Below are 55925 nucleotides of genomic sequence, written 5' to 3'. Positions count from 1 at the left end.
CGAGAAGCTCGCGAACGGGTGGTACACCGCGCGGCTCGCGTCCTCGACGCCATGCGTGAGCAGCGCCACCGGCGGCGTCATGTCGGCCTCGAGCACCGCCGCGACGAGGCCATCCGCCTCGGGCGGTCCCTCGATCAGCACGCAGTCCGGCTTCAATGCCTCGAACGCGGCCAGCAGGCTGCGCGCGCAGCCGGGCCCGTGGTGCCGGACACCGAAGTAATGGACCGGATCGCTCATGGCCTCTCGCGGTTTCGCGCTCAGGACTGCTCGCGGCAGGCGCGATACAGGTCCTTCCAGTCGGCGCGTTCCTTGACGACGGTCTCGAGGTACTCGGTCCACACCACCTGGTCCTGCACCGGGTCCTTGACGATCGCGCCGAGCAGGCCCGAGGCCACATCGCGCGGACGCATCACGCCGTCGCCGAAGTGGCCCGCCAGCGCCATGCCGCTGTTGATCACCGAGATCGCCTCCGCCGTCGACAACGTGCCGCTGGGCGACTTCAGCTGCGTCTTGCCGTCCTCGGTGCGGCCGTTGCGCAGCTCGCGGAAGATCTGCACGATGCGGCGCACTTCCTTCAGCGCCGGCGGCTCGGCCGGCAGCTGCAGCGCGGCGCCCAGCTCCGCGACGCGCTTGACGACGATGGACACCTCCGCGTCCTCGCTCGCCGGCACCGGCAGCACCACCGTGTTGAAGCGCCGCTTGAGCGCGGCCGACAGCTCGTTCACGCCCTTGTCGCGATTGTTGGCCGTGGCGATCACGCTGAAGCCGCGCGTGGCCTGCACCTCGCCGCCGAGCTCCGGAATCGGCAGCGTCTTCTCCGACAGCACCGTGATCAGGCTGTCCTGCACGTCGGCCGGGATGCGCGTCAGCTCCTCGATGCGCGCGATCTTGCCGGCCCGCATCGCCTTCATCAGCGGACTCGCCACCAGCGCCGCCTCGCTCGGGCCGTTGGCCAGCAGCTGCGCGTAGTTCCAGCCGTAGCGCAGCTGTTCCTCGCCGGTGCCGGCGGTGCCCTGGATCAGCAGCGTCGAGTCGCCGCTGACGGCCGCCGACAGGTGCTCCGAGACCCACGACTTCGCCGTGCCCGGCACGCCATAGAGCAGCAGCGCGCGATCGGTGGCGAGCGTCGCGACGGCGATCTCCATCAGGCGCTCGTCGCCGATGTACTTGGCGCTGACCTCGAAGCCGTTCTCCAGCGTGCCGCCCATCAGGTAACGCAGCACCGCCCAGGGCGACATCGCCCAGTTCTCGGGACGCGGGCGCGTGTCCTGGCGCTTGAGCTCGGCCAGTTCCTCGGCGTACTGGTGCTCCGCGTGGCGGCGCAGGACCTGCGAGGCGGCGGAAGTGTCGGGCGTGGTCGTCATGGGGTCCTCGGGGTCGGATCCGGTTGAAGAGCGATCAGGGCGCGGCGCAGCGCGGCCGTCTGCGCGACGGCCTGCAGCATGTCCGCATAGGCCGCGGTCTCGCCGGCCGCGCGCTGGTCCGCGATCGAGCCGTAGGCGGACAGGCAGTCGGGATGCACGACGGCGCCGAAGTCGGCCAGCATCGCGCGCACGGTGTAGTCGTCCTTGAGCGTGCCGGCGCGGGCGCGCGTGAGCAGTTGCTCGGTCAGCGCCTGCGACAGCAGCGGGCCCAGCGTCTCGCCACCGCTTGCCGCCGCGATCAGCGCGGACAAGGGCAGCGTGCCTTGCTGCAGGTGACGCAGCCAGTAGCGCTCGCGGCGGGCCTGCGGCAGCCAGCCCAGCACCTGCGCCGCGCGGTGCGACTCGATGCCGGCGCCGAGGTCGCCGAAGGCGTGGTCGAGGAAGGCCTCGCACCAGTCGATTTCGCGCGTGGCGCCGAGCACGTCGAACCAGCCGCGCTGCAGCGCCTCGGCCCAGTCGGTCTTGCGCGCCCAGCCGAGCAGCTCGGCGGGCGTCATGCCGGTCGTTTCGGTCCACCAGGCCAGCGGCACCTGACGCACCAGCTGGAACAGCCACCAGCCGCGCTCGCCGAGCTTCTCCGCCTGGGGGCGCTCGGCGATGAGTTGATCGGCGGCCCAATCGCTGCCGGCAGCGGCCGGCGCGTCGATGACCCAGTGCTGGCGCAGCAGCACACGCTCGCTGCGCAGCAGCGGCGCGAGGCGATCGATGGCTCGACGCGGATGCGCCGCGCCGGGCAGCCGCAGCAGCAGGCCGAGCGCGACGTCGCGCACCTCGCGGCTGCGATCGGCGCGCAGGCGGTCGAGCAGCGCTTCGTCGTCGAGGGAAAGGCCGGTGGCCAGTTGCGATGCGAGATCGGCGCGCTCCTTCGCGGGCAGTTCGGCCAAGGCGGCTTCAAGCCGGGCGCGGCCGGCGGCGGCATCAGCCGCGCGCTCGCGGGCAAGGAAGGCGCGGCGCTGCTCGAGCGTGCCCTCGGTCCACTGCGAGTCGTCAAGGGTCTCGCCGCCGACACCGGCCGCATAGCGCCACTCCTCGCGTTGGCGGGCGAGCCACAGGCCGCGTTCGCCGAGCACCGGCAGCAGCGGCGCCCGCAGCGCCACCGAGCGCCGGCCGAGTTCGAGCGCCTGCGGCAGGAGCGTCTCGGGCAGGCGCAGCCCGGCGGCGGCCAGGTCCGCGAAGAGCTGCTGTTGGAGCCGGGTCGGCGCTTCGTTCAGCGCCCAGCGCAGCAACGATCGCAGATGTCCGCCCTGCCCGTCGGGGACCGCCGGCCNGCCGGTTCCGGCGGCGCGGCGGTCCAGGCGCGGTCCTGCAGGCCGGCGGCCTCGCAGGCCGCGATGACGGCCATCGCGCGCAGCACCTGATTCGACGGACCGTCCACGGCCAGCGCGGCTTGCGACGCGAGCTGGCCGATCTCGCCGGACCATTCGGGCAGCGGTCCGGGCTGGCGTTCGGTGCCGACCATCGCGATCGGCAGCAGCGGCGTCCAGGCGCTCATGCGGCGCTCCGCGTCCAAAGGGGCCGCGCCGATCCGGCGGCCCATGCGGTCAAGGGGCTCAGGCGCACGCCGTCCCATTCGCCCATGACGTCGAGCGGATGCGCGCCGGAGACCGCCATCAGCGACCACCAGTCCTCATCGCCCAGGCGCAGCGGCACGGCGCGGCCCTCGGCAGTCAGATGCGGCCCGGCATCGGAGGCGACAGGCGTCGCGTTCGAAAGCACCACCGGATGCAGCGACGCGAACGGATGCGCGGCGATGCGCTGCGCGACGCGCTCCCATTCGGCGCTCCAGGCCTGCGGGGTCACGCCCGCGGCGCCTTCGGTGGAGGCCGACTCCGTCGATGGCGTCTCGTCGGCGACCAGCGCGCGCAGCGGCGCGCCGCCAGGATAGAAGACCAGCGTGAGGTCCTTGCTGGAACCCGGCAGCCACAGTCCCTCGAAACCGCGCCCGCCATGCGTGTGGTCGAGCAGCCAGGCGCGGCGGCTGGAGCGCTCGCCCTGCAGCCAGACGCGGCGTTCGTTGAGGCGCGCATCGCGTTCCTCGACGATGACGCCGATGACGGTCCAGCGATCGCTCAGGCGCTCGCCCGTGGCGAGCACCTCCGCCTGATCGAGCGGCCAGCCGCAGAGCGTTCGCAGATCCGCCTGGACGGCGGCGGGCAGCGCCTCGCGCCGGCCGATGGCGTCGCAGGCCAGCTGCAGCAGGCCCAGGCGCGCCAGCATGCGCTCGGGCCAGTCCGCGCCGGCGCGCCAGCCATCGGCGGCTGCGGTGAGCCGCTGCCCGAGCCCGGGCGCCTGCGCGTCGACCATGCGGGCGGCCATCGTGCGCCAGCCGCGGATCGCGGCGTCGTCGAGCGCGCCGAGGCCGCGGCCGATCTGATCGCCGAGCCAGCGTTGCAGTTCGCCGGCGGCCTCTTCAATGCGACGCCAGCGCTGCGCCTCGCGCTTCGTCGCGCCCTCCGGATCGGCAAGCGCGGAGGCGGCCTGCGCGGGATCGACGCCGTCGGCGAGCTGGACCGCGCGCTCGGCGGCGCGGTCGGCGGCCTTCTGGTCGCGCTCTTCCTTCTTCTGCGCCCGCTCGCCACGCGAGGCCAGCCATTCGGCGACCCAGGCGGGCGGCTCGCCGCCGCTGAACTTCGACGCGTCCTGCGCGCGCAGCATCAACAGCGCGAGGCCATGCTTGCAGGGGAACTTGCGGCTGGGGCAGGAGCAGCGGAAGGCGGGACCGCTCAGGTCGACCTGCGTCTGGTACGGCTTGGAGCCGCTGCCCTGGCACTCGCCCCAGACGGCGGCGTCATCGGCGCCGAGCAAGGGCCACTTGGCCGGCGAAGTGAGCCCGCGCGCGGCCTTCGCCGATGCCTCGTCCGGCGCCAGCGCCAGCACTCCCTCCATGGTCAGCGTCATGCTGGCCCGCTCCCTGATTGATCGTTGTCCGGTCAGTTGGGGCGGAGTCTAGCTGGCCGTCGCGGCCCCAAGGCCCCAAGGCCGCACTGCCTCACGGCAGCCGTGCCAACGCCTCCAGATACCTCGGCGCGAGCATCAGCTCATCCCAGGTCAGCGGCGCGGACTGCGGCACCAGCGCCGCGCGGCGCGCCTCGCTGTCGATCGCCGGCATCCAGGCCCCGGTCGACTGCGCCACGGTCAGGCCGTCCAGCAGTTCATCGATCGCGCGGCCGCCCTGCTCCAGGCTCTGGTTGCACAGCAGCACCAGGTCGCAGCCCGCGTCCAGCGCCGCCAGTGCGGCCTCGGTGTACCCGACCGGCCGGCCTTCGATGACGCGCGCCGCCGCCATGCCCAGGTCGTCGCTGAACACCGCGCCGGCGAAGCCCAGCCGGTCGCGCAGGATGTCCTGCAGCCAGCGGCGGCTGAAGCCCGCCGGCCGGCTGTCCACCTTGCGGTAGATCACGTGCGCCGGCATCACCGCCGACAGGCTCAGGCTCAGCCACTCGAAGGGCCGCACGTCCTCCGCCAGGATGGTCCTCAGCGAGCGCGTGTCCACCGGCACGCCCACATGCGAATCGACGCTCACCGCGCCGTGCCCCGGGAAGTGCTTGCCGCAGCTGCCCATGCCGGCCAGCGCCAGGCCCTGCATCAGGCTCTGCGCCAGCAGGCTCACCACCCGCGGATCGGCGTGGAAGCTGCGCGAGCCGATCACCGGGCTCACCGACTGCCGCGAGGCGTCCTGGTGGTCCAGGTCGAGCACCGGCGTGAAGCTCATGTCGACGCCGCAGGCCCGCAGCTCCAGCGCCAGCACCAGGCCGGTGGCCGTCGCGGCCTGCACGGCGCGCATCGCGTCGTCCATCCACAGCTCGCCGAGCGTGCGCATCGCCGGCAAGGCCGTGAAGCCATCGGTGCGGAAGCGCTGCACGCGGCCGCCTTCCTGGTCGACGGCGATCAGCAGGTCCGGCCGCAGCGACTTGGCCTCGGCACACAGCGCCGTCAGCTGGGCGCGGCTCTCGAAGTGACGCGCGAACAGGATCATCCCGCCGGTCAGCGGATGCGCCAGCCGGCGACGATCGTCGGTGGTCAGCGTCGTGCCCGCGATGTCGAGGATCACCGGCGAATGCAGGGAATCGGTCATTGATCTGTCTCTCTCGTTGAACAGGCGTCATTGCGCCCGCATGGTTTCTGATCGCCGCTGCCGCCGCGAGGGCAGCGTCGCCGGCGCGGCTCAGTCCCGCGTCTCGACGACGACGAACGCGGTGGCGTAGTCCGTCTCGTCGCTGACGCTGACGTGGGCTCTCAGGCCCTTGGCCTCGAACCACTCGGCCAGGCCGTCGTGCAGCCGGATCTCCGGCTTGCCGCTGCGCGCCTTGACGATCTCGCAGGCGCGCCAGGTCATCGGCATGCGCATGCCCAGCCCGATCGCCTTCGAGAACGCCTCCTTCGCCGAGAACCGCGTCGCCAGGTAGGCGATGCCCCGCGCCGGGACCTTGGCATACCGCTCGCGGAACACCTCGATCTCGTGCGGGCCCAGCACCTTCCCGGCGAAGCGCTCCCCGCGCCGTTCGAAAGTGCTGCGGATGCGCCGGATGTCGCAGACGTCCGTGCCGATGCCGTAGATCATCGCGACCCTTTCATGCGCGCCCGGTGCGCGTCTCGTGCCCGCTGCGTGGTGCTTGCGTGCGCAAATGCAATCAGACGTAGGCGCGCTGGATGCAGCGCTGGTAGTCCCGCACCGTCTCGGCATAACCGAGCTCGAGCGCGTCCGCGATCAGCGCGTGGCCGATCGAGACCTCCGCCACGCCCGGCACCTCGCGCAGGAAGCGCGTCAGGTTGTCGCGGTTCAGGTCGTGGCCCGCGTTGATGCCCAGGCCCTGCGCCAGCGCCGCGCGCGCCGCGGCGGCGAAACCAGCCGCGACCTCCGCCTCGCGCGGCGTGCCGAAGGCGCTCGCCCAGGTCTCGGTGTAGAGCTCGATGCGCTCCGCGCCCAGCGCCGCCACATGGGCCATCGCTTCGGGCAGCGGGTCCATGAACAGGCTCACCCGCACGCCCAGCGACCGGCATTCCGCGATCATCGGACGCAGCCGCTCGGCATCGGCCGGCAGGTTCCAGCCGTGGTCGGAGGTGAACTGGTCCTCGCTGTCGGGAACGAAGGTCGCCTGGTGCGGACGGACTTCGCGGATGAAGTCCATCAGGTTCTGCGTCGGGTTGCCCTCGATGTTGTATTCGGCCTGCGGCCAGGCTTTCATCAGCGCGGCCAGCTCGCGCACGTCGTGCGCGCGGATGTGGCGCTCGTCGGGCCGCGGATGCACCGTGATGCCCTGCGCACCGGCCTCCAGGCACCGCTGCGCCGCGCGCGTCACGCTGGGGATGCCCAGGTGCCGCGTGTTGCGCAGCAGCGCGACCTTGTTGACGTTGACCGAGAGCGCGCAACGCGCGTCATGGCGACCGGATTCGGGAGCGATCAGCGGATTCATGTGAGCAGCTTCTGGACGTCGAGCAGCACCTGCCGCGTCCGCAGAGGACGATGGCCCAGATGATAGTGAAGCAGGCCGCGCAGCAGCGGCTTCAGGGTCGGTCCGGCGAGTTCGCAGGCCTGCTGCAGCGCCGCCTGGCTGCCATGCAGCAGCGCCGCCTGGATCTGGATGAAGGCCATGCCGGTGAGCTGCGGCGCGTCATGCGTGGGCACGATCACGCCGGACTCCGGCGCCAGCATGTAGGGACGCTCCGGATCGAGCGGCGCCTGCGTCGTGGCCAGCACGCTCAGGTCGGGCAGCAGGCCGCAGGTGGCCAGCAGCGTCAGCTCGAAGGCGCGCAGCGCCGCCTGCGCATCGTCCACCGAGGCCAGGCGCGGCAGCAGCGCCGCGTAGGCGTCGAACAGCCCCGGCTGCGGATCCTGCCGCGGCAGGAATTTCAGCAGCAGCTCGTTGACGTAGTAGCCGCTGAACAGCGCCGCACCGCTGGGCAGCGTCTGTCCGCCGACCCACTCGGCGCCGCGCAACGACTGCACCTCGGCCGCGCCGTCCTCGTTCATCTTCGAGGGCTTGGACAGCGTCACCTGCAGGCGCAGGAAGGGCAGCAGCACCGATCTCAGCTGCGAATAGGGCCGCTTGGCGCCCTTGGCGACGACCGCCAGCCGGCCGTGCTCGCGGCTGAACAGGTCCAGCACCAGGCTGGTCTCGCTCCAGTCGTAGTGGTGCAGGACAAAAGCCGCCTGCGTGGCGGGCGGCTTCGGCGCGCGGGTGGCCATGGGCGCGGATCGTCAGCGAGCGCGCGGCGCGCTCACTCGTAGCCGTAGCTTCTGAGGTGCTCTTCGCTGTCGGCCCAGCCGGAGCGGACCTTCACCCACAGCTCCAGGAACACGCGCGCATCCATCAGCGTCTCGAGCTCCTGGCGGGCCTCGGAGCCGATGCGCTTGAGGCGCTCGCCGCCCTGGCCGATGACCATGCCCTTCTGGGCGTCGCGCTCGACCACGATGGTCGCGGCGATGCGGCGCAGGTTGCCCTCTTCCTCCCAGCGGTCGATGATCACCGTCGCCTCGTAGGGCAGCTCGTCGCCGGTCAGGCGGAAGAGCTTCTCGCGGATCATCTCGGCGGCCAGGAATTTCTCGCTGCGGTCGGTCAGCGCGTCCTCCTCGTAGAACCATTCCTGGTTCGGGAGGTAGGGCTTCAGGATCTGGAACAGGCGCTGGACGTCCGAGTCCTTCTTCGCCGACAGCGGGACGAACTCGCTGAAGTTCCGGCGCTCCTGCATGCTCTTGAGCCAGGGCATCAGCTCGGCGCGGCGATGCACCGCGTCCAGCTTGTTGGCGATCAGCACGACCGGCTTGTCCTGCGGCAGCAGCGACAGCACCTTGGCATCGTCCAGGCCGAAGCGGCCGGCCTCGACGACGAACAGCACCAGGTCCACGTCCGCCAGCACGCCCTGCACCGTGCGGTTCAGGTTGCGGTTCAGCGCGGTGCTGTGCTTGGTCTGGAAGCCGGGGGTGTCGACGAAGACGAACTGCGCCTCGTCGACGGTGCGCACGCCGGTGATGCGGTGGCGCGTGGTCTGCGCCTTCTTCGAGGTGATCGAGACCTTCTGCCCGACCAGCGCGTTCAGCAGCGTGGACTTGCCGACGTTGGGCCGGCCGACGATCGCGATCAGGCCGCAGCGCTGGTCGCCTTCGTACGGCGGCGCGCCGATGCCGCCCTGCACCTCGGGCAACCCGTCGTCGTCGAGGTCCTCATCGAGGTCCTCGTCCCGGTCATCGCCGCCTTCGGGAGCGGCGGCGGCGTTGGGGTCCAGCGGGGTGTCGGGGGCGTGCGGGGCGTTCAGAGCGGGGTCCTTGGGAAGGGGGGCGCCGGCCGGGGAGGCGGACGGCGATTCGGACGTCGATTCGGGCGGCGAATCGGAAACGGATTCGGAAACAGAAAGGGAATCGGACGAGGACGCCGTCGGCGGCGTCCTCGGGGGTCTCGGTGCGTTCATCGCGGGCTCCGCGTCAGTCGCGCAGGCCGGTGCCGGGCCGGTCGCCGGCCAGCAGTTCATCGAGCACCTGCCGGGCCGCCTCCTGCTCGGCGATCCGGCGCGAGCGGCCCTCGCCGCGGCGCGACAGCGTCAGCGCGGCCACTTCGCACTCGACGGTGAAGGTCTGCGCATGCGCCTGGCCCCGCGTCTCGACGATGCGGTAGGCCGGCACCGCCAGCTTGCGGGCCTGCAGCCATTCCTGCAGCGCGGTTTTCGCGTCCTTGGCCCATTGGTCGATGCCGCTGGCGGCGATCGTCTCGCCCAGCAGGCGGCGGACGATCTCGCGCGCGGCCTCGTAGCCGCCGTCCTGGAAGGCGGCGCCGATGACCGCTTCCAGCGCGTCGGCCAGGATGGACGGCCGCTGGCCGCCACCGCCGCGGGCCTCGCCCTCGCTCATCCGCAGCGCCTCCGGCATCTGCAGCTGCAGCGCCAGGCGATGCAGGCTGTCCTCGCGCACCAGGTGCGCGCGGATGCGGGTCAAGTCGCCTTCATCCGACCCGGCGAAACGCTCGTACAAGAGCGCCGACACCGCCAGGTTCAGCACCGCGTCGCCCAGGAATTCCAGGCGCTCGTTGTGCTGCTGGCCGAAGCTGCGGTGCGTCAACGCGCGCTGCAGCAGTCCCGCTTGCGTGAAGCGGTAGCCAAGGCGTTGCTGGAGGGCGTCGAGCGCTTGCGGAGTCATGGGCGGGGTTGTGCCGTGCGGGCGGGTCAGTGCGACTCGCCTTTGTACTTGATCAGCAGGAAGGCCGGGCCGAACAGGGGCACTTCCTTGTCGTACGCGAAGCTGATCTTCACCTTGTCGTCGACCTTGGTGATGTTCAGGTCCTTGGGCTCGATGCTGACGATCGAGTATTCGATCTGCTTGGTGCGCTCGAACGAGTCACGCGCCGCCGCCACGGTGGACGGGCCATCCTTGGCGATCTTGTCGATCGCGCGCTGGATCGTGTAGTACTCCATCACGGTCGGCACCACCCGCAGCAGGATCACCGATCCGCCGCCAATGATCACCGCCCAGAACAGCAGTCCCAGCAGGCTGATGCCCCGTTGAATCTTCCGTGCCCTCATCACGCGTCGCTCCGCAAATAGTCGTTGGAACAGAGTAGTCGATCGTCGCCGGCGCCGCCTCAGTGGATGCTGCCGATGCGCTTCAGGTTGCCGAAGTTCATCCACACCACGAAGGCGCGTCCGACGATGTTCTCATCCGGCACGAATCCCCAGAAGCGGGAATCCTGGGAGTTGTCGCGGTTGTCGCCCATCATGAAGTAATGACCGGCCGGCACCTTGCAGGTCACGCCCTCGGCCGTGTAGGTGCAGTTCTCGCTGTACGGGAAGTCCCACTGCTTGCGGATGACGCCCGGCGACTCCGGGGCGACCAGGATCTGGTGCTCGACCGCGCCCAGCTTCTCGGTGAAGCGCGGACGGAAACGCATCGAGCCCGGATCCTCGTCGAAGTACTCGCCCTGCGAGACGGTCTCCACCAGCTTGCCGTTGAGGTACAGCTTCTGGTTGAGGTAGGCGATCTCGTCGCCGGGCAGGCCGACGGCGCGCTTGATGTAGTCGACGCTGGGGTTCTGCGGGAAGCGGAACACGACCACGTCGCCACGCTGCACATCGTTGTTGCTGATGATCTTCTTGTTGATCACCGGCAGACGGATGCCGTAGTGGTACTTGTTCACCAGGATCAGGTCGCCGATCAGCAGCGTCGGCACCATCGAGCCCGAGGGGATCTTGAACGGCTCGAACATGAACGAGCGCAGCAGGAACACGATCAGGATCACCGGGAACAGGCCGGCGGTCCAGTCCAGCCACCAGGGCTGGCGCAGCAGTTCCTCCCGGGCGCCTTCCACGTCGCCATCGACGCGCTGGATGCCCTGCGCGGCCAGCGAGGCTCGACGCGCCGCGTCGCTCTCGCCCAGGCGGACCGCGGCGCGACGGCGCGCGGGCTCGAAGTGGAAGCGCTCGGCCAGCCAGTAGGCCAGCGTCACCGTGGTGAGGATCAGCAGCAGCAGCGAGAAGTTGCCGTTCCAGTAGCCCGTGTACCAGCCGCCCAGGTAGGCGATCAGGGCGGCGTACAGCAGCCCGGTCAATGCGCTCATGGCTTTCATTCTTCGACTTGGAGGATGGCCAGGAAGGCTTCTTGCGGCACCTCCACCGAACCGATTTGCTTCATGCGCTTCTTGCCGGCCTTCTGCTTCTCCAGCAGCTTGCGCTTGCGGGTGATGTCACCGCCGTAGCATTTTGCCAGCACGTTCTTGCGCAGCGCCTTGATGTTCTCGCGCGAGATGATGTTGGCGCCGATGGCCGCCTGGATCGCCACGTCGTACATCTGGCGCGGGATGATCTCGCGCATCTTCGCGGCCACCTGGCGGCCGCGGAACTGGGACTGCGAGCGGTGCACGATCAGCGACAGCGCATCGATCCGGTCGCCGTTGATCAGCATGTCGACCTTGACGACGTCGGAGGCGCGGTATTCCTTGAACTCGTAGTCCATCGACGCGTAGCCGCGCGAGACCGACTTCAGCTTGTCGAAGAAGTCCAGCACGATCTCGGCCAGCGGGATCTCGTAGGTCAGCATGACCTGGCGGCCGTGGTACGCCATGTTCAGCTGCACGCCGCGCTTCTGGTTGGCCAGCGTCATCACCGGGCCGACGTATTCCTGCGGCATGTACAGGTGGACCGTCACGATCGGCTCGCGGATCTCGCCGATCTTGCTCTGCTCGGGCATCTTGGACGGGTTCTCGACCTCGATCACCTCGCCGTCGCCCAACTGGACTTCGTACACCACGCTCGGCGCGGTGGTGATCAGGTCCTGGTCGAATTCGCGCTCCAGGCGCTCCTGCACGATCTCCATGTGCAACAGACCCAGGAAGCCGCAGCGGAAGCCGAAGCCCAGCGCCTGCGAGACTTCCGGCTCGAAGCGCAGCGAGGCGTCGTTCAGCTTGAGCTTTTCCAGCGCGTCGCGCAGCTGGTCGTACTCGCTCGCCTCGGTCGGGTACAGGCCGGCGAAGACCTGGGGCTGGATCTCCTTGAAGCCGGGCAGCGCCTCGGCGGCGGGGCCGAGGTTGTTGGGCAGCTTCTTTTCCAGCGTGATGGTGTCGCCCACCTTCGCCGCGGCCAGCTCCTTGATGCCGGCGATGATGAAGCCGACCTCGCCGGCGTTCAGCTGGTCGCGGTTCTCCGACTTCGGCGTGAACACGCCCAGGTGCTCGGCCGGGTAGACGGCGTTGGTGGCCATCATCCGGATGCGCTCGCCCTTCTTCAGCGTGCCGTCGACGACGCGCACCAGCATCACGACGCCGACGTAGTTGTCGAACCACGAGTCGATGATCATCGCGCGCAGCGGCGCCTCGACCACGCCCTTGGGCGGCGGCATGCGGGCGATGACGGCCTCGAGGATGTCGTCGATGCCCATGCCGGTCTTGGCCGAGCACGGGATCGCGTCGGTCGCGTCGATGCCGATGACGTCCTCGATCTCCGCCTTGGCGCCGTCCGGATTGGCCTGCGGCAGGTCCATCTTGTTCAGGACCGGGATCACCTCCACGCCCAGCTCCAGCGCGGTGTAGCAGTTCGCCACCGTCTGGGCCTCGACGCCCTGGCTCGCGTCCACCACCAGCAGCGCGCCCTCGCAGGCGGACAGCGAGCGGCTCACCTCATAGGAGAAGTCCACGTGCCCGGGGGTGTCGATCAGGTTCAGGTTGTAGACCTGTCCGTCGCGCGCCTTGTACTGCAGCGCGGCGGTCTGGGCCTTGATCGTGATGCCGCGCTCGCGCTCGATGTCCATCGAGTCCAGCACCTGCGCTTCCATCTCCCGGTCGGACAGCCCTCCGCAGCGCTGGATGATCCGGTCGGCCAGCGTGCTCTTGCCGTGGTCGATGTGGGCAATGATCGAGAAATTGCGGATGTGGTTCATGGACTCGGACGGAGACCGCGAACTCGCCCGCCACGCCAGCGGCCCTCGAGCGGGGCACGCTGAGACGACGCTGCGGACGGTCGGTCGGGCGGTGTTGCACGGTCCTTCTCAGGACCCGAACAGGACATAAAAAAAAGGCACGTCGAAACGGTGACGCGCCTTCCAACAAAACGTATGGCAACTGCTTGTTGGGCTTTCATTGTAGCCAAAAGCCCCGCCCTGGAAACCGCATGGATGCGAGCTTCTCGCGCGTTGCCCTTCGCCAACAGCGATTTCATGCACAGGTTATCCACAAAACTTGGGGGCATCCTGTGGATCGCTGAGCCCATCAAAATGGAGCCTTCCGATTCACCGTCGGAACAGCGACAAAGCTGCCCGAACGCGCCCGGATTGTAGCGGAGCGAGGCACCAATGCCTCGCCTTGGTCACAGCCGTTAGCAAGCACCAACCGACGGCCGGACGTGCCGCGCGTCACGAATCACCGGCCTGGGATTCCGCATTGCGGAAAGCCCCAGGCCGGCGCTGGGTTGACGCTGGCGGCGCTCAACCCTTGCCCGGCTTGATCACGACGTAGGTGGCGACCTCGCCGCGGCGGACGAGCATCTGCAGCGATTTCCCCTTCTCGACCTTCGCCAGCGCCGCCTGGAATTGCTTGATGGTCTTCACCTCGGCGTTGTTGGCCGAGAGGATCACGTCGCCGGCCTTCAGGCCTGCGCGCGCCGCCGGCCCCTCGGCCGTGTCGATGCGCAAGCCGCCGTCCACCTTCAGTTCCTTGCGCTGCGCTTCGCTGAGCTCGCTGACGGTCAGGCCCCAGGCCTGCGCGCCGGTGGCGGCCGGCGTTTCAGCCTCCGGCGCGGCGGGCGTGCGGTCATCCGGCAGCGCATCGAGCGTCGCGACCAGGTCCTTGTAGGCGCCGCGGCGGAACACCTGCAGCGGCACCTTCGTGCCCGGCTTGGTCGCGGCGGCAAGCCGACGCAGGTCGACCGCCTTCTCCACGGTCTTCCCGTCGAACTTGGTGATCACGTCGCCCAGTTGGAGGCCAGCCTTCTCGCCGGGACCCGCCGGCGTGATGCGACTGATCAGCGCGCCCTGCGGCTTGCCCAGGCCGATGGCCTCGGCGACCTCCTTGCTGACGTCGTCCGGATACACGCCCAGCATGCCGCGCGTCACCCGTCCGCTGGCGCGGAGCTGATCGGCCACGCGCATCGCCTCGTCGATCGGGATCGCGAACGAGATCCCCATGAACCCGCCCGACTGGCTGTAGATCTGCGAGTTGATGCCCACCACCTCGCCACGCAAGTTGAGCAGCGGCCCCCCGGAGTTGCCGGGGTTGATGGCGACGTCGGTCTGGATCAGCGGCAGCAGGTCACCGGTGTCGCGCGCCTTGGCGCTGACGATGCCGGCCGTCACCGTGTTGTCGAAGCCGAAAGGCGAGCCGATGGCCATGACCCATTCGCCGACCTTGAGCTTGCCGACATCCCCCATCCGCAGCAGCGGCAGGTTGCTCGCCTCGATCTTCAGCACGGCGACGTCGGTGCGGCGATCCAGGCCCACGACCTTGGCCTTGAACTCACGCTTGTCGGTCAGCGTGACCATGACCTCGTCGGCGTCGTCGACGACATGGGCATTGGTCATCACGAAGCCGTCGGCTCCGATCACGAAGCCCGAACCGAGGCCGCGACGCTGCGGCGCGTCGTCATCCTCGTCGTCGTCCGGTGCCGGCGCGGGGGTGGCGCCAGGCGGCGTGCGGCGCTGCGGCGGCACCGGGATGCCGAAACGGCGCAGCAGTTCGCGCATCTGTTCATCGACCTGCGCATTCGCGACCTTGACCTTCTCCGAGGTCCGGATATTGACGACAGCCGGCCCGGCCTGCTCCACCAGGGCGCTGAAGTCGGGCAGCGCGCGCGCCAGATCGGGCGTGGCGACCGGCACGGCGGCGGGGGTCGCGGGCTTCGTCGCGGTCTGGGCGCTGACGCCCAGCGACCCGCTCATCAGGGCGGCGCCGGCGATCGCCAGGGCAAGACGTGAAGGGATGCGGGAACGATCGGAGTTGGGCATGAACACTCGCAGGTGGCGATGCAGGGTCGAAAGGCTCACATCATGCCCGCATTTCGAAACGGGCATGAGTCAGCCTCGAGCGAGGAACAGGTGAAGCCGCAGCAGCGTCCATTGGGCGCCGAGCGCGCCGCGCGAGGCGGCGATCCAGCGCACCGGCTGCCGGCCTCGGCGGAGGGCGCCGTCGGCCGCCACAACGGGGCTCAGCCGCAGCAGCATCCACCGTTCGATGTCGATGAAGACGTCCGGCGTGACGGCAAGCGGCTCGCCCGCCCGCAGCCACCACCATTGCGCGCCGTCCCACCGCAGGACGTCCGGGGCGCGCTCACGGACCGGTAGTGCCGCAGCCGCGAGCGCAATGCCCAGGGGGCCGAGCAGCATCGCGAGGTCTGACGCCTGCGCGAAGAAACCCGCCTGCCGCAGCACGGCGGCCACGGCTGCGGCGCTACCTGCGGCCAGCACGGCGCGCTGCAGGCGCTCCCAGCGCGCATCGCGCGGCAATGAAAAACGCCGGGCAGCAGCCCGGCGTGGTGTCGATCGGTCCGGCGTCATCGGTCGCCGCCCGTGTCGAGGGGCCTGGATCAGACCCGCTTGAAGATCAGCGTGCCGTTCGTGCCGCCGAAGCCGAAGTTGTTCTTCGCGGCGTACTCGATCGGCATCTTCCGCGCCTCATTGGCGCAATAGTCCAGGTCGCACTCGGGATCCTGGTTGAAGATGTTGATCGTTGGCGGAGCGACCTGGTCGTGGAGCGCCTTGACGGTGAAGACGGACTCGATGCCGCCCGCACCGCCCAGCAGGTGGCCGGTCATCGACTTCGTCGACGACACCACCAGGCCATTCTTCGCATACGCGCCGAAGGCCTGTTTGATCGCGTTGGTTTCGTTGGCGTCGCCCAGCGGCGTGGATGTGCCGTGCGCGTTCATGTACTGGATCTGGTCCGCGTTCAGGCCCGCGTTGCGCAGCGCGTTGCGCATCGAGCGCGTCGGGCCGTCCACGTCGGGCGCGGTCATGTGGTACGCGTCGGCGCTCATGCCGAAGCCCACCAGTTCCGCGTAGATCTTCGCGCCGCGCTTCTTGGCGTGCTCGTACTCCTCGAGCACCAGCACACCGGCGCCCTCGCCCAGCACGAAGCCGTCGCGATCCTTGTCCCAGGGACGGGACGCGGTCTTCGGGTCGTCGTTGCGGGTGGACAGCGCGCGGGCCGCGGCGAAACCGCCGACACCCAGCGGCGACACCGTCGACTCCGAGCCGCCGGCGACCATGACGTCGGCGTCACCCGCCTCGATCATGCGGCCGGCCTGGCCGATGCTGTGCAGCCCCGTCGTGCACGCCGTCACGATCGCCAGGTTCGGGCCCTTGAACCCGCACTGGATCGAGACGTGGCCCGAGATCATGTTGATGATCGACGCCGGCACGAAGAACGGACTGATGCGGCGCGGGCCGCGATTGGTCAGTTCCGCGTGGGTCTCCTCGATCATCGGCAGGCCGCCGATGCCCGAGCCGACCAGCACGCCGATGCGTTCCGCCAGTTCGGGGCTGAGCGCGTCGCCGGTGGGCAGACCCGAGTCGCGGATCGCCTGCAGCGAGGCCGCCAGCCCGTAATGGATGAACGTGTCCATGTGCCGGGCTTCCTTCGCGGGGATGTAGTCATCCACCTTGAAGTCCTTGACCTCGCCAGCGAAATGGCAGGCCAGGGGGCTGGCATCGAAACGGGTGATGGTGTCGATGCCGGACTTGCCAGCCACGATGTTGGCCCAGCCCTGCTCGACCGTGTTGCCCACGGGCGAGATCAGGCCGAGACCGGTGACGACGACGCGACGACGGCTCATGCTGCTTGCTTACGCCTTCTGGTGCTTGACCGCGTAGTCGATCGCCAGTTGAACGGTGGTGATCTTCTCGGCCTCTTCGTCCGGGATCTCGATGCCGAACTCGTCTTCGAGGGCCATCACCAGTTCCACGGTGTCCAGAGAATCAGCGCCCAGATCGGCGACGAAGGCCTTTTCATTGGTCACATCGGCTTCGGGCACGCCGAGTTGCTCGGCGATGATTTTCTTGACACGTGCTTCGATATCGCTCATGACTCCTCCAGGAGGGGTTTGCTAGAACAACCCGGGATTCTAAGGCCTTAGAGTGGCGCCCCTAGTTCGGACCTCCCGAGGCGCGCCTTCCTCGATGGATACGGCGCGCGCTCGCACTCTATCAGCCCCACACCGGCCGGGTGAATCCGGTGGGTGGCCCGCCCGCGAGGGGCGGCTTCCACCTCAATTCATGTACATGCCGCCGTTGACATGCAGCTCGACGCCGGTGATGTAGCCCGCCTCGGGCGACGCCAGGAAGGCGACGGCATGCGCGATCTCGGCCGGATCGCCCAGGCGGCCCGCCGGAATCTGCGCCAGCAGCGCGGTCTTCTGCGCCTCGGGCAGCACGTCCGTCATGTCGGTGGCGATGAAGCCGGGGGCGACGCAGTTCACCGTGATCGAGCGGCTGCCCAGTTCCCGTGCGAGGGCACGCGTCATGCCCGCCACGCCGGCCTTGGCGGCCGCGTAGTTGGCCTGGCCGGCATTGCCGGAGGCGCCCACCACCGAGGTGATGTTGACGATGCGGCCGTAGCGCTGCTTCATCATCGGCCGCATCACCGCGCGGCTGGCGCGGAAGACGGCCTTCAGGTTGGTGTCCAGGACGGCGTCCCAGTCCTCGTCCTTGAGGCGCATGGCGAGCATGTCCTTCGTGATGCCGGCGTTGTTGACCAGCACCTGGATGCCGCCGTCCTGCTTGACGATCGCGTCGATCAGCGCATCGACGGCCGCGCCGTCATTGACGTTGAGCACCGCGCCGCGACCGCCGTGCGGCGCCAGCGCCTCGGTGATGGCCTGCGCGCCGGACTCGCTGGTCGCGGTGCCGATCACGACGAAGCCCTTCTGGGCCAGCGTCAGCGCGATCGCGCGGCCGATGCCGCGGCTGGCGCCGGTCACCAGCGCCACTTGCTTGTTGTCGGACATGGGGGGAACCTCGGAAAGGATTCGGGGAAAAGGAGTTCGGGCCTCAGGCCTCAGGCCAGCAGGGCCTTGGCCTCGGCCAGCGAGGCCGGGTCGAGCACGGTGGCGCTGGCCAGTTCGGCATCGATGCGCTTGGCCATGCCGGCCAGCACCTTGCCCGGGCCGCATTCGATGACGGTGCTCAGGCCGCGCGCCTTGAGCGCCTGCACCACCTCGACCCAGCGCACCGGGCCGAAGGCCTGGCGGAAGAGCGCGTCGCGCAGCGCCTGGGCGTCGTCGGTCACGGCGACGTCGATGTTGTTGATCACCGGGAAGGCGGCCGGCTGGAAGGTCACCGCGGCGAGCTTCTCGCGCAGGCGGTCGGCGGCCGGCTTCATCAGGCTGGAGTGGAACGGCGCGGACACCGGCAGCGGCAGCGCGCGCTTGGCGCCCGCGGCCTTGAGCGCCTCGTTGGCCTTCTCCACGCCGGCCTTGGAGCCGGCGATCACCGTCTGCTTCGGGTCGTTGAAGTTGACCGCCTCGACCACCTCGCCCGATGCGGCCGCGACCTGCTGGCAGACCTCGCGCACCACGGCGGCGTCCAGGCCCAGGATCGCGGACATCGCGCCGGTGCCGACCGGCACGGCTTCCTGCATCGCCTGCGCGCGGAAGCGCACCAGCGGCAGCGCGTCCGACAGGCTCAGCGCGCCGGCGGCCACCAGCGCCGTGTACTCGCCCAGCGAGTGGCCGGCGGCCGCTGCGGGCACCAGGCCGGTCTCGGCGATCCAGGCGCGGTAGTTGGCGACGCCGGCGGTCAACATCACCGGCTGCGTGTTAGTCGTCAGGTCCAGCTGCTCCTTGGGACCGTTCTTGATCAGCGCGCCGATGTCTTCGCCCAGCGCGGCGGAGGCCTCGGCCAGCGTGCGGACGACTTCCGGGTGATCGCCCCAGGCGTCCAGCATGCCCACCGATTGGGAGCCCTGGCCGGGGAAGACGAATGCGAAGTTCTTGCTCATGGCGGTTGGGTCCGAAGCTAACGAATCAGAGGGAGCAGAGGGGCAACAGGGAGCGGCGCGGGGATCGGCCACCGCTCGTCGCGCAACGACGCGACCGCCGAGCGGCCGGTGTCGCGTCCAAGGCGACACGCCGGACGGCCGGACGAGCCGGCTTCAAGCAGGCATCAGTAATCCAGCAGCACCGCGCCCCAGGTGAAACCACCGCCGACGCCTTCCAGCATCACCGTGTCGCCGCGCTTGATCTTGCCTGCGCGCACCGCGACGTCGAAAGCCAGCGGGATCGAAGCGGCGGAGGTGTTGCCGTGTTCGTCGACGGTCGCGATCAGCTTGTCCAGCGACATCTTCAGCTTCTTGGCCGTGCCCTGCATGATCCGGATGTTGGCCTGATGGGGGATCAGCCAGTCGATGTCCGCGTCGGTGCGGCCGGCCTTGTCCAGGACCGAGCGGGCCACCTTCTCGAGCACGCCCACGGCCAGCTTGAACACCGCCTGGCCGTCCATCTTCAGCAGCGGGTGACCCAGCACCTCGCCGCCGGACACGGTGCCCGGGGTGCAGAGGATGTCGGCGTGGCGGCCGTCGGCATGGAGCTCGCTGGCGAGGATGCCGGGCTCGTCGCTGGCGCCGACGACCACGGCGCCGGCGCCGTCGCCGAACAGCACGCAGGTGGTGCGGTCCTTGAAGTCGAGGATGCGCGAGAACACTTCCGCGCCGACCACCAGCGCCTTGGTCGCGGCGCCGCTCTTGATCATCGCGTCGGCGACGGTCAGCGCGTACACGAAGCCGGAGCACACGGCCTGCACGTCGAAGGCGGCGCAGCCGTGGATGCCGAGCTTCTGCTGCAGCAGGCAGGCGGTGGACGGGAACACCATGTCCGGCGTGGACGTGGCGACGATGATGAGGTCGATCTCATCGGCGCGGACACCGGCCGCTTCGAGCGCCGCGAGCGACGCGGGCAGCGCGAGGTCGCTGGCGGTGACCTGCGGGTCGGCGAAGTGACGGGCGTGGATGCCGGTGCGCTCGACGATCCATTCATGGGAGGTCTCGATCCCGTCGCGGGCGAGGCGTTCCGCGAGGGCCGCGTTGGTGACGCGGTTGGCGGGCAGGTAGCTGCCCGTGCCGAGGATGCGGGTATGGCGCTTGGAAGCAGTGGTCATGCAGCGTGGGCGGCGGCGGCCGCCTGGTCTCCAGCATCGACGCCCTCCTCATTGGCCGGCGCGGGGAGCGCCTGCAGCGTCGCGACGATGCGATCGTGAACCCGGTCTAGGAGCCGGTTGCGGGCCGCATCATACGCCCGGTTCAACGCCTGCTCGAAAGCGAAGGCATCGGCCGAGCCGTGGCTCTTGAAGACCAGTCCGCGCAGGCCCAGCAGCGCCGCGCCGTTGAAGCGGCGGTGGTCGACGCGATTCTTGAAGCGCTGCAGCACCGGCATCGCCAGCAGCGCGATGAGCTTGGTCCAGGGGGTCCGGGTGAACTCCGCCTTGATGAAGCTGGAGATCATGCTGGCCAGCCCTTCGGCCGTCTTCAGCGCGACATTGCCGACGAAGCCGTCGCAGACGACGACGTCGGTCGTGCCCTTGAAGATGTCGTTGCCCTCGACATTGCCGTGGAAGTTGAGCTGGTCATGGGCGGCGACCTCGCGCAGCAGTTCGCCGGCGCGCTTGATCGTCTCGTTGCCCTTGATCATTTCCTCGCCGATGTTCAGCAGGCCGACGCTCGGGTTTTCCTTGCCGTCCACCGCCGACACCAGCGCGCTGCCCATGACGGCGAACTGCAGCAGGTGCTCAGGACCGCAGTCGACGTTGGCCCCGAGGTCCAGCACGGTGGTGAAGCCGCCCACCTGGTTGGGCATGACGGTGGCGATGGCCGGCCGGTCGATGCCTTCGAGCGTCTTGAGCAGGTACTTGGCGACCGCCATCAGCGCGCCGGTATTGCCGGCCGAGACGCAGGCCTGCGCGAGCGCGGGCGAACCGTCCTTGCCCGGCTTGAGCTGCGAGAGCGCCACGCGCATCGACGAATCCTTCTTGCGGCGCAGCGCGACCTCGATCGGGTCGTCCATGCTGACGACCTCGCTGGCGGGGACGATGCGCACGCGCGGCCAGGCGGCCGCTTCCTGGAGCGCCTCGGGCAGGCCGACCAGCAGCAGCTCCGCTTGCGGATGCGCGGCGAGGAAGGCCCGGCAGGCCGGGAGCGTCACGGCGGGGCCGTGATCGCCGCCCATGCAATCCACCGCCAGACGGAGCGGCTCGGCGGAGGGCGATGAGCGGGTGGCGGGAAGTGCGGTCATCGAAACCTGAGGGGAAGAATCACCGGTCGAAGCTGCGACTGTAGCGACCTCGCAAGAAGCGTGCGCGACAGCCGACCCCAGCCGGCGCACGCGTCCCGGGCATTCCGGGGGCGCGCGAAGAAGGTGAGAAGACGACGGAAATGCGAAAGCCCGGCAACGCGAGGCGCTGAACCGGGCTTTCTTCTTGTCGTGAGGACCAGGCGGAAGGCGCCTTGCGGCGGCTTCCTGACCGGCTGATCGCGTCGATCAGGCGGCGTCGGCCTTGGTCTTCAGCACCTTGCGGCCACGATAGAAGCCGTTGGGGCTGATGTGGTGGCGCAGATGCACTTCACCGGTGGTCGGCTCGATCGCGGTGCCCGGGGTGCCCAGGGCGTTGTGCGAGCGGTGCATGCCACGCTTCGACGGGGACTTCTTGTTTTGCTGAACGGCCATGATTGATTCTCCTAAAGGCTTCGGCTGGCTTCGGTGGTTCGAGGCTTGCTCGGGCTCTCGAGAGAACTCGAGCTGTGCCGCGGATCCCACGAGGATGCTCCGCTACCGACGCCTCGGTCCCGGCGGGCCGCCCACATGGACGGCCATTTCGAACCGGGAAAGCCGGAAACTATAGCACAGCGGGCATCCGGGCGGCAATCCGGGCGGTGAACCCGTCGCATGATCGGCCGCCGCTTCGCGAGCACAAGGTCGCGCGGAGCCGCCCCGTCCCGCGCCTCAAGCCTTGCCGCCACCCTTCTTGAGGGCGGCCAGCGCGGCGAACGGGTTCGGGCGCTCCTCTTCCGGCGCCTCGTCCTCCTCGACATTGGCGTGCGGCAGCGGCTCCGGGCACTCGTCGTGACGCGGGACCACCGGCAGCTCCAGCAGCAGCTCGTCCTCGACCAGCTCGCGCAGGTTGAGGTGGCGCGCCAGCGCGAGCACGTCATCGTCCGAGTCCATGTCCAGTTCCGCGGCCATGTCCTCGTCCTTGACGAAGCGGAACCAGCGCGACACCGCCAGGTCCTCGCGCACCGGCTTCAGGCAACGCTGGCAGGTCAGCGCGACCTGCGCCTCGGCGCCGAGCTCGAGCCAGATCTGCGGCTCGCCGCCCTTGGGCGTGCGGGTCTCCCCCCGGGTGGTCCACCGAACGGGGGGCCAGTGGGCGGGATCGGACTCGGGCGCGGCCGATTCAGCCAGGCGCGGGAGGCTGGTGGCGGGCCACTCGCCCTCGAGCGAGGCGCCCTCCCGGGCGAAGGCCTCGACATCGAGCTTCAGGGGATCGAACGAACGCGGTTTCATGGGGCGCAAGTGTACGAGCCGGCTCTGCCCGGGTGGGAGAATCCCGCCCCATGACCGCCCTTCCCCGCCCGCTGATCCTGGGCTCCACCTCCCGCTACCGGCGCGAACTGCTGGAGCGCCTGCGGCTGCCCTTCGAGACCGCGGCGCCCGAGGTCGACGAAGCCCCTCGCGCCGGCGAATCGCCCGAGGCGCTCGCGCGCCGGCTGGCGCTGGCCAAGGCGCAGGCCGTGGCCGCGCGCTTTCCGCAGGCGCTGGTGATCGGCTCCGACCAGGTCGCGGACCTGGCGGGCCGGCCGATCGGCAAGCCCGGCACGCATGAGCGGGCGGTCGAGCAGTTGCAGGCGATGCGGGGCCGCACCGTCGTGTTCCAGACAGCGATCGCGGTGGTCTGCGCGGCGACGGGCTTCGTCGGCGAGGACCTGGCGGCGGTGCGCGTGCGCTTCCGCGACCTGAGCGACGCCGACATCGAGCGCTACCTCCGCGCCGAGCAACCGTATGACTGCGCCGGCAGCGCCAAGGCCGAGGGGCTGGGCATCGCGCTGCTCGAGGCCATCGATTCCGACGACCCCACCGCGCTGATCGGCCTGCCGCTGATCCGCACCGCGGCACTACTCCGCCGGGGCGGGCTCGACGTACTGGGCCTGCTGACCTGAACACCTCGCTTCCCGCCCCTGATTGCAAAGACTTCCGATGACCCGCGGCCGCCTCTTCCTCGTTCCCAATACCCTCGATTTCGGCATGGACGGCCAGGAGGTCGACCTCCGCGAAGTGCTGCCCGACGCGGTGCTCGCCCGCGCGGCGGCCATCACCCACTGGGCGGCGGAGAACGCCAAGACCACACGCGCCTTCCTCAAGCGCGTCGGCGCGATCCATGCGCTGGCGGTGCCGCTGCAGGAGCAGCGGATCGAGGAACTGCCTCGTCCGCCAAAGGGTCGCGCTCCGGCGGCGAGCGCTGCAGCGGGCGCGGCCGCCGAGGACAAGGCCTGGGCAGCACTGCTGCAACCGGCGCTGGACGGCCACGACCTGGGGTTGATCTCCGAGGCCGGCATGCCCGCGGTGGCGGACCCCGGCGCACGGCTGGTCGCCACGGCACACGCCGCTGGCGTGGAGGTCGTCCCGCTGACGGGACCGAGCTCGCTGCTGATGGCGGTGGCCGCCAGCGGCTTGAACGGCCAGAGCTTCGCCTTCGTCGGTTACCTGCCGGTCGACGCGGCGGAGCGCGCGACCCGCATCAAGTCGCTGGAAGCGGCCTCCGCCCGGGACCAGCAGACCCAGCTGATGATCGAGACGCCCTATCGCAACGGCGCGTTGCTGCAGGCGCTGCTGGCGACGCTGAAGCCGACGACCGCGCTGTCGGTGAGCTGCGGCCTCAGCCTGAAGGACGCCTGGACCCACACCGCCACGGTGGCGCAGTGGCGCAAGGCGCCGAAGGCGCTGGCCGACAAGGTACCGGCGGTGTTCTCTATCCTGGGCTCGCGCTGATCGAGCGCACGGACCGAAGGCGCTAACCGAAGGCGCCATGAACAAAGGCCGGACGCCTCGCGGCGGTCCGGCCTTCGTCATTCAGAGCCATGGGCCTCGGGCTCGAGCCCGGACCCGTTCGCCGCTCAGGACTCGCTGTCCGCGGTGACCGGCGGCTTCTTGGCGCCGAACAGCGCCGCCACCTTCTTCTTCGGCTTGATGTTGGCCGACAGACCACTGCGCGGCGCGTGCGCGCTCCCCTTCTCCCAGGACGGCGCCTCGGCGCGTTCGCTGACTTCGTAGGGCTTGTCGAACAGCGGATCGTAGGCCTGGCGCTGCGGCGCGCGCGGCGCCGAGGCATGCGAGCCGTAGGCCTCGTCGCGGCGATCCTCGCGCTCGCGGCGGAAGTCGCGGCGCTCGCCGCGGTCTTCGCGATCGCCACCGCGGTCACCGCCACGCTCGCCCCGGTCGGACCGCTCGCCGCGGTCGCCGCGATCGAAGCGGCGACGTTCGCCTTCGAGCTCGATCGGCTCCAGGTCCAGCTTGCGCTTGATCAGCTTCTCGATCTCGCCGACCAGGCGGGCGTCCGCCTTGGTGACCAGCGTGAAGGCCAGGCCCGAGGCGCCCGCGCGGCCGGTGCGGCCGATGCGGTGCACGTAGTCCTCGGCGTTGAAGGGCACGTCGAAGTTGAAGACGGCCGGCAGGTCGGCGATGTCCAGGCCGCGGGCGGCCACGTCGGTGGCCACCAGCAGCTCGACCTCGCCACGCTTGAACGCCTCCAGCGACTTCAGCCGCTCGTCCTGCGACTTGTCGCCGTGCAGCGCGGCAGTCTTCAGGCCGTCGCGCTCGAAGGCGCGGGCCAGGCGCGCGGCGCCCAGCTTGGAGTTCACGAACACGATCGACTGCGTGATCTCGCGCTGGCGCAGCAGCTGCTTGACCGCGGCGCGCTTGTCGTCGTCATCGACGCTGAAGAAGCGCTGCTCGACGGTGGACGCCGTAGCGTTCGGCCGCGCGACCTCGACCAACTCCGGCTCCTGCAGGTAGCTCTGCGCGAGCTTCTTGATCTCCGGCGAGAAGGTCGCCGAGAACAGCAGCGTCTGGCGCGTCTTGGGCAGGTAGCTCAGGATGCGCTGCAGGTCGGGCAGGAAGCCGATGTCCAGCATGCGGTCCGCCTCGTCGAGCACCACGTACTCGACATGGTTGAGCACCGCGTTCTTGGCTTCGATGTGGTCCAGCAGGCGGCCCGGCGTGGCGATCAGCACCTCGACGCCGGCCTTGAGCTGCAGCGTCTGGGGCTTCATGTCGATGCCGCCGAAGACGCAGGCCACGCGCAGGTTGGTGTGCTTGGCGTAGGCCTTGACGTTGTTGGCGACCTGGTCGGCCAGCTCGCGGGTCGGGGCCAGCACGAGGGCGCGCACCGGGTGGCGGGCGGGCGACATCGAGGCGTTCTCGTGCTTGAGCATGCGCTGCAGCAGCGGGATGGAGAACGCGGCGGTCTTGCCGGTGCCGGTCTGAGCGGCGCCCATCACGTCTTTGCCGGACAGGACGATCGGGATCGCCTTGGCCTGGATGGGCGTCATCGTCGCGTAGCCCTGGTCGGCCACGGCACGCAGCAGCTTGGGGTCCAGCGGCAGCGTGTCGAAACGGGGGCTTGGCGTCGGGGTGGATTCGGTCATGGGCGCGGATTATCCTCCAAGCCCCCGAAAGCCCCGGGAAACCACCGATCCCGGCGCGTGCAGCACCGCATGAAGCGGGCCGCGGCGTGCAGGATCGGCCTGCCGGATCAGGGCACCGAGCGGTCGGTCAGCTTGCGCTGGTCGCCGCGGAACACCATCCACTTAGGGGTGCGGAAACGCACGATGCGCCAGTACAGCGCGACGTAGGCGACGCCGAACAGCACCATGCAGGCGGCGATCGCCGGGGTGGAATCCCAGAACAGCAGCGCCGGCGCCAGCGACGAGAGGCACAGCGTCCACAGGTAGGGCGCGGTCATCGAGTTGCGGCGCGTCATCAGGCGCGCGTCGCGTGCGCCAATCGCCCATCGCATCAGGCGACGGTAGATGAGCGAGTGCAGATGGATGCCGTCCGGATCGCCGGGGCTGGTGTTGCGCAGGAAGCGGCGACGGTAGATGGAGAAGACCGTCTCGAACACCGGATAGATGCACACCATCAGCGCGAACAGCGGCGAGACCTGCGGATGGCGATGGATCAGCAGGATGGCGATCTCCGCCAGGTAGAAGCCCATGAAGTACGCGCCGCCGTCGCCCAGGAAGATGAGGCCGGCGGGGTAGTTCCAGACGAAGAAGCCGAGGATGGCGCCGACGCCGGCCAGCGCCCAGAGGGCGAGTTCGGTATCGCCGACCTGGTAGGCGACATAGGCCAGCGACAGCAGCATCAGGCTGACGCACATCGAGGACAGCCCGTTGAAGCCGTCGATGATGTTGACCGAGTTGGCGACGCCCGCGACGACGAAGACGGTGATCAGCACCGCGCCCACCGTGGTGCCGACGATGAAGTCCAGGCCGGGGATGTCGGTGCGGTTGATGGTCGCCTGGAGGAGCCAGCACCCGAGGGCCGCGGAGACCGCGGTGGCGATCAGGCGCTCGCGCGGGGAAACCTTCTTGGTGAAGTCCTCGATCAACCCGGCGCCGAAGGCCGGCAGGCCGGCCAGGAGCAGCAGCAGGCCGGTCTTGGCTTGGGGATGCTTGAGGAACCAGGCAAGCGCCACCATGCCGACCAGACCAACGAAGATGCCGACGCCACCAATGCGCGGCACGGGCCGGGCGTGGAACTTCTGGGGGCCGGAGAGGTCATGATCGGCAGACAGATGCCCGTGCACGGTCGACGAATGCACGACGTACAACGTGATCGCCGCCGCCAGTGCAAACGGGATGAGCAAATACAACATGGCCGGCAGTGTAACGATCGGCTTCCGGTCCTCGGCGGTTTTGGCGCAACAGCGCTGCCATAGAATGCCGCGCTGGCCGCCCCGACACCCCTTGCCACAAGGCACATCGGGGCGGCTCTCCCTTTCAGAGACGAGATCACGCATGGAACTTCGCGCCCAACGCGCCTCTTCGCCGGTGTCGACGATGACTCGATCCCTCCAGACTTTCCAGAAGCCCGCGCTGGCGCTGTTGATGGCCTGCCTGATGGCGGGACCGGCCCTCGCGCAGTCGATGGGAAGTGGCCAGACCTCGTCCGAGAACAGCAGCGATGTCAGCGGCCCGGTCCGGCTGAACTCCACGACGCGCGGCACGCAGGACGCATCGACGCAGCAGCAACAGCAGCAGCAGCAGGCGCAATCGACCATGCCGCGCGCGCCCAAGTACGTGCCCGGCGAGTTCGAGATCTACGTCAACAAGCTGCTGGGCCTGGACCTGACGGATCCGCTCACGCTGGAACAGCTGCGCCGCTCCGAGTCCGGCCTGGCTGAAATCGGCACGGTGACCCAGACGCAGACTGGCGCTGTCGGGAAGGCGACGACGATCTCCACCGACAACATCGTCCGGCGCCTGGGTGCCGACCTGATGCTCGATGCCCGCATGGGCTCGGACACCGACGGCCCGCGCCAGGCGCCTTCGGACTACCTGATCGGGATCGGCGACGAGATCCAGGTCACCGCCTGGGGCTCGGTGGACGCCGACCTGCGCCTGACCGTCGACCGAGCCGGTCGCGTCACGATCCCGCGCGTCGGCCCGGTGCTGGTTGCGGGCGTGCGCTACGGCGACTTGAACGACGTCGTGCGTGCCCGCATCGCGCAGGTGTTCAAGAACTTCCAGGTGAGCACCTCGCTGGGCAAGCTGCGCACGATCCGCATCTATGTGACCGGCTTCACCGCGAAGCCGGGCGCCTACACGGTCAGCAGCCTGGCGACGATCGTCAACGGCCTGATCCGCGCTGGCGGCCCGTCGGCGGCCGGCAGCTTCCGCCAGATCGAACTGCGCCGCAACGGCCTGGTCGTCGCCAACTTCGATGCGTACGACCTGCTGCTCAAGGGCGACAAGGCCAGCGACCGCGCGCTGCAGGCCGAGGACGTGATCCACATCGGCCCGATCGGCCCGCAGGTGGCGGTGCTGGGCAGCGTGAACAAGCAGAGCATCGTCGAGCTGAAGCCCGGCGAGACGATCGACGACGTGCTGGCGATGGCCGGTGGCTTTAGTGCGGTGGCGGACCGCTCGCGCATCTCGATCGAGCAGTTGAGCGAACGCAACGACCGCCGCGTGCGGGAACTGCCGCTGCCGGCGCAGGCGAAGGCCGCGGCGTCCAATGGCGACGTGATCCGCGTGTTCAGCAGCGTCAATACGGCGCTGCCGCTGGCCAAGCAGTACAAGCGCGTGACGGTGGAAGGCGAAGTGTCCCGCCCCGGTGAATACGTGCTGCCGCCGACGAGCACCCTGCAGGACGCGATCGCCGCGGCTGGCGGATTGACACCCCAGGCGTATGTCTTCGGCGCGGACTTCTCGCGCGAGAGCGTTCGGCAGTCGCAGCAGGAGAACTACGACCGTGCGCTGCGGGACCTGGAGACGGAGTTCACCAAGTACAGCAGTACGCAGCGAGCAGCCAATGCTGACGAGGCTGCGGCGAACACGCAGCGCGCCTCGGCGACGGAGCGCCTGGTGCAGCGCCTGCGAGCGGTGCGGCCGACCGGTCGGGTTGTCTTGCAACTCGAGCCGGACGCTCGGCAGTTGCCGAGCCTGACCGTCGAGGATGGCGACCGCCTGCTGATCCCCGCCCGTCCGACAACGGTAGGCGTATTCGGTAGCGTGTTCAACGCGGGCAGCTTCCTGCTGCAGAACGGCGCGTCCGTCGACGACGTCATGAAGCTGGCCGGCGGTCCGACCCGCGGGGCGGACGCCAGCGGCTCCTTCGTGATCCGCGCCAACGGCACAGTCGTAAGCGCGCGGCAGTCCAGCAGCGGTTGGTTGGGCTTCGGCTCAAGCTTGAGCGGCCTCCCCGCACTGCCTGGCGACACCGTCTTCGTGCCAGAGGAGATGAACAAGACGACGTTCATCCAGGAAGCCAAGGACTGGACGCAGATCCTTTATCAATTCGGTATCGGTGCGGCGGCACTCAAGACCATTCGAAGCAATTGAGGCGGTGCGCCGAATCAAGAGAAACGTATGAATACGAATGCCAAGATCTTCGTCACCGGCCATCGCGGCATGGTGGGCAGTGCGATCGTGCGACGCCTTGCCGCAGAAGGTTACGTCAATGTGATCACCCGCACCCGGAGCGAGCTCGATCTGCTGGATCAACCTGCGGTCCAGGAATTCCTGGCGCGAGAAAAGCCGGACTACCTGTTCATCGCCGCTGCCAAGGTCGGCGGCATCCAGGCCAACAATCAGTTCCGCGCAGACTTCTTGTATCAGAACCTCATGATCGAGGCCAACCTGATCCACGCCGCGCATCTGGCCGGCTTGCGGCGCCTGATGTTTCTTGGCTCGAGCTGCATCTATCCGCGCGATTGCGCGCAGCCAATCAAGGAGGAATACCTCCTCACCGGTCCGCTGGAACAGACCAACGAGCCGTACGCGATCGCCAAGATCGCCGGCATCAAGCTGGCCGAGAACTACAACCGCCAGTACGGCCACGAGTACATCAGCGTGATGCCGACCAATCTCTACGGTCCCAACGACAACTACGACCTCGCCAACAGCCATGTGCTTCCGGCGCTGCTGCGCAAGGCCCATGAAGCGAAGCTGCGAGGCGATTCCGAGTACATCGTCTGGGGCTCAGGCACGCCGCGGCGAGAGTTTCTTTATGTCGACGACCTCGCGGACGCCTGCGTCCACTTGATGCGACAGGGTTACACCGGCCCGCTGCTCAACGTCGGCACCGGCGAGGACGTAACCATCCGAGAACTCGCCGAGACCGTCATGGCCGTCGTCGGCTTCGATGGCCGCATCGTCTTCGACAGCACCAAGCCCGACGGCACACCACGCAAGCTGCTAGACGTCAGCAAGCTCGCCGCGCTCGGCTGGCGCGCCCGTACCTCCCTGCGCGATGGCATTCGTCTCGCCTACGACAGCGCCCCTTTCCGCGCCTGATCCACCTTTTCCAGAAATCTTCTCTCCATGTCACAACGCAAAGTCGCCCTGATCACGGGCATCACGGGCCAGGACGGCGCTTACTTGGCGGAACTGCTGCTGGACAAGGGCTATGAGGTGCACGGTATCAAGCGCCGCGCCAGCCTGTTCAACACCGACCGCGTTGATCACCTGTACCAGGACCCGCACGTCAACAACCAGCGCTTCAAACTGCATTACGGCGACCTGACGGACAGCACCAACCTGATCCGCATCATCCAGCAGGTGCGGCCGGACGAGATCTACAACCTCGCGGCGATGAGCCACGTGGCGGTCAGTTTCGAGACGCCGGAATACACGGCCAATGCCGACGGCATCGGGACGCTTCGCATCCTCGAGGCGATTCGCATCCTGGGCCTGGAGAAGAAGACCCGCTTCTACCAGGCCAGCACGTCGGAGCTCTACGGTCTGGTGCAGGAGATCCCGCAGAAGGAGACCACGCCCTTCTATCCGCGCAGCCCGTACGCGGTCGCAAAACTCTACGCCTACTGGATAACGGTGAACTACCGCGAAGCTTACGGAATGTACGCCTGCAACGGCATACTGTTCAACCACGAGAGCCCGCTGCGCGGCGAGACCTTCGTCACCCGCAAGATCACGCGCGCGATCGCACGCATCGCGCTGGGCCTGCAGGACTGCCTCTACCTGGGCAACATGAGCGCCCTGCGCGACTGGGGTCATGCAAAGGACTATGTCGAGATGCAGTGGATGATGCTGCAGCAGGACAAGCCCGAGGACTTCGTCATCGCGACCGGGGTGCAGTACTCGGTGCGCCAGTTCGTCGAGTTCGCCTGCAATGAGCTGGGCGTCGGCATCACCTTCACCGGCGAGGGCGAACAGGAGATCGGCACCGTGGCTAGCGTGGCCGACTCGGAGCGCGCGTTCTGCAAGGTCGGCGACGTTATCGTCAAGGTCGACCCGCGCTATTACCGTCCGACGGAGGTCGAGACGCTGCTGGGCGATCCGACCAAGGCCAAGGAGAAGCTCGGCTGGACGCCGAAAACGACTCTGCGCGAACTGGTCGCCGAGATGGTAGAGGCCGACTACCAAGCCGCCAAGCGCGACAGCTTGGTCAAGTCGGCAGGCTTCCAGGCCTACGACTACAACGAGTGATGGCCTCGGGGTGACCCGTTATCAGCCGCCGGGCACCCTTTCCTCGATGAAATCGAGGTAGATTCGATTGACTTCTTCCATGCCGAAGATCGACCGGACATGGCGACGCCCCTGGCGCCCCATGTTGCGCCGTTGCTCCGGCGTCATCGCGCAGATGCGCGCCATAGCATCGGCTAGTGCCTGAGCATCCTTCGCCACGCACAGCAGGCCCGTCTCTTCATTTCGGACGACGTCGCGGCAGCCGGGTACGTCCGTCGCGACGATGGGCAGTTCCATGGAAGACGCCTCGAGCAGCGCCCTCGGTAGTCCTTCGCGATAGGAGGGCAACACCACACAATCGGCTTCATCAAGCATGGGCCGCACATCGGTGACCGATCCCAAATAGTCGAATCGCCGTTCAGCCACCCACCGGTCGATCTGCGACTTGGGAATGGCGGACGGGTTCTCCGAGCCGGCGCCCCCGACGACGGCCGCCTCGAATACAACGCCGCGCTCGCGAAGCAGCTTGCAAGCCTCGGCGAACTCGACCAAACCTTTGTCGAACAGGAGTCTCGACACCACTAGGAAGCGGACGACACTGCCTTCCCCGTTCAGGCGGCGCTCTGCGCGCGGTGCGAAGTGATCCGTGTCGATACCCTCGCCGGGCATGATGCTGGCGGACTCGGAGGGCGCCAGCGCGTTGCGCACGAAGAGGTCGTGGTCGTCCCGATTCAGAAACCAGTTGCGCTCGGACCGACGGAGCAGGCGAGCATAGAACCAGCGGATGAGGCGCGGCACCAACCCCTCGTTGAGAAACGCATAGCCCAGCCCTGTGATAACAGAGGCGAAGCGGATCTTCTGTCGTGAGCACGCGATCGCGCCATAGATCACCGGCTTCACCGTGTAGTGCAAACAGAAGTCCGGCCGGCTGGCGCGGTAGATGCGCGCGAGATCTCGCAGCGACGCCCATTCGCTAAAGACATTGGCGCTGCGCGCCGAAAGGCGCCATTCGTGGTACTCGACGCCCAGGGCGACCAAGGCGTCGGTCCTTTCGTCACGAGGAGCGACCGCGATCACCTGATAGCCGTGTGCCTGCAAAGAGGTGATCAGGCCCGCCCTGAAATTGGCAAGGCCGAAGGACGTGTTGCAGCAGAGAAGGATCCGAATTCTTTTGTCTTGCATATCGAAGAGGAGGCGCTCCGCCAGAATCAATGACGTCGAGTCCGGAGAAGCAGCTTGACGCACGAAACGATCACCGCGACCAGCCAAAGAAGTCGCCCTGAGATCAGGAAGTTGCGCAACTGGGCCGCCGCCATGTTGGCATAGCCGTCCCGGGACCGGCGTGCGGGCCCCGTGGGCTCTACGTTGTAGAAGAGCAGCGTGCGATCGATGTTGGCGAATTCGCACTCGGGCTGCAGGCTCAGCCGAGCCCAGAGGTCGTAGTCTTCCGCATTGCGTCCACCAAGGTATCCCCCCAAGGTCGCGACGACCTCGCGCCGGAACATGACGGACGGATGACAGAGCGGGTTACGCCAGTAAAGCTGGCGCCGGATCGCCTCGTCCGTCACCGGCATTCGCACTTCCTGATGCCGCTGTCCGGTGGCATCCACCCACTGGAAGTTGCTCCCGACAGCGACGACGCGAGGATGCCGCATCAGATGATCGACCTGCAATGCCAGTCTGTCGGGTGTGCTGATGTCGTCGGCGTCCATCCTCGCGATGTAGCGCCCACGCGCCTCATGCAGCCCAAGGGACAGATTGAAGTTCAGGAGATGGAGTGACGAGACGATCACTCGCACCCGGGTGTCCATCGCATGTCGCCGCCTCAGTTCCGTAGCGATGGACGCCGCATCCGGACCATTGGTGACGATGAGCAGTTCGAAGTCACTTAGGGTCTGATCCAGACACGAGGCGATTGCGCGATCCAGGAGCGCATCCAGTCGATTGGTGCACAGCACCCAGCTCACGGTGGGCGCGGCGGGCAATGTCACGCTCACAGCTGAATCCAATGTTTGGGGAGTCGACTGGCGAGGTCGGAGCTTCCGGTCGCGAACCAGCGCTTCGGCGCACAGACGATCCGGGACGACGACGGCTTCCGCTGGTCTCCGAGCCAGGCCGCCCACCAGCTGAACGAGCTGTTGGCGATGATGGCGTGTGAACAATGCGACATCAGCACGAGATCCTGGGCGTCGGTCCGGTGCTGGTCCGCCTCGACGAACTGCGATCCGGGCGGCAGAAAATCCAAGGCTTCCCGGCACCATGGGATGTCGTCGGAGAAGACGAAGCACCGAGCGTGAGGGACCTCGATCTTCAGCCGGGCCATCGCGGACCGGTAATACGCCAGTCCGAGCGCGCCGTGATGGGCGGATGCGGCCGCTAGCGACACATAGTCGCCACGCCGGACGTGGAGCATGACGGAGTGCGGCTGCGACACCTGCGCTAGTAGGTCGGCGAAAACGCCATGAGCCGGCGCCTTCAACACGAAGTCGCGTGCGATTTGTGGCGCAACCGCCTCGAAGTAGCGATGGCTCTGCCAGTAGCCGTCGAAGGTGTCGGCCGCCGCGGTCAGGGCTTCCGGATAGAAGTCGGCAGACTGCTCGTAATGAACACCCAATAGGTCCGCGAGCGCGGGTAAACGCTTGATCACCGGCCTCCAACGCGTCGAAAAGGCGTCCGCCGACGTTGAGACATTCCCCGCTAACTTAAAAACGTCGAGCCCGTACGGGCGGGGCGTCACGCCCGCCGATTGCAGGCTCAACTGGAATGTTGACAGGACGAGTGGCTTTTCGCGCAGGGAGGCGACCGCCCGGCCAAATGCGTACTGGAACATCTGGTTGCCCAACCCGCCGGACAGCCTAACGGTGACTTGCGATTGCTTGATCATGAATGAAACGAGGCGCAGCCGGACTGCGGCGCGCAGCGACCGTGAACAGAAGGAAGAGCAACACGAAGCTGGATTGCGAGCTGAGGTCCAAAAACATCATCTCGATCACTAGGCACAGCAGGAGAGGAAGCGCGTCGGCCGCGAGGAACCCCCGGATAGTCCTGAGGATGAAGAATCCGCCCAATAACAGCGACGTGCTGAGGGTTTGGAGGAATGTGTTGTGAATGACCAGCAACTGACCATCCAGCGCGTGTGCCAGCGGCTCACCGTAGGTGGACTCCAGGAAGGACAGCGACGCAATGTTTTGAATCCCCTGGATCAGCAGTCCCAGACGCTCCTCGGTGGATTCGGAACCGGTGTTGTCCCGCAAGATCTGGTTGACGGCCGCCACGGTCAACGCACCGCCAAAGTAGATCAATGCTACGGCCACCATCTTCATCGGCCGATGCGACGATCTGCTCATCTGCAGGACAAAGATGGGCAACAGGGTAGCGATTGCGGCAGAACGAGAACCCGACGCGATCACGAACAGGATGGCCAGTAGCAGCAACCCCTTACGGTCCAGCAGGTAGGCAGCCACTGCCATCATCGATAAGGGCAACGCGAAGTAGTTGGGGTCGCCAATTAAGCCCGTCGGACGAAACAGGTCAAATCCGAACCCCTCGGCGATGCTCTCGGCGTTGAACAGCGCCAGGCGGTACTCCGGATTGAGGACTGCGAATACCTCGGAGCTGATCGCGGCGAGTCCGAAGGACACCACCAGCCACCACTTCGTCCGATCAGGCAATGAGGCGAAGCGGCTGGCAACCAAGATAAAGAGCGCGATCTTCCCGATGTTGATTGAGTAGCCCACCCCCTCCCATCCATAGGTGAACTCCCTGAACGCCAAGTCGACCGTCATGGCGACGCCGATCAGGAGACATTGGATCCATTCCTCCAGGCTGGGCTTGGCGAATAGCGCAATGACGGCCAGCAGCGGAAGTGCCGCATTGGCATAAGTCAGGCCGCTTCCCGGTAGGGTCAGCGCGCCGAAGGCGCTCGCCCACAGATAGAGGTGTAGCGGCAGCGTCACCATGAAGTCACCGGAGGTGGGCCTGAACTTGACGTCGATCATGGAGTTCCCGTGTCCGCGCCGCGTCGTTCGCGCAGCAGGACCCGTGCACGCCAATAGGTCGGCAAACCGATGCACAGCGCCACGGCGACAAAGGCCGACCATGCCAGACCGGAGGCTCCGAATGCGGTCAGCAAGGGGGGAGCCATGACCAGCAGGACGATGAGACTGGTGCCGGTGGGACGAACCTGATCCGCGAAAGCGCCTACGGCATTGAGCACGGTGCTAATCCACGCGACCACCGTGTTCGCAGCGACGAAGGCGCTCAGTCCCAGGATGAGGCTGATCGGAGGCACCACGAGCGTGCCATGCGAAAGGAGACCGAAGATCTGCTCGTCAAGCAGCCACACCACACCAAACCAGAGCAGCAAGCTCCCGAGAATCAGCCCGCTGCCCACCGGCAGTGCGCGCGCGACGCCCGCCGCCTGCCCCTGACTGACCGAGCGGGTGATGCGCGGCCAGGCAATCGGCATCAGGGCGACGATGAAATTCGCCGGAGCGGTCATGACCCGCGCGACCAAGGTGTAGATGGTGGTATCGGTGAGGGAGAGTCGCCACGAGAGAAAGATCACCGGAAACGTCCCCAGAGCGCATTGCAACAACTGCAGTTTGGTGAAGCTGATCGAATCGCGGCCATGCGTGCGAAAGAACCGGCCTGTCGTCGACAGGTGGAAGCGAGCGCCCTCGGGAGACTCCGGCAGGCGAAGGAAGGCCCAGGCGACGACACGCCCGAGTTGCGGTAGCAGACACATGCACAGCAGGGTCACTACGGGCGACAGCAAGTCCCGCGTAAGGAAGGCCAGAGTAAAGCCACCGGCCGTCGCGAACAGCTCGAAGCCGCGAATCTGCCAAAGACGGTCACCGGCCGAATGGAGGCAGTCACTGATGCTCCCCATGGCGCCGAGGGCAATCGCCGCCGTACACACCGCGGCCACCATTGGCCAGGACACTTCAGGCAACTGGTAGGAGGTCGCCATCAGCATCGCCGCGATCATGCTTGCGAGCACCAGCAACACGAGCGCACTCGTCCGCGCTACCGTCGCGAGTCTGCCGACGGCGGTCACGTCGCCGTTGGCGACCGCCACGTTGAGTTCGTTGCGAAGCACCGGCGTCAACACGCTTTCCAGCAAACTGGCATAGGTACAGATGCTGATGCCCAGCGCGACGACGCCATAGCGATCGCTGCCGAGGGAGGAGATCAGCGGAGGCAGCAGTGCCAGACCGCCAAACGTGCGCAGCAATTGCAACAGCATCGTCACCGAGCTGTCCTTCAACAGACCCCTGCGCATCATGAGTTTGCCCCGGCCGCCCTTTGAACGTTGGCCACGACCTGCGACAGGATTTGCTCAAGCCGAGCGGCACTGACGCGCCAGTTGTAAGTTCGTTCCGCCGCTGCCCGGCCCTCGTCGCCTAGACGCTCTCGCAGTGAGGCGTCGGCCATGAGCCGCACGAGCTCCGTCTCGAAGACGCTGTTGTCCGGCACAGTTAGGCCGCCGGGAAAAGTCCTGACGCATCCCACGTCAGTCGAAAGAAAAGGCATCCCCGCAGCCATCGCGTCGAGGACTACCAGCGGCTGGCATTCGGTGCGCGACGCGAAGGCGAAGATGGACGCCTTCGCGTAGAGCGCGGCCAACTCGCGCCGACCCAGTCCTACGTGAAACGCCACGCGACCTTCTTGCGCTTCGAGCGAGCCTGCCACCCGTTGCCGCAGGCGTTCCAGATAGCCATTGGCGCTAGAACCACAGAATGCAATCGCCCAGTCCTTGCGCCCCGCGTGGAGAAAGGCGTCGAGGACGCCAGCGAAGTTCTTCTCGGGAGTGTACTGACCGACACAGAGCACCAGCCGTTCTCGCCCCGGCGAAGCGTCCGCCGCCGCACGCACATCCTCCGAACTGCCGTTCGCCACCACGTGCACCGGCACACCGATGCGCCGCGCAATGGACACATCCAGGAATCGGTCCGAATCCGCATGATCGGCGAGCGCGACGAAAGCCGATGCCGAGCGCAGCGAACGCGGAATTCGTCGCCAAGCATAGGACCGCCAGCGCACGTAGCGTAGCAGCCCGGTTCGTCCGTTCTTCGTATTCACGGACGTGCCATGGCTGAACAGCACGATCGGGGTCTCGATGGCGGGCTGGGCGTCAAACAGCCAATCGGTATTCCAAGCTTGCCAACAATGACTGACGATGACGTCCGCGCGCGCCGCGCGCACGGCATCCAGATAGACCGCACGCCGTGCGGGATCGTGGATGCCTAGCGCATCGCCGGCCGCATAACAAGGGAAACGACCAGGCCGTATGGGCAGCCGCTGGACGCCTTCCTCCGCGTCCGTCGCTTGCGGATCTCCGCCGGACAGCACTTTGACCTCATGTCCCATGCCCCGCAGTGCCGCCACCTGCCGCGCGGCAACTTCGGCCACCCCTCCCGACTGGGGCGGAAAGGTCGACGTGGTGATCAGGATTCGCATCAGACGCAGAAGATTCTCGGGTCCAGGGAGACCGGGCAGCGATCAGATCGACGCCACATCCCGGCGTAAGCCGGCAATGAGGACGAACACACACATCAGGAATCCTGCGGCGACGGTTCCTAGCACGGCTAGCATCGCTCGCTTGGGCTTGCTCTTGCGCTCCGGCGCCGTGGCCTTGTCGATGACCTGGAAGAGCGTTGCATCGCGGCTCTCGTCAAGCTTCGCAGCCTCAAATTGCTTCGCGAAAAGCTCCTGCAGCGTCTCCTGGTACTTGAAGTCCCGGTAGGCGCTTATGTAATCCGTCCCGGTGTCCTGAGGCCCGGAGGCCTCGGCCGAGCGCAGTTGGCTCTGCAAGGCTCCCAATTGGACACGCAGTGCCTGGACCTCGGGCGACGTGTCGGAACGGCTCTGTCGCAGCGCGGCAAGTCGCACCTCGGTGGCGTCGACCTCGGCCTTGAGCCGGGCGAAGGACTCCGCAGCGGTCCTGGGCTCGGCCTTGATGGCCCCGGCATTGAAGCCGGACGCCTGCAACCGGGCCTGGGCCTGCACGAGGCGCTGACGCGTCTCGGTCAGTTGCTCCTCGAAGAACACGCGTCGTTGCTGCGCTTCTGTCAGAGCCAACCCCTTGGACATCTCCTTCAGCGCCTCGACGAAGGCATTCGCGATGTCGGCAGCTCGCGCGGGGTCGGTGTCGTCCACTTCCACTGCAATCAGGTTGTCCTTCTTGCCCACGTTCATGCGCACGCTGCCATCGAGCCGGCGCCGCGCGTCGACGCGGAAAGGCACGTCGTAGAGCTCGATGAGCTTGAAGCGGTCGATGATCTGGTCCATGACCGTGTTGCTGCGCATCAGCGACACATATTGGTCGGCCGGCGTCTTGATTGGCGTCAGGCCCGCTAGTCCAACCAGTCCGCCAAACGAGGCCAGGGCCGAGTTGGCCGAGCCTTGCTGCTGCGGGCTCAGGAAGGTGGTCACAGCGGTGAACGTCGGCTTGACCAGATAGGTCGCTCCCAGAGTCATCATGCCGGCAGCCAGCGACACGCCAACGATCAGCCTCCATCGACGCCACAGGATGGAGCCAAGTTGCAGCAGGGAAACGGTCTGGGCGGGCGACAAACTGTCGCCAGCGCCGGAAGTCGAGGATGAAGGCTGAAGTCCGACCACGGTGATCCTGAATGGGGATGAATCGACGATCAAGGAGTCCGGCGCAGCATCGACGAACGCCACGACCGAGCAGTGGGCGCCGAGGTCGACGACCGGCGCGCGATTCTACGCGCTCGACGATGTGGACCGCCCTTCGCGCGCACCGGGCCGGAGATCGCTGCTCCTGACATATTCGGGTACGACGCGCCGCAACCACGAACGCGTGGCTTCCGACTGCCAAGCGGGCGCCGCGCCGGCCACCACGGCGTTTAACCAGTCCATCAGCAGACCGCCGCCGGCAGCATCCGTCAGCTTGGCGATCAACAGCCGGGGAATCTGTGTCCGGATCGTCAGATCGGCATCCGCGATCAGCTCTTCATACAGTTTCTCGCCCGGCCGTAAGCCCGAGAACTGGATCCGGACCTCGTTGGGGTCCTTCCCGCTCATCCGAATCATCGTCTTCGCCAGATCCACGATCTTCACCGGCTCCCCCATATCGAGCACGAACACCTGCCCCGACTCCCCGATGGCGCCGGCTTGAACCACCAGCCGCGCCGCTTCCGGAATCGTCATGAAGTACCGCGTGATCTCCGGATGCGTCACCGTCACCGGCCCGCCCTTGGCGATCTGCTCCTTGAACTTCGGAATCACGCTCCCGCTGGACCCGAGCACGTTCCCGAACCTCACCGCCATGAACTTCGTCGCATGCCCCTGCCCCGCCATGTGACTGATGACGAGTTCCGCCGCCCGCTTCGTCGCCCCCATCACATTCGTCGGATTCACCGCCTTGTCCGTCGAGATCAGCACGAAGCGCTCGGCCCCTGATTCAGCCGCCGCCGTGCACGCGTGATACGTCCCCAGCGTGTTGTTCCTCAGCGCGGCCCACGCGTTCTCCTCCTCCATCAATGGCACATGCTTGTAAGCCGCCGCATGGAACACGATCTGAGGCCGGTACTTCCCGAACGTGAACCGCAGGTGCTCCAGGTCCTTCACATCCCCGATCAGCCGTACCAGCGGGATATGCGGGAACTTCTCCGACAACTCCTGCTCGATCCGGTACAGCGCGAACTCGCTCAACTCATACAGCACGATCCGCGACGGCCCATACCGCGCCACCTGCCGGCACAGCTCCGAGCCGATCGACCCGCCCGCCCCGGTGATCAGCACCGTCTTGCCGCCGATGCACTCGCTGATGCCGCCCTCGTCGAGCTGCACCGGCTCGCGGCCCAGCAGGTCCTCGGGCTCGATGTCCCGCACCTGGTTCACCGCGCGGCCCGCCAGCAACTCCTGGCTGCTCGGCACCGTCAGCACCGCCAGCCCCGTCTTGCCCGCCAGGTCCAGCGCGCGCCGCCGCTGCGCCGTCGTCGCCGCCGGCATCGCCACGATCACATGCGTGATGCCATGCATCTCCGCCAGCCGCCCCGCGTCCTCCAGCGTGCCGATCACCGGCACGCCGGCCACGCGCGCGCCGCGCTTCTCCGCCGCATCGTCCAGGTAGCCCACCACCACCCAGCCCTGCTGGTGCTGGATGCCCGCCACCAGCAGCCGGCCCGCGTCCCCCGCGCCCATCACCAGCGCCCGGCGCTGCTCCAGCGCACTGCCGCTGATGCGGCTGCGCATGTGCTCGTAGAGCATGCGGTAGCCCATGCGCATCGTCGCCAGCGCCATCAGCGTGAACACCGGATGCAGCGCCAGCACCGCCCGCGGCACCTTGGTCAGCTGCGCCATCAGCACCGCCACCGCCGCCACCAGGCCGGCGGTGATGCACACCGCCGCCAGCCGCTTGACCTCGCCGAAGCCGCTGAAGCGCCACATGCCCTTGGGCACGTGGAACAGCCGCAGCAGCACCCCGTACAGCGCGACGATGCCCAGCATCACCCAGTGGTCGTAACCCGGCCTGGCTTCGAACCAGCGCTCGAAGCCCAGCCGGAACAGATAGGTCGCCTGCCAGGCCAGCGCCACCGCCACCATGTCGAGCGCCAGCGCCAGCGCCTCGCGGTAGGGCCGGATGCGCGTCAGGAAGGCATCGAGGGACAACCAGTTCATCGTGTTCTCTTGTTCCGTGCTCGGTGCCCGGTGCTCAGGCCTTGATCGCGCCCAGCGTCGCCAGGATCAACCGGATGTCGCCGCCCAGACTGGCGTTGCGCACGTAGTCCGCCGCCAGGCTCAGCTTCATCGGCATGACCACCTCGACATACTCGCGCTCCGGATCCTCCGCCCGCGCCAGCAGCTCGCTCTCGTTGCGGAAGCTCAGCGAGGCCGGATCGGTGATCCCCGGCCGCACCGACAGCACCAGCTCGCGCAGCTCCGCCGGATACAGCGCCACGTAGCGCGGCACCTCGGGCCGCGGTCCGACCAGGCTCATCGCGCCGCGCAGCACGTCCCACAGCTGCGGCAGCTCGTCGACCTTGCTCGCGCGCAGCCAGCGTCCGCTGCGGGTGATGCGCGCGTCGTCGCCGATGGTGATCTGCGGGCCCAGCCGTGGCGCGTCCACGCGCATCGTGCGGAACTTGTGGATGCGGAAGCTCGCGCCGAAGCGCCCCACCCGCTCCTGCCGGAACATCACCGGCCCCGGCGAGTCCAGCTTGACCCATACCGCCACCGCCAGCAGCAGCGGGCTCAGCAGCAGCAGGCCGATGCCGGCGCAGACGATGTCGAAGAGTCGCTTGGCCATCGGCCGTCCCCGCTCCGTGTCCCGTCCGGCCCGTTCAGACGCCCAGCGCGCGGCGCACCGCGGCGATCACGCGCTCGACCTGGTCGTCGGTCATCGCCGTGTACAGCGGGATCGTCACCGTGCGCTCGTAGGCCTTCTGCGACTCGGGGAACATCTCCGGCGTCAGGCCGTAGCGCTCCTTCCAGTACGGGTGCTGGTGCAGCGGCACGTAATGCACGCTGCAGCCGATGCCCTGCTCGAACAGGCGCTCGATGAATTCGTCGCGGCCGATCGGCGCGTCCTCGGTCAGGCGCAGCACGTACAGGTGCCAGCTGTGGACGTCGCCCTCCGGCGCCTGCGGCGGCAGGATCAGCGGCAGGTCGGCCAGCGCCTCGAAGTAGCGCGCGGCGATCTGCTCGCGGCGCCGCTGGAAGGCCGGCAGCCGCTTGAGCTGGTGCAGGCCCATCGCCGCGGCGATGTCGGTCAGGTTGTACTTGAAGCCGGGCGCGACGATCTCGTAGTACCAGCTCGGCACCTTGGCGGTGAAGCGGTCGAAGGCGTCGCGGTTGATGCCGTGCAGCCGCATCACGCGGGCGCGCTTGGCCAGCTCCGCGTCGCGGGTCACCAGCATGCCGCCCTCACCCGTGGTCATCGTCTTGTTGGCGTAGAAGCTGAACACCGTCGCATTGCTGCCCATCGTGCCGATCAACTCCTTCTCCAGCGTCGTGGGCAGCGCGTGCGCCGCGTCCTCGACGACCTTCAGCCCGTGCCGGCGCGCGATGTCCAGCAGCGTCAGCATGTCCACCGCCAGGCCGGCGTAGTGGACCGGGATGATCGCCTTGGTGCGCGGCGTGATCGCGGCCTCGATCTGGTCGAGCGCGATGTTCATCGTCTTCGGATCGATGTCCACCAGCTTCACGTCCGCGCCCATGTAGCGCACCACCTCGGCGGTGGCGGTGAAGGTGTGCGTGGTGGTGATGACCTCGTCGCCGGGCCCGATGCCCAGCGCCTCGAGCGCCAGGTGCAGCCCCGCCGTCGCCGAGTTGACGGCGATGCACTCGATCTGCGGTTCGTTGAGGAACTCGGCGAAGGCCTGCTCGAAGCGCTTGGCCTTGGGGCCGGTCGTGATCCAGCCGCTCCTGAGCGTGTCGACGACTTCCGCGATTTCCTCGTCGCCCAGCTCGGGCAGCGCGAACGGCAGGAAGGGGAGCTTCTGGTCGGGGTTCTGGCTCATGGTGTCTTGGTGATCAGCGCCAGCACGTGGCTGCGCAGGAAGGGCATCGTGTTGAGGACGCGGTAGGCGCCGGGGTGCAGCCGGCAGGCGGCGCGCGCGATCGGGGGAGCCAGCGTGACGCGGCGCACCGTCGTCCGGCCCTCGGGGAACAGCGCGCGCACGCGCTTGAGCGGCACGCCCCGGACGTCGGGATTGCGCGGATTGTCGACGATGAAGTCGTACCAGAGCACCGCCCCGCCCGGCCGCAGCCAGCGCCACATGGCCTGCGCCAGGCGCCGCTGCAGCGCATCGTCCAGGATGGACGAGAACACCGTCGACTGCAGCACCAGGTCCTGGCTGCCGGGCTCGACCTCGGCCTGCGACGCATCGCCCGCCAGCAGCCGCACCTGCTGCGGCAGCGCGGCGCGGGCCGCCTCCAGGCGCTCGGGCAGCAGCTCGATGCCGGTCAGGTGCTGCGGCAGCAGGCCCAGCCGCAGCATGTCCATCAGGTTGCCGCCCGCGCCGCAGCCCACCTCGGTCATCCGCCAGCCGCTCACCGGCGCGTCGGCCTCGGGCATCGCCGCGCGGTGCGCCGCCAGCAGCCGCAGCATCGCCGCCTGGCGCTCGTGCAGCATCTGCCAGACCTCGGGACGCAGCAGGCTGTAGCGCTCCAGGCCGGCCAGCCGCTGGTCGCGGCGGGCGTAGCGCTGGGCGATGGCCTCGAGTTCTCGGTCCTGGGTCATGGCAAAGGTCCTCGCGGCAGGTCAGGACACCGCGTCGATGAAGCGCTGCGCCAGCACTGGGTAGGTGTGATTCGCCAGCACGAACTCGCGACCGCGGCGCCCCATCTCGGCGCGCTCCCCGGCCGGCACCGCGGCCAGCGTCAGCAGGCCGTCGGCGACGGCCTTCGGATCCTGCGGCGGCACCGTCAGCCCGGCGCCGGCCTCGGCCACCGGATCGTTGCCGGCCTCCACCGAGTGCAGCACCGGCCGCTGCGCCATCAGGTAGTCCATCAGCTTGTTGGGCGCGATGCCGAAGCGGTAGATCGGCGTGCGCTGCCAGCCGATGTAGGCGATGTCGAACCCCTTCAGCAGCGACGGGATCTGCGCCTTGGGGATCGCGGGGAACATCGCGACGTTCCCGATCGCCTCGTCGCGCACGCGCGCCTCGAGGTGCTCGCGCAGATGACCGCCGCCGACCAGCACGACGCTCAGCGCCTTCGCAGCCGGATCGGCGCGCTCCTTCAGCAGCTTCGCCGCGTCCAGCAGCACGTCCAGCGCGTTGGGCTCGCCCATCGAGCCGGCGTAACCGACGACGGTGCGACCGGCCGCGCGCTCGGCGTCCAGGTGCGCCTGGATCGCGGGCTCGAGCGGCTCGCCGTGCTCGGACCACTCGTCCAGCGTGATGCCGTTGGGCACGATGTGCAGCTTCTTCAGGTCGAGCCCGTGCGCGGCCATGTGCGCGTGGACCTTGGGCAGCATCGAGACAACGACGTCGGCATCGCGGTAGGCGTCGTTCTCCGCCTTCTGGCAGAGCATCGCGAACGGATGCCACTTCGACATGCCCGACAGCTCGATCGGCGACAGCGGCCACAGGTCATGGACCTCGTAGACCAGCTTGGCCTTGGCGAGCTTGGCCACGCGGCGCGCCACCCACACGTCCATCGGGTAGGTGCTGGAGGCGATGACCACGTCCGGCGCGAATTCGCGCGCCAGGATGTCGGCGTCCTTCCAGACCTGCCGGCAGAAGGACCAGATGTTCTTGACCCGGCCCATGCCGTTGCCCTGGTACTCGGGCGTGTCGTAGAAGAGGTAGTTCACGCCGCTCATCGCGGCCATGCCGGGCTCGGGCTGGGTCGTGCGCACGTGCGAGTAGGACGCGCCCAGGATCAGCGCCTGGTGCCCGGCCCGGACCCATTCGCGGGCCAGGTAGAACGGGCGGAACTCCATGCCGTGTTTCGGCGAGCCGGCGTAGTGGTTGATCAGCAGCAGCTTCATGGGGACGTCGGGGAAAGGCTCTCGCGGGTCAGGCGCCTCAGGCGCGTTGCAGGCGGTCGACGAAGCGGGCGACGGCGGGACCGAACATCGCATGCGCCGCCACCCAGGCGCGGTTGGCCGCGCCCAGGCGGTCGGCGTCGACCGCCTGGCCTGCCACGTCGGCCTCGCCGACCAGCATCCGCAGGCGGTCGGGCAGCGCGCCCAGGTCCTCGTCGTCCTTCAGGATCAGGCCATGGCGGCCGAGCAGCGTGTCGGGCTGCCCCAGCGCCAGACTGCCGGCGGTGCCCAGCAGTTCGTGGTTGGCCGGCAGGTCGGAGAGCAGCGGCAGGCACTCGTGCGCCATCGCCTCCAGCACCGACACCGACACCGAATCGCTCTCCGGCAGGCTCAGGAACCAGCGCGCCGGCGCATAGCGGCGGCCTTGCGAGGTGGCGTCCAGCCGCCCGGTGAACTCGACCCGCTCCGCCAGGCCCAGCGCGCGCACCTGCTCCTCCAGCGCGCCGCGCAGCGAGCCGTCGTTGGCGACGACCAGGCGCGCCTCGGGCTGCTTCGCCGCGATCGCGGCGAAGACCTCGATCACGCGGTGCGGGCGGTAGATCGGCTCCAGGCCGCGGTTGGCGTAGAACAGCCAGGGCTGCTTGCGCACGTTCTGCTTGGGCAGCTGCTCCAGGCCGAAGGGGAAGGTCATCACCTCGGCCGCGCCCAGCTCGCGCATGCGGGCGCTCATGAATTCGGAATCGGAGGTCGTCACCGCGCAGGCCTTGAGCACCTGCGTCGTCAGCCAGCGGTAGGCCCAGCCCTGGCCGGGCGCGACCAGGATGTCGCTGCCCCAGGCCGAGCCCGCGATCCGCGCGCGCAGCTTCCAGCCGCGGCGCGCGGCCCAGGCCAGCGTGCCGTGCGAGGTCAGGTAATGCGCATGCAGCCAGTCGGCATCGACCTTCTTGAGCCACGCCCCCAGCGCCGGCAGCTGCTTGAGCACCGCGATGTTGCCGCCGCCATGCGCGGGGTCGGTGTTCAGCGCGAGGCGGCGGTCCTCGGGAATCAGGAAATGGAACTCGGGCGCGAAGCCGCGGGTGGACGCGGCCCAGAGCTCGATCTCGCGGCGCTGCGACAGCGCGCGCGCCCATTTCAGCAGGTGGGGACTCTCGCCGTCCCCGATCAGGACCAATCTCATGCAGGCACTCCATGGGCGACGGGCCGCGGCGCCGAGCCGCGCACCAGCCACGCCAGGTAGATCGCGAAATAGATCGGCAGCAGCACCGCGATGGCGCCGAGCGCCGTCGTCAGCGCGCCGCCGGCACTCAGCACCAGCGCGACCGGCAGCACGTACAGCGCGTTGCCGACCAGGCTGAAGGCCAGCGCGCCGCGCTGACGTCCGGTGACCATCGGCGTCACGGTCAGCGGCGCGGCGATGAAATGCGCGGCGACGTAGGGCGCGATCCAGCGGCCGTACTCGCCCGCGGTGGTCCAGTCCTGGCCCAGCAGCCAGCCGAACAGCGCCGGGCCGACGGCGATCAGCACCGCCATGCCGGGCAGCGCGACCATCGCCAGCAGCCGGATGCCGCGCAGCAGGCGCGGACGCAGGTCGACGCCACGTTGCCAGTCGCGGGCGAGCTCGCCCAGCAGCGCCTCGGACAGCGCGCCGCCGACCAGCGTCGCCGGCGCCTTCACGAGACGCACCATCAGCGCGTAGTAGCCGGCCGTGGCGGCATCGGCCCAGGCGGCGATCATCGCCAGCACCAGCGTCTCCTGCGCCGCGTTGACGAAGGCATGCGGGCTGTTGAGCAGCGGGAACTGCTTGTAGCGCCAAGCCAGCCGGCGCAGGTGGCGCCAATGCCAGGACTTGCCGGCCTGGTCCAGCCGCGTGGCGCGGCGCCAGCGCGCGCCGCGATGCAGCAGCCACAGCGGCGCCAGCAGCGCGGCCAGGCTCTGCGACAGCACCAGCGCCGCCACGCCGGCGAAGCCGCCCAGCGCCGCCAGCGCCTGGGCCGCGGCCATCACGCCCTGCTGCAGCACGCGCGCCTGCGCGATCACGTCGATGCGGGCCTGGCGGTTGTTCCACAGGCTCAGCGCCTGCTGCATGCCGGCCAGCGCGACCACCGGCGCCAGCATCAGCAGCCACGGATCCAGCTGCGCGAGCGACACCCAGCGGCCGCCCAGCCGCGCATGCTGGGCCATCAGCAGGTGCCAGAGGCCGGCACCGGCGGCCGTCAGCAGGCCCATGGCCAGGGCGATCCACAGCGCCAGCTGCAGCACCAGCGCGGCCTCGCCGTCGCGGCGCGGCATGACGATCGCGAACTCGTAGCGCGCGTTGGCGATGGTGGCGAGGTTGGCGGCCAGCGCGACGAACAGCGCCCAATGCCCGAGCGCCTCGGCGCCGTACCAGCGCGTCAGCAGCGGCGCGATCAGCATCGGGATCGCCTGCGTCAGCATGGACGCGCCGGCGAGCTGGGCGAAGCGGCGGCGGACGGTCATCGGAGCTGGCCTCCGTGACGCTCCGCGATCGCACGCACCGCGGCCCGCTGCGAGGCGCTCAGCCGCGCATGCAGGCCCAGCGGCAGGTTGAGCACGGTGCGGGCCGCGCGCTCGCCCTGCGGGCAGTCGCCCGCCGTGTAGCCGAAGCGACGGCTGCCGCGCGGATGGACGACGTCGTCGAACCAGGTGCCGCCGACGATGCCCGCCGCCTCGAGCGCCACCACGGCGGCGTCGCGGGACGCCGCATCGGGCAGCAGCAGCGGGTAGCGCAGCAGCACGGCGCCGGGCGCGCGCACCGGCCATTCCCAGCCCGGCAGATTCGTCAGCAGCGCGTCGAAGTCGGCGGCCTGCGCGCGGCGCAGCGCATGGATCGCGTCGAAGCGACGCGCCTGCGTCCATCCGATCGCAGCGCTCAGCGGGTGCAGGCCGGCGCGGTAGTCGGGCTGCGTGTCGCCGGCGACCTCGCTGTCCGGCGTCTTCGCCACCACGCCCAGCATCCGCGATGGCGCGCGCAGCAGCGCGGTCAGCGCGCTCAGCACCGGGCGCGGCAGGCTCATCGTCAAGCGGTGCCAGCCCAGCGTCAGCAGCTGCCGCAGGACGGTGCCGGTCGACGGCGCCCGCAGCGCCGGCAGGCGCGCCGCGAAGCGCTCCCGCGACGGCGGGTGATGGATGACCAGCGCGCCGCCGATGCCGGTGGTCAGCGGCTTGGAGTACTCGAAGCTGAAGAAGGCCGCATGGCCCAGCGTGCCGACGGGGCGGCCCACCGCGTCGGTGCTGCCCCAGGCGTGGGCGGCATCCTCGACGAAGACGACGTCGGGGTGCTGGATGCGCAGCTCGTCCAGGCCCTCGGTGACCAGGCCGAAGTTGTGCGGCACCACGACCAGCCGCGTCTCGTCGCTGATGGCGTCGGAGATCGCATCGGGCGTGGGGTTGAAGTCGTCGCGCGCGATGTCGACGTAGCGGACCGACAGCCCCAGGTGCATGAAGACGTTGGGCACGACCACGCAGGTGTAGCCCGGCAGCAGCACTTCCGAGCCGGGCGGCAGGTCCAGCGACGCGGTGAACGCGTGCAGCGCCGCGCGGCCGCTGCCGAACAGGCGCACCTCGCCGTCGACCGCCGGGTCCAGGCCCAGGCTGCGCGCGAAGGCGGCGCGGAAGTCCTCGAGGCTGGCGGTGCCGCGCCGCAGCCAGTGCCACAGCGCCACGGGCAGGTCGCGCCAGCGCAGTGCGCCGGCGACATGACCCTTCATGAGGACGACGACGGCGGACGCGCGCCGTCGACCCGGTGGAGCGGCCGGGCCGGCACGCCGCCGTAGACCCAGCCGCCGGGGAGGTGGCCGCGCACCACGGCGTGCGCCGCGACCACCGCGCCGTCCTCGATCACGCTGCCCGGCAGCACCGTCACGCGGGCGCCGAGGAACACGTTGCTGCCGATGCGGATGTCGGCGCGCTGGTAGTGCTCGCGGAAGAGGCCGGTGGCGGTGACCGCGTTGGACTCGCAGAAGAGCATCAGGCCGGGGCCGATGGCGACGTCGTCGCCGATGGTGAGCCGCTGCTGGCCGATCAGCAGGTAGCCGCCCGGCGCGATGTGGCTGCGCACGCCGATGCGGAAGCCGCCGGAGCCGCTGGCCAGCAGCTGGACGTCGCGGTACAGGATGGATCCCGCGCCGAGCGCGCTGCCCGCGCCGCAACGCACCCGCGCGCCGGGATGGATCTGGGCGCGGGTGCCGACGCGCAGCCCCAGGCACGCCGCGACGCGCGCGCGGATCCGCGCGCGCACCGCATCCAGCGTGTAGCCCAGCAGCATCGCGTTGGTGGCCTTGTCCAGGGGTTGATCGGAAGGGAGGAGATCGGCAACGGCCCGGGCGCGCGCGGCGCTCAGGCCAGCGCGACGCGCAGCGCGGCGACGACCTCGTCCTGCTGCGCCTCGGTGAGGTCGGCGCTCATCGGCAGGCTCATCACGCGCCGCGCCGCGGCCTCCGCATGCGTCAGCGGCGTCGCGATGCGGCAGCGCTGCTCGTAGGCGGGCTGGCGGTGCAGCGGCTTGGGATAGTGGATCGCGGTCGGGATGCCGGCCTGCTTGAGCGCCTGGACCACCGCCTCGCGCTCGTCCACCTGCACGGTGAACTGCGCCCAGACGCAGTCGCGGTCCTCGCGCACGGCCAGGCGCTGCAGCGGCAGCTCGCCGATCAACTGCTGGTAGCGCTCGCCGATGGCCAGGCGCCGCGCGATCTCCCAGTCGAAGCGTTCCAGCTTGCCCAGCACCACCGCGCACTGCAGCGTGTCCATGCGCCCGCCGACGCCCACCCGCGTGTGCGTGTAGCGCTGGCTCTGGCCGTGGACGCGGATCTCGCGCGCGGCCTGCGCCAGCGCGTCGTCGTCGGTGAACAGCGCGCCGCCGTCGCCGTAGCAGCCCAGCGGCTTGCTCGGGAAGAAGCTGGTCGCGCCCCAGGTCGAGAGGCCGCAGCTCCTGCGGCCCTTGTACGTCGCGCCGAAGCTCTGGGCCGCGTCCTCGATGACCGGGATGTTCCCGTGCCGCGCCGCGATCGCGTTGATCGCGTCCATGTCGCACACCTGGCCGTACAGGCTGACCGGCATGATCGCCTTCGTGCGCGGCGTGAGGGCGGCCTCGATCAGCGCGGCGTCCAGGTTGCAGCTGTCGGGCTCGATGTCGACGAACACCGGCACGCCGCCCAGCAGCACGATGGTCTCGGCCGTCGCGGCGAAGGTGAACGGCGTGGTGATGACTTCGTCGCCGGGCTGCAGGTCCAGCGTCATCAGCGCGATCAGCAGCGCCTCGGTGCCGCTGGCCACGGTGATGCAGTGGCGCGTGCCGGCGTAGGCGGCCAGCGCGGTCTCCAGCTCCTGGACCTCGGGGCCCATGATGTACTGGCCGTGGTCGAGCACACGCTGGATGCGCGCGTCGATGGTGGTCTTCAGGGCGGCGTACTGCGCCTTGAGGTCGATGAAGGGAAGGCTCATGCCTGGGGCTCCGTGGCGTCCAGCAGGCGCAGCGTCCGGCCGGTGAGTTCGTAGCGTTCGCCGCTGGCCGGGCAGGCCGCGTGGCCCTGGCCGTCGACGGGCAGGTCCAGCTTCTCGCCATGGCGGCTCATCCAGCCGATCTGGCGCGCCGGCACGCCGACCATCAGCGCATACGGCGTCACGTCGCCCTTGACGACCGCGCCGGCACCGATGAAGGCGTACTCGCCGATCGTCGCACCGCAGACGATGGTGCAGTTGGCGCCGAGCGTCGCGCCGCGCTTCACCAGCGTGTGGCGGTATTCGTTCTTGCGCGGCACCGCCGAGCGCGGGTTGTAGACATTGGTGAAGACCATGGACGGACCGCAGAAGACGTCGTCCTCCAGCGTCACCGCGTCATAGACCGACACGTTGTTCTGGATCTTCACGTTGCGGCCGATGGCCACGTCGTTGCCGACATAGACGCCCTGCCCCAGCGAGCAGCCCTCGCCGATGCGCGCGCCGGCGCAGACATGGCTGAAGTGCCAGACCTTGGTGCCGTCGCCGAGCTGCGCGCCGTCGTCGACGATGGCGCTGTCGTGCTTCCACCAGCCCATGTCAGAACACCAGCGGCAGGCCGACGCGCTGGCCGTCGCGCGCGCTGCGGTAGGCGGCGATCAGCAGCTCCAGCGAGCGCAGGCCCTCGTAGCCGTCGACCTGCGCCTGCGCCTCGCCGCGCAGCGTCTGGATGACGTTGTCGTAGTAGGCCGCGTGGCCGAAGCCGTAGACGCTGGGGGTCTCGTAGCTGGCGTTCTTCACCCGCTCGTCGTCGGGGTGGGGCGTGTCGAAGGCCCAGTGCTCGATCTTGTTGACCGCCGTACCGCCGATCTTGACCGTGCCCTTCTCGCCCAGGATGGTGATCGAGCCTTCCAGGTTCTGCGGGTAGGTCAGCATCGTCACGTTGATGCTGGCCAGGCCGCCGTGACGCAGGCGCAGCGCCAGCACGCCGGTGTCCTCGGCCTCGATGTCGCGGTCCAGCGTGGCCGTGTAGGCATGCACGTTGTCGACCGGGCCGACCAGCCAGTCCAGCAGGTCCACGTAGTGGCTGGCCTGGTTCATGAAGGCGCCGCCGTCCATGTCCCAGCGGCCGCGCCAGCGGGCGGCGTCGTAGTAGCTCTGCGGGCGGGTCCAGAACACGTTGACCGTGCTCATGAAAATGCGGCCGAAGCGGCCCTGGTCCAGCGCCTGCTTGACCAGCTGCACCGTCGCGTTGAGGCGGTTCTGCTTGACGACGAAGAGCTTCACGCCGGCGTCGCGGCAGGCGCGGACCATGGCCTGGCCTTCCTCGAACTTGGTCGCCATCGGCTTCTCGCTGAGCACGTGGCGGCCGGCCTGGGCGCAGGCGACGGCCTGCTGCGCGTGCAGGCCGCTGGGCGTGGACAGCACGATCAGGTCGGCGTCCGAGCCGGCCAGCAGCGCGTCCAGCGAGGCGAAACCGCGCTCCGGCGGCAGGCCGGTCTGGGTCAGCGCGGCCTGGACGGCCTCGGGGCGGGTGTCGCAGACGGCGACCAGTTCGGCGCGACCCGCGTGGCGGGTCAGCGCCTCGACGTGGTTCTTCGAGATGCGGCCGCAACCGACGAGGGCGACACGGACCGGGCGGTCCAGGATGGGGAACTGAGGCATGGCGCGCGATTTTAAGAGCCTAAAATCGCGCCCAGCTTTTTCCAGGTCCACGATGAGCCAGCCCCAAGCCCCCCACACCGGCGCCGACCAAGCGGCGCCCGCGCAAGACGACAACAAGCTGATCGCCGAACGCCGCGAGAAACTCGCCGCCATCCGCGAGAAGGCGCAGGCCAAGGGCGTCGCGGCCTTCCCCAACGATTTCAAGCCCCAGCACCGCGCCCAGCCGCTGCAGGCGCAGTACGGCGAGCTCCCCAACGAGGAGCTCGAGCCCCAGGCGGTCGCCGTGACGGTGGCCGGCCGCATGATGCTCAAGCGCATCATGGGCAAGGCCAGCTTCGCCACGCTGCAGGACGCCACCGGCGCGATCCAGCTGTTCCTCTCGAAGGACGCGCTGGGCGAGGAGGTCTACAACGACTTCAAGCACTTCGACCTGGGCGACATCCTGGGCGCCGAAGGCACGCTCTTCCGCACCCGCACCGGCGAACTGTCGGTCAAGGTCACGACGCTGCGGCTGCTGACCAAGTCGCTGCGCCCGCTGCCGGACAAGTTCCACGGCATGGCCGACCAGGAGCAGAAATACCGCCAGCGCTACGCCGACCTGATCTCCGACGGCAAGGCGCGCGAGCGCTTCGTGGCGCGCTCCAAGGCGGTGTCGTCGATCCGCTCGTACATGGTGGAGAACGGCTTCCTGGAGGTCGAGACGCCGATGCTGCACCCGATCCCGGGCGGCGCGAACGCCAAGCCCTTCATCACGCATCACAACGCGCTGGACCAGGAGATGTACCTGCGCATCGCGCCGGAGCTCTACCTGAAGCGCCTGGTGGTGGGCGGGTTCGAGCGCGTGTTCGAGATCAACCGCAATTTCCGCAACGAGGGGATCAGCGTCCGGCACAACCCCGAGTTCACGATGATGGAGTTCTACGCGGCCTACTGGACCCACCAGGAGGTCATGAGCTTCACCGAGGAAGTGATCCGTCACGCGGCGCGCGCCGCGACCGGCAGCGCGGTGGTGAGCTACGCGGGCAAGCCGGTGGATCTGGAGAAGCCGTTCGCGCGGCTGTCGGTGCGTCAGTCGCTGATCGTGCACGCCGGCGTGAGCGAGGCCGAGGCCGATGACGCCGAGGTGCTGCGCGCCAGGCTGAAGGCGCTGGGCGAGGAAGCGCCGGCGCATTGGGGCCTGTCGGCGCTGCAGTTCGGGATGTTCGAGGCGGCGGTCGAGGAAAAGCTCTGGGAGCCGACCTTCATCGTCGACTACCCGGTCGAGGTCTCACCGCTGGCGCGCGCGTCGGACGCGGACCCGACGATCACCGAGCGCTTCGAGCTGTTCATCACCGGCCGCGAATACGCCAACGGCTTCTCCGAGTTGAACGACGCCGAGGACCAGGCTGCGCGCTTCCAGGCGCAGGTTGCCAACAAGGACGCGGGCGATGAGGAGGCGATGTTCTTCGATGCGGACTTCATCCGCGCGCTGGAGTACGGCATGCCCCCCACCGGCGGCTGCGGCATCGGCATCGACCGGCTGATGATGCTGATCACCGACAGCCCGTCGATCCGCGACGTGATCCTGTTCCCGGCGCTGCGGCGCGAGGGTTGAGCGAAGGCGGACGGCTGCTGGCCCTCACCCCTGCCCTCTCCCGCAAGCGGGAGAGGGAGTAAGAAAAGAAGGCACCAAAGCAGAAAGGGACACCGAGAGGTGTCCCTTTCTGCTTTGGCCTCCCCCTGGCCGGCCGGTGCGCCCGGCAGTGTCGAGGGGGAAGCGGCCTGCCTTACTTGGCGGCGTTGCCTTCGTTCGACGCGCCCTTCTTGGCGGCAGTCTTCTGGGCGGAGGCCTTGGCGGCCAGTTGGGTGGCCGTCGGGGCATTGATGCCGTTGTTCAGGGCACCGACGCCCGCTTGCTCGGCGCTCAGCGCGGCGACTTCGCCGGAATCGCGGGCGGCTTGCAGTTCGGCGATGACTTCGGCACGGGTCTTTTCCACCGGCTCGGCGGCGAAGGTGGCGCTGGCGCTCAGGAAAGCGGCGGCGATCAGGGCGGTCTTGGTCAGCGTGTTCATGGCGGTTCCTCTCGGTTCGTTGCACCGGACTCCGCACTCCGCGTCGTCCATGGGCTGAACTCTAGGCGCCGACCCTCAGGGGAAACACTAGGTATTCTGGAAAGATCCATTCAAGGATCGTCAACAATCCTGCGCTGGTGTGCGAACCGTACACCGATCGGGATCAAGGATTGTTTCAATCGGGGTCCGCAATGAGGCGGACCCTCCACGGCCGCTGGCGGAAGAAGCGCACCGCTACCGGCATGGCCCCCTCTCCCGCTTGCGGGAGAGGGAAGGGGTGAGGGCCAGCAGCCTGTGCAAGCCCTTCCCCTTCAGCTGTGCTTGAACACCGGCGCCCGCTTCGCCAGGAAGGCTTCCATGCCTTCGCGCTGGTCGTCGCTGCCGAACAGCGCATGGAAGTGGCGGCGCTCGATGGCGACGCCTTCCTTCAGCCCCCCCTGGTAGGCCAGGTTCACCAGCTCCTTGATCAGCATCGTCGACGGCCCGCTGAAGCCGTTGATCGTCTCCGCCGCCGTCAGCGCCTCGGCCATCAGCTGCTCGGCGGGCACGACGCGCGACACCAGCCCGGCGCGCTCCGCCTCGGCCGCGTCCATCATCCGCGCGGTCAGCAGCATGTCCATCGCCTTGCTCTTGCTGACGGCGCGCGGCAGGCGCTGCGTGCCGCCGGCGCCCGGGAGGATGCCCAGCTTGATCTCCGGCTGGCCGAAGCGCGCCGTGTCCGCCGCGATGATGAAGTCGCACATCATCGCCAGCTCGCAGCCGCCGCCCAGCGCGAAGCCCGCCACCGCGCCGATCACCGGCTTGCGCACCTGCAGGATGGTCTCCCAGTTCTTAGAGATCAGCCCGCTCTTGAACGCCGACATGAAGGTGTGCGGCGCCATCGTCGGGATGTCCGCACCCGCGGCGAAGGCGCGCTCGCTGCCGGTCAACACGATGCAGCCGATGCCGTCGTCCGCGTCGAAGGCCAGCAGCGCGCGGCCCAGCTCGTCCATCAGCGGATCGCTCAACGCGTTCAGCTGCTTGGGGCGATGCAGCCGGATCACGCCGGTCTTGCGGTCGCCGGTGCCGGCCACCTCGACCAGAATGTTCTCGAACGCGACGCCGGTCAGGGCTTGAATCATGGAGGTCTCCTTCAACTTGGAATGGCGGCAACTATAGGGCGCTGGTCCGGGAGCGCGCCTTCACCGACCCGCCGTGGACGCCGCCTCCACCGCGGCGCTGGCGGCGGGCGCGGCCGTCGCGGGAGCCAAGGCCTGCTTCGGCGGCGCCTTCAGCACCAGGTCGATGTGCGTGCGCGGGTCCTTCGCGCGGTTCTGCCAGAGTCGCACCCGCACCGGCAGGTACTGCAGCGACGGCGCCAGCCAGAACTCGGCCTGCATGTCGCCGCGGGTGTCGTCCATGTCCGAGTCCACATGCCAGGCCGGGATCGGCCCCAGCGGCGTCGCGACCTCCTCCAGGCCGGTCACCCGGTAACGCCACAGGTGGAGATTGCGCGGCAGCGCCAGCGACTGCTGGATCAACAGGTCGCCCTGCGCCGCCTGCCGGCCGGTGAGGAACAGCCAGGTGAACTGCACGAACTGGCTGGCCGCGTCCTGCGTGCCGTCGGGCATCGGTTCGCGGCGGCCGTCGGCCATGCGCACGCCGCCGTCCTCGAAGCGCAGCGTCAGTTGCCGGTTGCCGCCGGCCAGTCCGCCGGTGACCTCGTCGAAGCGCCGCGGCAGCAGGCCCAGCGGCGTGATCTCGCCGTCGCTGCTCAGCCGGCGCGACATCAGCGGCGCGATCCTCGGGCCGATCCAGGCCTCGAGATGGACCTGGTAATGCGAGCCGTCCCGCAGCCATTGCACGCGCGCGTCGCCGTGGACCGCGCCGCGGTAGTCGCCGGTCAGCCGGTAGTCGAGCTCGGTCGACAGCGGCCACTCGATGCCGGGCGTCCATTCGCCGACGGCATCGGACACCGCCAGGGCCGGCGGCATCGCCAGGGCCTGCAGCTCCGGCGGCGGCTCGCTGGCGACGGGATCGGGCGGCAGCGGCGCCGGGCCCTCGCCCAGCGAGGGGATGGAGGGGACGATCCGCCGCGGCGTGCCCGGCGGGCCGGCCTTCTCGGGGGTGGCCGGCGGCGGCGGCGCGGCCGGTTTCAGTTCCTGGACGAAGACCGCTTCGATCCGGTCCGGCTCCGGCGTGTCCGGCATCCAGCGCTCGTGGAGCTCGCGGGCGCCGCTCAGCAGCCAGAGGTGGGCGGCCAGCACGGCCGCCGTCAGCCCGCCCAGCG

At 68.7% G+C, this 55925-nt stretch carries 53 protein-coding genes (1 of these 53 cut by a window edge); 6 read left to right on the top strand and 47 right to left on the bottom strand.

Annotated features, from left to right (window positions below):
* From ACTJKJ_RS01420 to ACTJKJ_RS01310, 23 genes are all read right to left on the bottom strand, one after another.
* Positions 1–237: the beginning of a DUF5682 family protein gene (locus ACTJKJ_RS01420; protein WP_440819362.1), read on the bottom strand. Its footprint begins 2133 nt before the window's first position; only the first 237 of its 2370 coding nucleotides appear in the window; it begins with the start codon at positions 235–237; its stop codon lies beyond the left edge, outside the window.
* Positions 238–257: 20 nt separating this feature from the next.
* Positions 258–1364: an ATP-binding protein gene (locus tag ACTJKJ_RS01415; protein ID WP_343603694.1), complete on the bottom strand. Its 1107-nt coding sequence runs from the start codon at positions 1362–1364 to the stop codon at positions 258–260.
* Entirely contained in the window at positions 1361–2650 is a 1290-nt protein-coding gene (locus ACTJKJ_RS01410; protein ID WP_440819361.1) for a DUF5691 domain-containing protein, read from the bottom strand. The genes ACTJKJ_RS01415 and ACTJKJ_RS01410 overlap by 4 nt, the downstream gene beginning before the upstream one ends.
* Positions 2651–2912: 262 nt before the next feature.
* On the bottom strand, positions 2913–4322 hold the full coding sequence (locus ACTJKJ_RS01405; protein WP_343603697.1) for an SWIM zinc finger family protein: 1410 nt from the start codon (positions 4320–4322) through the stop codon (positions 2913–2915).
* Positions 4323–4413: 91 nt separating this feature from the next.
* The gene (nagZ, locus tag ACTJKJ_RS01400; protein WP_343603699.1) at positions 4414–5499 is read right to left on the bottom strand and encodes a beta-N-acetylhexosaminidase; all 1086 of its coding nucleotides are present in this window, start codon (positions 5497–5499) and stop codon (positions 4414–4416) included.
* Positions 5500–5589: 90 nt separating this feature from the next.
* Positions 5590–5985, bottom strand: a complete 396-nt coding sequence (acpS, locus tag ACTJKJ_RS01395) for a holo-ACP synthase (protein WP_091726604.1) — start codon at positions 5983–5985, stop codon at positions 5590–5592.
* A 70-nt stretch (positions 5986–6055) separates the two neighbouring features.
* Positions 6056–6838: a pyridoxine 5'-phosphate synthase gene (locus ACTJKJ_RS01390; protein ID WP_343603702.1), complete on the bottom strand. Its 783-nt coding sequence runs from the start codon at positions 6836–6838 to the stop codon at positions 6056–6058.
* Positions 6835–7611, bottom strand: a complete 777-nt coding sequence (gene recO / locus ACTJKJ_RS01385) for a DNA repair protein RecO (RefSeq protein ID WP_091726612.1) — start codon at positions 7609–7611, stop codon at positions 6835–6837. Before recO ends, ACTJKJ_RS01390 begins: the two co-directional genes overlap by 4 nt.
* Before the next feature lie 32 nt (positions 7612–7643).
* Positions 7644–8648, bottom strand: coding sequence for a GTPase Era (era, locus tag ACTJKJ_RS01380; protein WP_404935391.1), 1005 nt, complete (start codon positions 8646–8648; stop codon positions 7644–7646).
* Between the two features lie 196 nt (positions 8649–8844).
* The gene (gene rnc / locus ACTJKJ_RS01375; RefSeq protein WP_091726622.1) at positions 8845–9552 is read right to left on the bottom strand and encodes a ribonuclease III; all 708 of its coding nucleotides are present in this window, start codon (positions 9550–9552) and stop codon (positions 8845–8847) included.
* A 26-nt stretch (positions 9553–9578) separates the two neighbouring features.
* Entirely contained in the window at positions 9579–9935 is a 357-nt protein-coding gene (locus tag ACTJKJ_RS01370; protein WP_297383112.1) for a DUF4845 domain-containing protein, read from the bottom strand.
* Positions 9936–9994: 59 nt separating this feature from the next.
* Positions 9995–10975, bottom strand: a complete 981-nt coding sequence (lepB, locus tag ACTJKJ_RS01365; protein ID WP_343603706.1) for a signal peptidase I — start codon at positions 10973–10975, stop codon at positions 9995–9997.
* Positions 10972–12780, bottom strand: a complete 1809-nt coding sequence (gene lepA, locus ACTJKJ_RS01360) for a translation elongation factor 4 (protein WP_423594936.1) — start codon at positions 12778–12780, stop codon at positions 10972–10974. The genes lepB and lepA overlap by 4 nt, the downstream gene beginning before the upstream one ends.
* 543 nt (positions 12781–13323) lie before the next feature.
* Positions 13324–14838: a DegQ family serine endoprotease gene (locus tag ACTJKJ_RS01355; RefSeq protein WP_440819360.1), complete on the bottom strand. Its 1515-nt coding sequence runs from the start codon at positions 14836–14838 to the stop codon at positions 13324–13326.
* A 69-nt stretch (positions 14839–14907) separates the two neighbouring features.
* Complete coding sequence (locus ACTJKJ_RS01350; RefSeq protein WP_440819359.1) at positions 14908–15387, bottom strand: hypothetical protein; 480 nt, start codon at positions 15385–15387, stop codon at positions 14908–14910.
* A gap of 29 nt (positions 15388–15416) precedes the next feature.
* A complete protein-coding gene (gene fabF, locus ACTJKJ_RS01345; RefSeq protein ID WP_440819358.1) occupies positions 15417–16664 on the bottom strand; it encodes a beta-ketoacyl-ACP synthase II in 1248 nt (415 codons plus the stop codon).
* Positions 16665–16673: 9 nt separating this feature from the next.
* Entirely contained in the window at positions 16674–16913 is a 240-nt protein-coding gene (gene acpP / locus ACTJKJ_RS01340) for an acyl carrier protein (RefSeq protein ID WP_058936430.1), read from the bottom strand.
* 183 nt (positions 16914–17096) lie between these two features.
* Positions 17097–17834 (bottom strand): 3-oxoacyl-ACP reductase FabG, encoded by a 738-nt coding sequence (fabG, locus tag ACTJKJ_RS01335; protein WP_091726651.1) that lies wholly within the window; start codon positions 17832–17834, stop codon positions 17097–17099.
* 50 nt (positions 17835–17884) lie between these two features.
* Complete coding sequence (gene fabD / locus ACTJKJ_RS01330; protein WP_440819357.1) at positions 17885–18826, bottom strand: ACP S-malonyltransferase; 942 nt, start codon at positions 18824–18826, stop codon at positions 17885–17887.
* A gap of 164 nt (positions 18827–18990) precedes the next feature.
* On the bottom strand, positions 18991–19980 hold the full coding sequence (locus tag ACTJKJ_RS01325; RefSeq protein WP_183482315.1) for a beta-ketoacyl-ACP synthase III: 990 nt from the start codon (positions 19978–19980) through the stop codon (positions 18991–18993).
* Entirely contained in the window at positions 19977–21110 is a 1134-nt protein-coding gene (gene plsX / locus ACTJKJ_RS01320) for a phosphate acyltransferase PlsX (protein WP_091726665.1), read from the bottom strand. Before plsX ends, ACTJKJ_RS01325 begins: the two co-directional genes overlap by 4 nt.
* Before the next feature lie 246 nt (positions 21111–21356).
* Positions 21357–21542 (bottom strand): 50S ribosomal protein L32, encoded by a 186-nt coding sequence (rpmF, locus tag ACTJKJ_RS01315; RefSeq protein ID WP_091726670.1) that lies wholly within the window; start codon positions 21540–21542, stop codon positions 21357–21359.
* A gap of 276 nt (positions 21543–21818) precedes the next feature.
* Positions 21819–22379 carry a YceD family protein gene (locus tag ACTJKJ_RS01310; RefSeq protein WP_091726673.1) on the bottom strand — a complete coding sequence of 187 codons (561 nt, stop codon included), beginning with the start codon at positions 22377–22379 and terminating at the stop codon, positions 21819–21821.
* A gap of 50 nt (positions 22380–22429) precedes the next feature.
* Here ACTJKJ_RS01310 and ACTJKJ_RS01305 point away from each other — a divergent pair, with 50 nt between their 5' ends.
* Together ACTJKJ_RS01305 and ACTJKJ_RS01300 are read left to right on the top strand one after the other, a co-directional pair.
* A complete protein-coding gene (locus ACTJKJ_RS01305) occupies positions 22430–23032 on the top strand; it encodes a Maf family nucleotide pyrophosphatase (protein ID WP_440819356.1) in 603 nt (200 codons plus the stop codon).
* Between the two features lie 37 nt (positions 23033–23069).
* Positions 23070–23861, top strand: coding sequence for an SAM-dependent methyltransferase (locus ACTJKJ_RS01300; RefSeq protein WP_440819355.1), 792 nt, complete (start codon positions 23070–23072; stop codon positions 23859–23861).
* A 125-nt stretch (positions 23862–23986) separates the two neighbouring features.
* On the opposite strand, the gene ACTJKJ_RS01295 is transcribed toward ACTJKJ_RS01300, so the two are convergent.
* Entirely contained in the window at positions 23987–25516 is a 1530-nt protein-coding gene (locus tag ACTJKJ_RS01295) for a DEAD/DEAH box helicase (protein ID WP_440819354.1), read from the bottom strand.
* Between the two features lie 107 nt (positions 25517–25623).
* Positions 25624–26748, bottom strand: a complete 1125-nt coding sequence (locus ACTJKJ_RS01290; RefSeq protein WP_343603739.1) for an MraY family glycosyltransferase — start codon at positions 26746–26748, stop codon at positions 25624–25626.
* 184 nt (positions 26749–26932) lie between these two features.
* Between ACTJKJ_RS01290 and ACTJKJ_RS01285 the strand changes: the two genes are divergently transcribed.
* Genes ACTJKJ_RS01285 through gmd form a run of 3 tightly spaced genes read left to right on the top strand, consistent with a single transcriptional unit; the run spans position 26933 to position 31042 of the window.
* Positions 26933–28936 (top strand): SLBB domain-containing protein, encoded by a 2004-nt coding sequence (locus ACTJKJ_RS01285; protein ID WP_440819353.1) that lies wholly within the window; start codon positions 26933–26935, stop codon positions 28934–28936.
* A gap of 27 nt (positions 28937–28963) precedes the next feature.
* Complete coding sequence (locus tag ACTJKJ_RS01280) at positions 28964–29890, top strand: GDP-L-fucose synthase family protein (RefSeq protein ID WP_440819352.1); 927 nt, start codon at positions 28964–28966, stop codon at positions 29888–29890.
* A gap of 27 nt (positions 29891–29917) precedes the next feature.
* Positions 29918–31042, top strand: coding sequence for a GDP-mannose 4,6-dehydratase (gmd, locus tag ACTJKJ_RS01275; protein ID WP_440819351.1), 1125 nt, complete (start codon positions 29918–29920; stop codon positions 31040–31042).
* Between the two features lie 21 nt (positions 31043–31063).
* Here the strand turns inward: gmd and ACTJKJ_RS01270 are convergent, their stop codons facing one another.
* The 19 genes from ACTJKJ_RS01270 to ACTJKJ_RS01180 form a co-directional block, all read right to left on the bottom strand.
* Positions 31064–32266, bottom strand: a complete 1203-nt coding sequence (locus ACTJKJ_RS01270; protein ID WP_440819350.1) for a glycosyltransferase family 4 protein — start codon at positions 32264–32266, stop codon at positions 31064–31066.
* The gene (locus tag ACTJKJ_RS01265) at positions 32230–33018 is read right to left on the bottom strand and encodes a glycosyltransferase (RefSeq protein WP_440819349.1); all 789 of its coding nucleotides are present in this window, start codon (positions 33016–33018) and stop codon (positions 32230–32232) included. Before ACTJKJ_RS01265 ends, ACTJKJ_RS01270 begins: the two co-directional genes overlap by 37 nt.
* Positions 33015–33905, bottom strand: coding sequence for an alpha-1,2-fucosyltransferase (locus ACTJKJ_RS01260; RefSeq protein ID WP_440819348.1), 891 nt, complete (start codon positions 33903–33905; stop codon positions 33015–33017). The genes ACTJKJ_RS01265 and ACTJKJ_RS01260 overlap by 4 nt, the downstream gene beginning before the upstream one ends.
* Positions 33877–35019 carry a hypothetical protein gene (locus tag ACTJKJ_RS01255; RefSeq protein WP_440819347.1) on the bottom strand — a complete coding sequence of 381 codons (1143 nt, stop codon included), beginning with the start codon at positions 35017–35019 and terminating at the stop codon, positions 33877–33879. Before ACTJKJ_RS01255 ends, ACTJKJ_RS01260 begins: the two co-directional genes overlap by 29 nt.
* Complete coding sequence (locus ACTJKJ_RS01250) at positions 35016–36305, bottom strand: lipopolysaccharide biosynthesis protein (protein ID WP_440819556.1); 1290 nt, start codon at positions 36303–36305, stop codon at positions 35016–35018. The genes ACTJKJ_RS01255 and ACTJKJ_RS01250 overlap by 4 nt, the downstream gene beginning before the upstream one ends.
* Positions 36305–37483 carry a glycosyltransferase family 4 protein gene (locus ACTJKJ_RS01245; protein WP_440819346.1) on the bottom strand — a complete coding sequence of 393 codons (1179 nt, stop codon included), beginning with the start codon at positions 37481–37483 and terminating at the stop codon, positions 36305–36307. Before ACTJKJ_RS01245 ends, ACTJKJ_RS01250 begins: the two co-directional genes overlap by 1 nt.
* 42 nt (positions 37484–37525) lie before the next feature.
* A complete protein-coding gene (locus ACTJKJ_RS01240; protein WP_440819345.1) occupies positions 37526–38710 on the bottom strand; it encodes a GumC family protein in 1185 nt (394 codons plus the stop codon).
* 42 nt (positions 38711–38752) lie between these two features.
* On the bottom strand, positions 38753–40672 hold the full coding sequence (locus ACTJKJ_RS01235) for a polysaccharide biosynthesis protein (protein ID WP_440819344.1): 1920 nt from the start codon (positions 40670–40672) through the stop codon (positions 38753–38755).
* A 34-nt stretch (positions 40673–40706) separates the two neighbouring features.
* Positions 40707–41300 (bottom strand): sugar transferase, encoded by a 594-nt coding sequence (locus ACTJKJ_RS01230; protein ID WP_440819343.1) that lies wholly within the window; start codon positions 41298–41300, stop codon positions 40707–40709.
* Between the two features lie 34 nt (positions 41301–41334).
* On the bottom strand, positions 41335–42513 hold the full coding sequence (locus ACTJKJ_RS01225) for a DegT/DnrJ/EryC1/StrS family aminotransferase (protein WP_440819342.1): 1179 nt from the start codon (positions 42511–42513) through the stop codon (positions 41335–41337).
* The gene (locus ACTJKJ_RS01220; protein WP_297383178.1) at positions 42510–43235 is read right to left on the bottom strand and encodes a class I SAM-dependent methyltransferase; all 726 of its coding nucleotides are present in this window, start codon (positions 43233–43235) and stop codon (positions 42510–42512) included. Before ACTJKJ_RS01220 ends, ACTJKJ_RS01225 begins: the two co-directional genes overlap by 4 nt.
* 21 nt (positions 43236–43256) lie before the next feature.
* Positions 43257–44489 (bottom strand): glycosyltransferase family 4 protein, encoded by a 1233-nt coding sequence (locus ACTJKJ_RS01215; RefSeq protein ID WP_183482350.1) that lies wholly within the window; start codon positions 44487–44489, stop codon positions 43257–43259.
* 37 nt (positions 44490–44526) lie between these two features.
* A complete protein-coding gene (locus ACTJKJ_RS01210; RefSeq protein WP_440819341.1) occupies positions 44527–45663 on the bottom strand; it encodes a glycosyltransferase in 1137 nt (378 codons plus the stop codon).
* On the bottom strand, positions 45660–46964 hold the full coding sequence (locus tag ACTJKJ_RS01205) for a lipopolysaccharide biosynthesis protein (protein ID WP_343603780.1): 1305 nt from the start codon (positions 46962–46964) through the stop codon (positions 45660–45662). Before ACTJKJ_RS01205 ends, ACTJKJ_RS01210 begins: the two co-directional genes overlap by 4 nt.
* Positions 46961–48214 (bottom strand): DegT/DnrJ/EryC1/StrS family aminotransferase, encoded by a 1254-nt coding sequence (locus tag ACTJKJ_RS01200; RefSeq protein ID WP_297383185.1) that lies wholly within the window; start codon positions 48212–48214, stop codon positions 46961–46963. Before ACTJKJ_RS01200 ends, ACTJKJ_RS01205 begins: the two co-directional genes overlap by 4 nt.
* Positions 48211–48771 carry an acyltransferase gene (locus ACTJKJ_RS01195; protein WP_297383187.1) on the bottom strand — a complete coding sequence of 187 codons (561 nt, stop codon included), beginning with the start codon at positions 48769–48771 and terminating at the stop codon, positions 48211–48213. Before ACTJKJ_RS01195 ends, ACTJKJ_RS01200 begins: the two co-directional genes overlap by 4 nt.
* 71 nt (positions 48772–48842) lie before the next feature.
* Complete coding sequence (locus tag ACTJKJ_RS01190) at positions 48843–49946, bottom strand: DegT/DnrJ/EryC1/StrS family aminotransferase (RefSeq protein WP_297383189.1); 1104 nt, start codon at positions 49944–49946, stop codon at positions 48843–48845.
* Positions 49943–50539 (bottom strand): acyltransferase, encoded by a 597-nt coding sequence (locus ACTJKJ_RS01185; protein WP_440819340.1) that lies wholly within the window; start codon positions 50537–50539, stop codon positions 49943–49945. The genes ACTJKJ_RS01190 and ACTJKJ_RS01185 overlap by 4 nt, the downstream gene beginning before the upstream one ends.
* 1 nt (position 50540) lies before the next feature.
* A complete protein-coding gene (locus ACTJKJ_RS01180; RefSeq protein ID WP_440819339.1) occupies positions 50541–51605 on the bottom strand; it encodes a Gfo/Idh/MocA family protein in 1065 nt (354 codons plus the stop codon).
* A 52-nt stretch (positions 51606–51657) separates the two neighbouring features.
* Here ACTJKJ_RS01180 and lysS point away from each other — a divergent pair, with 52 nt between their 5' ends.
* A complete protein-coding gene (gene lysS, locus ACTJKJ_RS01175; RefSeq protein WP_440819338.1) occupies positions 51658–53199 on the top strand; it encodes a lysine--tRNA ligase in 1542 nt (513 codons plus the stop codon).
* 172 nt (positions 53200–53371) lie between these two features.
* Here the strand turns inward: lysS and ACTJKJ_RS01170 are convergent, their stop codons facing one another.
* The 3 genes from ACTJKJ_RS01170 to ACTJKJ_RS01160 form a co-directional block, all read right to left on the bottom strand.
* The gene (locus tag ACTJKJ_RS01170; protein ID WP_175538337.1) at positions 53372–53656 is read right to left on the bottom strand and encodes a DUF4148 domain-containing protein; all 285 of its coding nucleotides are present in this window, start codon (positions 53654–53656) and stop codon (positions 53372–53374) included.
* Positions 53657–53967: 311 nt separating this feature from the next.
* Positions 53968–54777: an enoyl-CoA hydratase gene (locus ACTJKJ_RS01165; RefSeq protein ID WP_440819337.1), complete on the bottom strand. Its 810-nt coding sequence runs from the start codon at positions 54775–54777 to the stop codon at positions 53968–53970.
* Between the two features lie 60 nt (positions 54778–54837).
* Positions 54838–55925: DUF3108 domain-containing protein (locus ACTJKJ_RS01160; RefSeq protein WP_440819336.1), on the bottom strand; the 1088-nt coding region annotated here is incomplete at its 5' end.

The organism is Roseateles sp. 22389 (genome assembly GCF_052044995.1).
Taxonomy (GTDB): domain Bacteria; phylum Pseudomonadota; class Gammaproteobacteria; order Burkholderiales; family Burkholderiaceae_C; genus Roseateles.
Note: the sequence above shows the minus strand (reverse complement) of the source record. Positions and strands in the feature narration are given on the sequence as shown.

Excerpts from the sequence above, each read along its gene's own strand:
- ACTJKJ_RS01215 (WP_183482350.1), bottom strand. The coding sequence starts at position 44,489 with ATGAAGCTGCTGCTGATCAACCACTACGCCGGCTCGCCGAAACACGGC.
- ACTJKJ_RS01225 (WP_440819342.1), bottom strand. The coding sequence starts at position 42,513 with ATGAGCCAGAACCCCGACCAGAAGCTCCCCTTCCTGCCGTTCGCGCTG.
- ACTJKJ_RS01280 (WP_440819352.1), top strand. The coding sequence starts at position 28,964 with ATGAATACGAATGCCAAGATCTTCGTCACCGGCCATCGCGGCATGGTG.
- ACTJKJ_RS01305 (WP_440819356.1), top strand. The coding sequence starts at position 22,430 with ATGACCGCCCTTCCCCGCCCGCTGATCCTGGGCTCCACCTCCCGCTAC.
- fabF (WP_440819358.1), bottom strand. The coding sequence starts at position 16,664 with ATGAGCCGTCGTCGCGTCGTCGTCACCGGTCTCGGCCTGATCTCGCCC.
- ACTJKJ_RS01245 (WP_440819346.1), bottom strand. The coding sequence starts at position 37,483 with ATGCGAATCCTGATCACCACGTCGACCTTTCCGCCCCAGTCGGGAGGG.
- acpS (WP_091726604.1), bottom strand. The coding sequence starts at position 5,985 with ATGATCTACGGCATCGGCACGGACGTCTGCGACATCCGGCGCATCCGC.
- ACTJKJ_RS01350 (WP_440819359.1), bottom strand. The coding sequence starts at position 15,387 with ATGACGCCGGACCGATCGACACCACGCCGGGCTGCTGCCCGGCGTTTT.
- plsX (WP_091726665.1), bottom strand. The coding sequence starts at position 21,110 with ATGACCGCACTTCCCGCCACCCGCTCATCGCCCTCCGCCGAGCCGCTC.
- fabG (WP_091726651.1), bottom strand. The coding sequence starts at position 17,834 with ATGTCCGACAACAAGCAAGTGGCGCTGGTGACCGGCGCCAGCCGCGGC.
- ACTJKJ_RS01220 (WP_297383178.1), bottom strand. The coding sequence starts at position 43,235 with ATGACCCAGGACCGAGAACTCGAGGCCATCGCCCAGCGCTACGCCCGC.
- ACTJKJ_RS01250 (WP_440819556.1), bottom strand. The coding sequence starts at position 36,305 with ATGCGCAGGGGTCTGTTGAAGGACAGCTCGGTGACGATGCTGTTGCAA.
- ACTJKJ_RS01290 (WP_343603739.1), bottom strand. The coding sequence starts at position 26,748 with ATGTTGTATTTGCTCATCCCGTTTGCACTGGCGGCGGCGATCACGTTG.
- rnc (WP_091726622.1), bottom strand. The coding sequence starts at position 9,552 with ATGACTCCGCAAGCGCTCGACGCCCTCCAGCAACGCCTTGGCTACCGC.
- ACTJKJ_RS01355 (WP_440819360.1), bottom strand. The coding sequence starts at position 14,838 with ATGCCCAACTCCGATCGTTCCCGCATCCCTTCACGTCTTGCCCTGGCG.
- ACTJKJ_RS01390 (WP_343603702.1), bottom strand. The coding sequence starts at position 6,838 with ATGAATCCGCTGATCGCTCCCGAATCCGGTCGCCATGACGCGCGTTGC.
- gmd (WP_440819351.1), top strand. The coding sequence starts at position 29,918 with ATGTCACAACGCAAAGTCGCCCTGATCACGGGCATCACGGGCCAGGAC.
- ACTJKJ_RS01325 (WP_183482315.1), bottom strand. The coding sequence starts at position 19,980 with ATGACCACTGCTTCCAAGCGCCATACCCGCATCCTCGGCACGGGCAGC.
- ACTJKJ_RS01230 (WP_440819343.1), bottom strand. The coding sequence starts at position 41,300 with ATGGCCAAGCGACTCTTCGACATCGTCTGCGCCGGCATCGGCCTGCTG.
- lepB (WP_343603706.1), bottom strand. The coding sequence starts at position 10,975 with ATGAAAGCCATGAGCGCATTGACCGGGCTGCTGTACGCCGCCCTGATC.
- lepA (WP_423594936.1), bottom strand. The coding sequence starts at position 12,780 with ATGAACCACATCCGCAATTTCTCGATCATTGCCCACATCGACCACGGC.
- ACTJKJ_RS01285 (WP_440819353.1), top strand. The coding sequence starts at position 26,933 with ATGACTCGATCCCTCCAGACTTTCCAGAAGCCCGCGCTGGCGCTGTTG.
- ACTJKJ_RS01260 (WP_440819348.1), bottom strand. The coding sequence starts at position 33,905 with ATGATCAAGCAATCGCAAGTCACCGTTAGGCTGTCCGGCGGGTTGGGC.
- lysS (WP_440819338.1), top strand. The coding sequence starts at position 51,658 with ATGAGCCAGCCCCAAGCCCCCCACACCGGCGCCGACCAAGCGGCGCCC.
- ACTJKJ_RS01210 (WP_440819341.1), bottom strand. The coding sequence starts at position 45,663 with ATGAGATTGGTCCTGATCGGGGACGGCGAGAGTCCCCACCTGCTGAAA.
- nagZ (WP_343603699.1), bottom strand. The coding sequence starts at position 5,499 with ATGACCGATTCCCTGCATTCGCCGGTGATCCTCGACATCGCGGGCACG.
- ACTJKJ_RS01200 (WP_297383185.1), bottom strand. The coding sequence starts at position 48,214 with ATGAAGGGTCATGTCGCCGGCGCACTGCGCTGGCGCGACCTGCCCGTG.
- ACTJKJ_RS01295 (WP_440819354.1), bottom strand. The coding sequence starts at position 25,516 with ATGACCGAATCCACCCCGACGCCAAGCCCCCGTTTCGACACGCTGCCG.
- rpmF (WP_091726670.1), bottom strand. The coding sequence starts at position 21,542 with ATGGCCGTTCAGCAAAACAAGAAGTCCCCGTCGAAGCGTGGCATGCAC.
- ACTJKJ_RS01405 (WP_343603697.1), bottom strand. The coding sequence starts at position 4,322 with ATGACGCTGACCATGGAGGGAGTGCTGGCGCTGGCGCCGGACGAGGCA.
- ACTJKJ_RS01170 (WP_175538337.1), bottom strand. The coding sequence starts at position 53,656 with ATGAACACGCTGACCAAGACCGCCCTGATCGCCGCCGCTTTCCTGAGC.
- ACTJKJ_RS01185 (WP_440819340.1), bottom strand. The coding sequence starts at position 50,539 with ATGGGCTGGTGGAAGCACGACAGCGCCATCGTCGACGACGGCGCGCAG.
- ACTJKJ_RS01415 (WP_343603694.1), bottom strand. The coding sequence starts at position 1,364 with ATGACGACCACGCCCGACACTTCCGCCGCCTCGCAGGTCCTGCGCCGC.
- ACTJKJ_RS01300 (WP_440819355.1), top strand. The coding sequence starts at position 23,070 with ATGACCCGCGGCCGCCTCTTCCTCGTTCCCAATACCCTCGATTTCGGC.
- ACTJKJ_RS01310 (WP_091726673.1), bottom strand. The coding sequence starts at position 22,379 with ATGAAACCGCGTTCGTTCGATCCCCTGAAGCTCGATGTCGAGGCCTTC.
- ACTJKJ_RS01195 (WP_297383187.1), bottom strand. The coding sequence starts at position 48,771 with ATGCTGCTGGGCTACACGCTGGATGCGGTGCGCGCGCGGATCCGCGCG.
- ACTJKJ_RS01180 (WP_440819339.1), bottom strand. The coding sequence starts at position 51,605 with ATGCCTCAGTTCCCCATCCTGGACCGCCCGGTCCGTGTCGCCCTCGTC.
- fabD (WP_440819357.1), bottom strand. The coding sequence starts at position 18,826 with ATGAGCAAGAACTTCGCATTCGTCTTCCCCGGCCAGGGCTCCCAATCG.
- ACTJKJ_RS01205 (WP_343603780.1), bottom strand. The coding sequence starts at position 46,964 with ATGACCGTCCGCCGCCGCTTCGCCCAGCTCGCCGGCGCGTCCATGCTG.
- ACTJKJ_RS01255 (WP_440819347.1), bottom strand. The coding sequence starts at position 35,019 with ATGATCGACGTCAAGTTCAGGCCCACCTCCGGTGACTTCATGGTGACG.
- ACTJKJ_RS01165 (WP_440819337.1), bottom strand. The coding sequence starts at position 54,777 with ATGATTCAAGCCCTGACCGGCGTCGCGTTCGAGAACATTCTGGTCGAG.
- acpP (WP_058936430.1), bottom strand. The coding sequence starts at position 16,913 with ATGAGCGATATCGAAGCACGTGTCAAGAAAATCATCGCCGAGCAACTC.
- ACTJKJ_RS01190 (WP_297383189.1), bottom strand. The coding sequence starts at position 49,946 with ATGAGCCTTCCCTTCATCGACCTCAAGGCGCAGTACGCCGCCCTGAAG.
- recO (WP_091726612.1), bottom strand. The coding sequence starts at position 7,611 with ATGGCCACCCGCGCGCCGAAGCCGCCCGCCACGCAGGCGGCTTTTGTC.
- ACTJKJ_RS01370 (WP_297383112.1), bottom strand. The coding sequence starts at position 9,935 with ATGAGGGCACGGAAGATTCAACGGGGCATCAGCCTGCTGGGACTGCTG.
- ACTJKJ_RS01235 (WP_440819344.1), bottom strand. The coding sequence starts at position 40,672 with ATGAACTGGTTGTCCCTCGATGCCTTCCTGACGCGCATCCGGCCCTAC.